This window comes from Cryptosporangium sp. NPDC051539 (assembly GCF_044454545.1).
Classification (GTDB): Bacteria; Actinomycetota; Actinomycetes; order Mycobacteriales; family Cryptosporangiaceae; genus Cryptosporangium.
Genome location: NZ_JBITDV010000001.1, coordinates 596,535 through 653,689 on the forward strand (window position 1 = coordinate 596,535; position 57,155 = coordinate 653,689).

Sequence of the window (57,155 nt, forward strand, 5' to 3'; positions counted from 1 at the left end):
CGAGCCGACCGCGCCGACCTCGGAAAAGTCCCCGCTGTCGAGCGCTTCCCGGTAAATCCGGAATGGCGCTTGCCCACCGTCGGCGGGGTCCGGGAACACGTCGTGGATCACCAGCGCTCCCCCGGCGCGCACGTGCGGTGCCCAGCCGCGCAGGTCCGCCTGCGCGGCCTCGTCGGTGTGGCCGCCGTCGATGAACAGCAGATCGATCGGGCAGCCCCACCACGCCGCCACCGCCGCCGACCGCCCGACGATCGGCGTCACGACGTCTTCCAGCCCCGCCCGCGCCAGCGTTCGGCGCAGCGCCGGCAGCGTGTCGAGGCGGCCGGACGAATCCAGCAGCGACCGGTCGTGGTACTCCCAGCCCTCCTGGTGCTCCTCCGAGCCGCGGTGGTGGTCGACGGTCACCACGGTGCCGCCGGCCACCGAGGCGGCGTGGCCGAGGTAGAGACTGGACTTCCCGCAGTACGTCCCGATCTCGACCGCGACGCCGCCGCCCTCGAGGTACCGCAGTGCGGTGGAGTGCAGCGCCAGCCCCTCGTCCGGGGGCATGAACCCTCGCACCTCGTCCGCCAGCGCGGCCAGCAGGTCGGGGAACGTCACCGGTTCGCCGGGCATGAGCAGGTTCCCTCCAGAGCTCCGGCGAGAGCGCCGGACGGCAGCCCTTCACCGCGGAACAATCCGCTGCCCGGCGTCGTCCGGGACAGCGCGTCGGTGGCGAGGATGACGGTGGCCGCCGTCCACGCGGTCTGTTCGACCGGCCACCGCTCGGCGTCCGGGTAGACGTATCCGGTCCAGTAGGAGCCGTCGCCGTGGCGCAGGTGCTGCATCGCCGCGAGCTGCTCGAGCGCGTCGTCCTTGCGGCCGATCGCGTCGAGCGCGAGCACCAGCTCGCACGTCTCGGCCCCGGTCACCCACGGCTGGTCGGACACGCACCGGATGCCCAGCCCGGGAACCACGAAGTCGTCCCAGCGCGCGGCCAGCCGGGCGTCCGCGGCCCCGCGGTCGAGCACGCCGGTGAGGATCGGGTAGTACCAGTCCATCGAGTACCGGTTCTTGTCCAGGAACCGCTCCGGGTGACGTCCGACCGAGTGCCGCAGCCGACCGGCGGCCAGCTCCCACTCCGGCTCCAGCTCACCGACCAGCTCGGCCAGCGCCACCGCGCAGCGCAGGCTCAGCTGGATGCTCGCGTTGCCGGTGAGCAGGACCTCCGGCTTCACCGCGCCGGAGGCCTCCCGGCCCCAGTAGAACTCCCCGCCCGGGGCCTGCAGCGTCAGCACCGCGCCGATCGCGCTGCGCACGACCGGCCACATCCGGTCGACGAAGGCCCGGTCACCGGTGATCGTCCAGTGGTGCCACACCCCGGTGGCCACGTAGGCGGTGAAGTTCGCGTCCACACCGGCGTCCGCGATCTGGCCGCGCTCGTACCGGCTGGCCCACGACCCATCCGGACGCTGCGCCCGCAGGCACCACTCGTAGGCGGCCGCCGCCCGGTCGACCAGCCCGGCCGCGCTCAATCCCATCGCGCTCTGGACGTGGTCCCACGGGTCGAGGTGGCCGCCGCGGAACCAGGGCACGGCCCCGCTCGGCTCTTGTACCGCGGCGATCGCCTCCGCGGTCTGCAGACAGTCCGATGCCGACACGACACCGTCCAGCGCCGGAACGCCGGTCCCCTTGCCATTGGTCACTGCTGCACCGGCTTGGTGAAGTACAGCGCGACGCTCTTGCCGATCAGCGGATCGAGCACCCGCTCGGCGATCCGGGTCGCCGCCGGCTTCTTCATCAGGTCCCAGACCAGCAGCTCGTGGTACTTCTTCACCGCCGGGTGGTCCTCGCGGTTCGTCCCGACCGCGCACTTGAGCCACCAGTACGGCGAGTGCAGGGCGTGGGCGTGGTGCTTGTGGGTCGCGACCAGGCCGGCGCCGACGAGCTTCTTCTCCAGCGCGTCGGCACGGTAGATCCGGATGTGACCACCCTCGTTGGCGTGGTACTCGTCCGAGAGCGCCCAGCAGACCGCCTCGGGCAGCCAGCGCGGCACGGTGACCGCGAGCGTCCCGCCCGGCGCCAGGATCCGCACCAGCTCGGCGATCGCGGCGTCGTCCTCGGGTACGTGCTCGAGGATCTCCGAGGCGAGGACGACGTCGAAGTGCCCGTCGTCGTAGGGCATCTCGAGGACGGTGCCGACCTGCACCTTGCCGCTGCCGCCGGGTGGCACCTCACCGGCCTCGATCATCGCGGCGAACATGTCCGCGACGCTCTTGAGCTCGGGCTCGTCGAGGTCGTAGGCGATGACCTCGGCCCCACGGCGCAACGCCTCGTAGGAGTGCCGGCCACCACCCGCGCCCACGTCGATGAACCGGGTCCGGAGCCCGACGCGTAACCGATCGAAGTCCACGGTCAGCACGTCAGGCTCCCTTCACCGCGGACATCGCGTCCGCATAGGCAGTGACCGTCGCACGGGCGACGGAGATCCAGCTGTACCGCTCCTCGGCCCGCGCGCGGCCGGCCGCACCCAGGCGGGCACGCTCGGCGGGCGAGCGGAGCAGCGCGTCGATCGCGGTGACCAGCGCACCGGCGTCGCCCGGCTCCACCAGCACCCCGGCGTCGCCGATGACCTCGGGTAACGCTCCGGCCCGGCTGGCCACGATCGGGGTTCCACAGGAGAGACCCTCGACGGTCGGCAGCGAGAACCCCTCGTAGAGCGAGGGGACGCACATGATCTCGGCCGAGCCGAGGAGCGCGGCGAGCTCCGCGTCGGAGAGCCCGGTGCGGACCGTCACGCAGTCGGTGAGGCCGAGCTCGGCGATCCGCCGTTCGGTCGCGCCTCCCGGCTCGAGCGCCGAGACGAGCTGCAGCTCGACCGGGTGGTCGACGCGCAGCTTCGCGATCGCGTCCAGCAGATAAGCGACGCCCTTCAGCGGACGGTCGGCGCTGGCGACCGCGACGATGCGGCCGGGGACGCGCTCGGCGGCCGGACGGAAGACGTCGACGTCGACACCGAGCGGCACCACGCGGAACCGGCCGGGCGGAAGTTTGAAGTCGGCCACCGCGTCGGCACTGGCCACGTCGGAGACGCCGATCAGCATCGGCAGCCGGCGGGCCACCCGCGCCTGCATGCGGACGAAGCCGTACCAGCGGGAGATGCCGTACTTCTTGCGCAGCGGCGCGGCGGAGAGTTCGACCCTGCGGTCGCGGCTGATCGGGTGGTGCAGCGTCGCGACCAGGGGAATCCCCCGGCGCTTGAGCGAGAGCAGGCCGTACCCGAGCGACTGGTTGTCGTGCACCACGTCGAAGTCGGCGGCGCGGGTGCGCATCAACCGCGCGACCCGGTAGCTGAACGCCAATGGCTCGGCGAACGTCCCGGTCTTCGTCGTGAGGTACTCGAGGACGTCGTAGCGGTCGCGCAGATCGCGCCGCCGGATGCGGCGGGGAAAGTCGGGGCCCCCGAACAGATCGAGGCTCGGGACCTTCGTGAGTTTCACCCGCGGGTCGAGCTCCTCCGGATAGGGTTGGCCCGAGAACACCTCTACCTGGTGTCCCAGCTCGACCAGACCCCGACTCAGGTAACGGACGTATACCCCCTGGCCACCGCAGTGCGGTTTACTGCGGTACGAGAGCAAGCCGATTCGCACACCCACCTCCTCTGTACCGAGCTGGCTATTCACGTCGAGGCCGGTAGGAAACCGGCATACGCCAGTGTAAGTAGAATTCGATTTCTCGGTGCAGATTCGGCAAAATCTCTTCGTCTGTAACGGGCGCGCTAACCGGCGGATGAAATTCCGTCGCCGAATTCCCACTCTTGGTACACACCCGTACCCGAGCTGCTAATGGCGATTCGGCGCAATGAGGTGGGTCACAGAGAAAATCGGCCGACGGGCCCGGGGGCGTCGGCCGTGTCGGCGCGTGGGCGCTGCCGGCCGCCTGCGCAGCAGAGGGGAGATCCAGCGGGTCGCCGACCACGAAGTCGGCCTGCTCGTCCCGCGGTTGCGGGACGAGCAGGCCGACGGTCGCCGAGCCGCTGACCTACGCGGCGGCGTGCTTCGACCGGCGCGGGCGGCCGATGACGAACGCGACGACGAAGAACGCCAGACCGAGCAGCACCAGCACGATCGACGCCCGGCTGCGCAGCCACGGCAGCAGCGCGGCGGCCTGCCTCGCCTCGGTGAGCGTGTCGCCGCTCATCGGGACGCCCTTCAGGTTCGCGTCGAACGCGGTCAGCGACTTGCCCTCGTAGACGTACTCCTGGGTGATGTCGTCGTCGACCAGGATCACGTTCCCGGAGGCCGGCTCGATGTAGTACGTCTTCGAGTCGGTGTACCAGGCCTCGGCGTCGACGCTCGGCTCCGTGGAGTCGAACAGGCCGCCGGGTAGTTCCATCGAGCCGGCCCTCTGCCGCTCGACGTTGGTCTTGAACACGTACGTGTCGATGCCCTGGCGGGTGGCTTCGCCGACGTAGTTCGCGGTGACCGACCGCTCGATGTTGACGTCCCAGACCTGGTACGAGTGCTTCTCGACCTCGAACGGCCAGGCGACGTAGCCCTGGTGCTTGAGCGGCTTGCCGGCCGGCTCCTCCAGCGACGAGACGATCCGGTCACCGCAGCAGTTCGTCAGCACGGCGTTGTGCGGGTCGACCGAGATCCGCTCGACCCGTGCGTTGACCATGCCGTGACCCGGTACCGATATCTCGGTCGCGAGATCCCAGACGTTGTTGTCGTCGCTGTCGTCGGCGTCGGGCGCCTTCGCCATGTAGTTCGTGACCGTGACGTCGACGTCCTCCAGCAGGCGGGCGCCGGCCGGGTCGTTCGCGTCCGGCATCAGGATCTTCGCGCCGGTCGCCCGCAGTTGCTGCTGCTGCTGCGGGTCGGAAGGCAGCAGCGCGACGCGCGGATACACGTAGAGCGGCAGCAAGACCGCCACGACCAGGAAGAACACGCCGAGCCCGATCAGGACGCTGCGCAGAATGCGGTGCGGCCGGGGCGGCTCGCCGGACGCGTACGCGCGCGCGGGCAACGGCTGCGTCGGTGGAGCGGCCGGTGTGGACGGCGGGGGTGGCGGCGCCGAGTGCGGGGGCGGTGGGGTCGCGACCCGCTCGCCCGTGAGGCTCGGGTCAGAAGCAGCAGTCATTGGACACCAATCCGATCGCCGTTGATCCAGATACTTCAGCTGCGGAGGGAGCATGGTGCGGAGGGAGCATGGTGCGGGGGCTGCCGTGGACTCGCGTTCGCACCGATGCGCTGCGGGCCTCGGCGTACGGGCGGAAGGGGACTCAGCCGCCACGGCGTGGGCGAATAGTAGAACTGGAGTTCATGTTCGGTCAACAGTTCGCAAAACTACTGAAACGGTTCGGGTCATCCGATTTAGCGGTGCCTTAGCCGGGAGACGGCGTCTACCCGAGTTCAGTCAGCTTTCTCGCGTTCGTGTTCCCGAGCAAGCGCTTGGGAAAGTAAATACTGTATAAACTATCTACCTCGACGTTCTCGCCTTCCGTACCAGGGTTGCGGGCCTGGAGCGACCGATCCTCCGCCCGGCCGAGCTCGGCCCGCACGCCGCTGACCTCGGTACAGAGGTGATCACGGCCGAGCTGTCCGGGATGATCACGCCTCCGGGACGGCGGGGCCGATCGTCGAGGCACCTCCGCGCGGGGTGGTGCAGGCGATGCGGCCGGGCGGGCCGGCGCGGCCCGCCGTTCGGGACCCGACGCGGCGGGTCACCGACTCCTTCCGACCGCGGAGGCCGGTGAAGTGCCGCCGCTTCCGGCCGGTGGGCCAGAGTTCGTCGCGTACCGACCGGCATCCGCGCCGATCCGTTGTTCGGCGCGCCCTGGGCGTCCTTGCCGCGGCGCTGGAGGCTCGGGCCGCGGCGCTGGAGGCTCGGGCCGCGGCGCTGGAGGCTCGGGCCGCGGCGCTGGAGGCTCGGGCCGCGGCGCTGCGGGCTCGGGCCGCGGCGCTGCGGGCTCGGGCCGCGGCGCTGCGGGCTCGGGCCGCGGCGCTGCGGGCTCGGGCCGCGGGTGCCGGGTCATCCGGTCCGACGCCGTTCGCGCCGGTACCGCGCTGACGCCGGGCCCGAGCCGCTTCCCGACGAGCAGCTGGCGGAGCCGGCTAGGACGCTGGCGAAGCCGGCTAAGAGAGGAGGCCGCGGTCGGCGAGGAGGTCGACGACGCTGTCGGTTTCCGCGCGCAGCAATTCGACCAGCGCGGCCTCGGCCCCGGGGCCGTCACCGGCCTTCAGCGCCTTGAGGACCGTCCGGATCCCCCGCTTGTGGATGCGGACGACCCCCGGCACCTCGGCGAAGAAGTTGCCCGGGACGATGTTCGTGGTGATCACCCTGGCGACCGCGGAGATGCGGCGCGAGCTCGCCATCAGCAGCAACTGCCGCAGGAACGCGGTGTTCAGCGCGCCGAACCGGTCGGCGTCGGTGGTGGCCTGCAGCTCCTTGGCGATGGTGCCGAGCGTCGTCAGGCCCTCGTCGGACCCACGCTCGACCGCCCGCCGCGCGGCCAGCCCGTACATCATGCCGAGCAGCTCGTAGTGGTCGCGAACCGAGTTCTCGTCGAGCCCGTTGACGAACGCGCCCAGGTGCGGACGGGACGTCACCCAGCCCTCGCGGTCGAGCGCGATGACCGCTTCCCGCACCGGGACGCGACTGACCCGCAGCTCGGCCGCGATCTCGTCTTGCGGGACCCGCTCACCGGCGCGCAGGCGCCGGTCGAAGATCATCCGCCGGATGTGGGCGGCCACCTGCTGCGCGCTGGTCGGCCGGGACAGACCACCGGCCTCTTCGGCCACGAAGTCGACGTCCGTGCTCGCCGCTTCTGTTCGCGTGACGATCGTGGACCTCCTCCGTCGGCTCGGCTATATACATTATACTACGCTGCTCCGACCGCTCCGAGGCACGTCAGGCCGACGACGCCCGGGTTCTGGTGGTGGACGCCGAGCCCCTGGCGTCTCGGGCCGGCGGTTCGGCGGACGGGCCGATCGGGCGCTCCGCTCCCCCGGCGGCGTCCTGCGCGGGGTTCGCCGCGCCGGCCGACGCCCCGGGCCGAGCACCAGGTTGCGCCCGCGCGGGTCTCCGCGACCTCGTCGAACCGTTCGGCCCGGCGGCCCGGGCCGGGCATCGTTGGAGGTAGCCGGGCGACTCCCCGCGCCCGCTTGCTCGCGCGCAGCGCCTGCTCGCGCACCGCGCCTGCTCGCGCACCCGCCTACTGGCGCACCCGCCTACTGACGCGCCCGCCTGCCCGCGCACCACGCCTGCCCGCGCACCACGCCTGCCCGCGCACCACGCCTGCCCGCGCACCACGCCTGCCCGCGCACCACGCCTGCCCGCCACGCCGTGTCTGCGGGCCGAGGGGCCGCCGCCGACGTCGCCCGCCCGGACCACTGGTCGAGATCGCCCGCCCGGATGGCGTCCCCCAGGCGGTTCCGGTGGCGGGGAGCCCGGTGGAGCCGTCGGCGGCGCCGGAACGACGGCCGCCGGGGATCGGCGAGCACACCGCCGAGGCCCTGACCAACCGGGCCTTCCCGACGACGAGATCCCCCGCGTGGCAGGCCGCCGGTATCGACCGTCCTCAGCCGACCAGGGGGTGAAGCGCCCGGCCCGGGGGCGCGTCGGTGGATCCCCGGGCCGGGGCGAACTCGGGAGGCGCGACTCCTCCGGCGGAAGTCCGAACAGCCCGATCGCGGTGCCGCGCGCGACCGTGCGGATCTGCTCGGCGACTGCTCCTCGACCGACGCCGGCCAGGTGCCGCACAGGCGCCACACGGGCGCCGTACAGACGCCGTCCTGATGCGGGTAGCCGACCTCGGCCAAGAACGTCGTCGGCCCCGACGCCTCGGCACCGACGCACTCGATCACCCCGGTACCCACTCGATCCCCGAAGAAACAAGCCGACACCTGCCGATGCGATCTCCCGCCCGCGCGACGAGGATGGCAGTGCCCGCTGACGAACCGAAGGAGCTCCATGGACGCCGCTGACCTGGCTGACATCGTCGACGCGGTACGCACGTTCGTGCGCAACGAGGTCGTCCCGCGGGAAGAGGAGATCGACGCCACCGACACGATCCCGGAGTCGATCGTCGAGGCCTGCAAGGCGATGGGTCTGTACGGCTTCTCGATCCCCGAGCAGTACGGCGGCCTCGGGCTGACCGTCTCCCAGGAGGCCGAGCTCGTCTTCGAGCTCGGCTGGACGACCCCGGCGCTGCGCTCGCTGTTCGGCACGAACAACGGCATCGCCGGGCACGTGCTGCTCGAGGGCGCCACCGGGGAACAGCGGAAGGCGTGGCTGCCGCGGCTCGCGTCCGGAGAGGTCACGGCATCGTTCGGCCTCACCGAGGCCGACGCCGGGTCGGATCCGTCGGCGCTCTCGACCAGGGCCCGGCTCGACGGCTCGCAGTGGGTGCTCAACGGCTCCAAGCGGTACATCACGAACGCGCCGGTCGCCGACGTGCTGATGATCTTCGCGCGCACCGACCCGGACGCGGTCGGCAACCGCGGGATCTCGACGTTCCTCGTCCCGGCCGGCACACCGGGCGTCACGATCGGGCCGCCCGACCGGAAGATGGGCCAGTTCGGCGCCCACACCGCCGACGTCCACCTCGACGACGTCGTCGTCCCGCTGGACGCGGTCGTCGGCGGCGACGAGGGTGTGAACAACGGGTTCCGGATCGCGGCGCGATGCCTCGCGCACGGCCGCGTGCAGATCGCGGCGCTCTGCGTCGGGATGGCGGCCCGGCTGGTGCACGAATCGGTCGAGTTCGCACGGACCCGGGAGCAAGGCGGGGCGCCGATCGCCCGGTTCCAGCTGATCCAGGGCCTGATCGCCGACTCGGTCACCGACCACTACGCCGGCCGGGCGCTCGTCCTCGACGTCGCGAAGAACTACGACGGCGGGACCGACAAGATCAGCGGGCCGTCCGCGGCGAAGTACTTCTGCTCCGAGATGGTCGGACGCGTCGCGGACCGCGCGGTGCAGATCCACGGCGGCGCCGGCTATCTGCGCGGGGTCGCGGTCGAGCGCTTCTACCGGGACGCGCGCCTGTTCCGCATCTACGAGGGCACCAGCCAGATCCAGCAGGTCATCCTGGCCCGCCAGGCCCTCGGAGCAGCCGCACGGGCCTAACTGGACCGGCCCGGATACCGTGCGCGGCATGGTGGTCGTGGGCATCGCGCTGTTCGCGTTCGGGATCCTGGTCTCGCTCGGCCTGCACGAGGCCGGGCACGCGCTGGCGGCCCGCGCCTTCGGGATGAGAGTCACCCGGTTCTTCGTCGGGTACGGCCGGACGCTCTTCTCGTTCCGACGCCGGGAGATCGAGTACGGCGTGAAGGCCATCCCGGCCGGGGCGTTCGTCACGATCGTCGGCATGGTCCGCCAGGACTCCACCGACCCGGAGACCGACGACCCCAAGGCCATGTGGCGCTTCCCGGTCTGGAAGCGGACGGCGGTGATGGCCGCGGGGATCGGCGCGAACGTACTGTTCGGCATCGTGCTGCTCTGGGGCGTGTTCGCGTTCGTCCCGCTGCCCGACAGCCACGGGCTGCAGACCGAACCGGTCACGCTGGCCGCGGTCTCCGAGTGCGTCGAAACGACGTTCAGCGTCGACGCGGCGACCGGGCGGCAGAACGCCTGCCGTCCCGGTGCCGACCCGGCGAGCGCCGCCTCCCGGCTCGGGCTGCGCCCCGGTGACGTGATCACGACGATCGACGGGCGGCCGGTGCGCGGGTGGGACACCGTGGCCGATCGCGTCCACGCGGCCGGCGGGCGGACGATCACCGTCGGCTACGAACGGGACGGCCGCGCCCGCACCGGCTCGGTGCCGGTCCCGGTGGCCGAGCAGGTGCGGCCGGAGGTCCTCGCCGACCCGAAACGCACCGCGAGTTCGATCACCGCCGACGACCTCGAGCGGGTCGGCGTCCTCGGGATCACGCCGCGGATCCCGGAGAGCACCGCCGGGCCCGTTGGCGCGATCGGGCTCACGACCAGGCAGACCACCGCGATGATCGGCGGCACGTTCAGCTCGCTCGCGCACCTGCCGCAGCGGATCCCGGCGCTGTGGGCCTCGCTCACCGGCGGCGAGCGGCAGACCGACTCCCCGGTCAGCCTCGTCGGCGCCAGCCACCTCGGCGGCCAGCTGGCCGACCGCGGCCAGTGGGCGTCGTTCGTGCTCCTGCTGGCCGGACTGAACTTCTTCCTGGCCGCGTTCAACCTGCTGCCGCTGCTGCCGCTGGACGGCGGGCACCTCGCGATCATGTGGTTCGAGCGGGCGCGGTCCTGGATCTGGGCGCGGCTCCGGCGTCCGGACCCGGGCTTCGTCGACTACTACAAGCTGGCGCCGCTGACGTACGTGGCGATCCTGCTGTTCGCGGCATTCACGCTGCTCACCGTGGCCGCGGACGTGGTGAACCCGATCGCGATCTGAGCCCGAGCACGGTTTTCAGTGGCTGCACGGACGTGGTGGTGCCCGAACGATGTCAGCCTCAAGTCATGGATCTGGACGTTCGGAATCAGAATCAGGTCGCCGGGCATTCGGTCGTCCGGGCCGACCTGGGAGTCGGCGGCCGGCAACTCGTCGTCCTCTCCGGAACCGCGATTCCGGCGTGGAAGATCGACGACGAGTCCACCCACCGTGACTCGTGCCGGGTGCTCCTCCACGAACCGGCCGAGAGTCTGGAACAGTCGACCGTCCACGTCGGTCTGGCCAGCATCCAGAACGAGGACACCGAGTACGTCTTCGCCGCCGATCAGGCCACACTGCAGGTCGACTCCACCGGCGAGCTGGTCCTGGTCACCAATCTCGCCCTGATGGGCGAGGCCTCGTTCCTCCACCGCTTCTCCTACCAGGTCGTGCTCACCAACCGGATCGTGACGACCGAGATCACCGGCACGCTGTCGTGGCCCACCCGGTTCCTCCGCCCGTCGTCGGCCACCCCGGCGGGCGTCTCCGGCGTCTTCACGATCACCGCGAACCTCCGGACGACGACGCCGGGCGGCGGGCCGTTCGGCGGCACGATCGAGCATCTCGTTCCGGTGGCGCCGGGCCACATCGTCTCGGTGACGATCGCGGACGACACCTGCCACGCGATCTACCGCATTCCCGAACCGCCGAAGAACCAGCAGCTCAAGGTGACCGTCGTCCAGCAGGGCATGCACGGTCCGGGGCAGGTCACGATGGAGCCGGTCGGCTTCGAAAGCAACATCCTCACGCTGAGCGTCGCTCAGCCGTCCCGATCGAACGTCGACTTCGTCGCCGCCACGTTGGCCGTGTCCTGATGAACGGTTCGGTGCTCAACCCGTTCCCGACGTCGGTCGACGCTTACTCACATCTGCCCTACCTGTATCCGCTGGCCGAGCCGCCGGCGTCGGTCGTGAAGATTCCGGTGGCCGGCCCGGCGCCGTTCACCACGCTCGCCGTGATCCGTACCCGGGTGCACCTCGTCCCGGTGATGAGGTTCGCCGACGGCGTCACCAAGCGTGACACGCTCCAGGTGGCCACCGGGCTCTTCCTCGACGGCTTCGACCCGGCCCGGCCGGAGCACCGCCAGGTGGTCCACTCGAGCAGCGGCACGCTGCGGATGATGCAGATCAGCGCCGAAGTGGACGTGTTCACGGACGACAACACCGATTTCACGATCGCGATCGACTCCATCGCGGCCGCGTCCACCGTGAGCGACCAGGGCCAGTGGGTGCTGACGTTCGACGTCGCGACGGCATTCGTCCAGACCTGGGCGACGGCCGCGGCCGAGATCAGCAGTTGGGTGCTGTGCGTCGAAGGCGCACCTCCGGCCGGTCCGGGGTCCGGAGGAGCCGTCGACCCGGTGCCGGTGGCGACCCAACTGCGGGCCGCCGAGTCCCGCCAGAACGCGCTCGCGGCGTTCCTCGCCGCCGGCAAGGTGCGCAATGCGCTGTTCCTCCTCCCCGAGACGCTCGCCGCCTACCGCCAGTACGCCGGGCTGCCCAGCGCCGACGTGATGCGCGCGGCGTCGAACCTGACCGCGCTGTCGGCGCAGCTGGCCACCGCCGACCAGCTCGGCCCGGCCGTCGACACCCAATCGGCCGAGGTCGACATCGTCGCGGGCCACACCCCGTCGGCCGGGCAGACCACGCTGTTCGGGCTGGCCCTGGCCGAGGGACGGCACTCGCTGTTCACCCGCCTCGTGAACGCCGGCCGGGTGGCCGACGCACTGCCCCTGGTGCCGGCGGCGATCGCCGACTACCGCCGGTACGCCACCCTTCCGGACGCCGACGTGATGCGCGCGGCCGCGGATCTCACCACGCTCTCCGGCCAGGCGGCCACCCTGGGACAGCTGGACACCGCCGTCGACGTGCAGCGGGCCGAGGTCGACATGCTCACCACGTTCGCGTCACCGGCCACGCTGTTCGGGCTGGCGCTGGCCGAGGGACGGCACTCGCTGGTCACCCGGCTCGTCGCCGCCGGACGCGTCGACGAGGCCCGGTCGCAGGCACCCGAGACGATCGCCGACTACCAGCGGTACGCCGCACTGCCGGGCGCGGACGTCTCCCGCGCCCGCGGAGACCTGCTGCAGCTGAGCGGGCAACTGGCCCGGATCGGCGACGACGCCGGCGCGCGGGCCGCCGCGGCCGCCGCCGCGGGCCTGGTCGGGCTGACCATCCGGATCGACACCGGTCAGCTCACCTATCCGAAGTTCCTCATCCCCGGGATCACCCCGGCCGAGGTCGACGGCTCGACGCCCGCGGTGCTGTCGCTGGCCCCCGGGACCTACGGATTCCAGCAGATGAGCGGCGTCATCTCCGACCTGCGGTTCACCGTCCGGGACGACGGAACCCTCGACTACGACCCCCGGTTCGACGCCTACGCCGGCGGTCGCGGAACCACGACGCTGATCGTGCGGGGGGTGCCGGTCACGGTCGACACCAGCGCGCTCTCGCACGGCTTGCTGCCGATGATCCTCGGGGGCACGGCGCTCGACCCGGGCGTCCACGACCTGCGGCTCGTGCCCGCCGCCGGACATCGCTTCCAGCCCGCCAGCGGCATCGTCGCGGACTTCACGATGGACGTCACCAGCGACGGCACCGTCGAGACGGACCCGCGGTTCGCCGGTTTCGCCCACACCGACGGGGCACGGCTGACGATCACCGGTTACCCGATCACGCTCGACTTCGCCGCGCTCTCGCACGGGCTGCTGCCGATGCTGCTCGGCTGGGCCGGCCCGAGCCTGCCGCCGGGCGTGCACGAGCTCTCGATCATCCCGGGTGAGCACTACCGGTTCCAGCCGGCGAGTGGTGTGGTGGCCGACTTCGACATCAGCGTCTCGCCCGCCGGTGACCTGACGATCGACACCCGCTTCGACGGGTTCGCCCGCGTCTCCGCGCGTACCGTGACGATCCCCGGCTACGTCGTCACGATCGACAGTGCGGCCGTCTCGTTCTTCCTGACGCCGATCCTGCTCGACTTCGCCGGTGGGACGCTCGCCCCCGGACTCAACGACCTCACGCTGATTCCGACCGCGATCGGCGCCTACGCGTTCCGTTCCAGCGCCGACATCCTCGACCCGCTCCTGGCCCTGGACACGGGCGGCGCCCTCACGCTCGCCCAGTTTCCCGACGGCGTCACCGCCCGCCGCCGGACCGAATGAGCAGAACCCGGCACCGGCCGGTCCCTACCGCGGTGCGGGCGCCGCGCCGTTCGGGTGACGACCGGCGCGGTGCAGGAGGACGTCCTGCGCGGACGCGCCGGGCGGAGCGGTGCCGGGCGGGGCGAAGAAGCGGTCGAGATCACCCAGACCCGCATAGATGTCGGGCAGATACCGCTGGGCCCAGCGGACCTGCGCCGGATCCAGCGTCTCGTCGGCCGAAAGCGCGCGGGCCAGGTCCCAGGTGTGGATCACCGAGTCGAGGGTCCGCACGGCCAGGATCTGCTCACCGGCGACCCGGCCCAGCGGGTGGTCCACCGGTCGCCGCAACGCCCCCGGCGAGGCGAACGCCGCCGCGCAGGCGCACGCCGACCGCGCGAACGCCGCCGGCGGATCCGCACCCAGGGCGTCGGCGTCGCGCAGGCGAACGAACTCCGCCGCCGTGCCGCCCCGCACCAGCGCGACGTAGTTGAGGTTCCCGCGCGTCATGTGGTTCACCAGCGCGCGGACGTCCCACTCCGCGCACGGCGTCGGCCACTCCCACTGGCCCGGACCGATCGCTCGCAGCCGCCGTTCGAAGTCCGCACCGGCCGCGACGAACCGTTCGATCAGACCTTCGGCGTAGTCGCTCACCCGACGAGCGTGCCGCTACCCCGGCGCAACCGCTGGCGGAAATCGGCCGTCACGGCGCCCCCGTTCAGGCAATCGCCGACTTCTCCAGGATGTGGACTCCGCACGCCGAGCCCAGGCCGATGACGTGGGCCAGACCCACCCGGGCACCCTCGATCTGGCGCGGACCGGCCTCGCCGCGCAGGTGGGTCGCCACCTCCCAGACGTTCGCGATGCCGGTCGCGGCGATCGGGTGCCCCTTCGACTGCAGGCCGCCGGACACGTTCACCGGCGTCTTCCCGTCCCGCCACGGCGCACCCGACCGGAAGAAGTCCACTGCCCCGCCGGGCTCGCACAGCATCAGGTTGTCGTAGTGCACCAGTTCGGCGGTCGCGAAGCAGTCGTGCAACTCGACCAGGTCGAGCGCGTCCGGCCCGAGGCCCGCCGCCTCGTAGGCCTGGGTGGCGGCGTTGCGGGTCAGCGTGTTGACGTCCGGCAGCACCTGGCAGGACTCGCTCCAGGGGTCGCTGGTGAGCACCGACGCGACGATCTTCACCGCCCGCCGCTGCTGCTCCAAGGACAGCCGCCGAAGCGCCGAGTCGCCGATCACGACCGCCGCCGCCGCGCCGTCGGTGTTCGCCGAGCACATCGGCCGGGTGTTCGGGTACGCGATCATGACGTCGTTCATGATCTGCTCGAGGCTCATCTTCTTCTGGTACGCGGCCAGTGGATTGAGCGTCGAGTGGGCGTGGTTCTTCTCGCTGATGCGCGCGAACAGCTCGAACGACGTGCCGCCGTACTTGTGCCCGTACTCCATGCCGACCTGCGCGAACACCCCGGCCATCGTCTCGGTGCCGATCCGCCCGTCGACGGTGCCGACCGCGCCGTCCCGGCCCGACCGGGTCCAGGCGCCGGTGGTCTCCCGGCGCGGCCGGGCCCCCAGCAGCCCGGCGCCGGAGAGCTTCTCGACGCCCACCGCGAGACCCAGATCGGCTTCCCCGGCCTTGATCGCCATGCAGACCGTCCGCAGCGCGGTGGCGCCGGTCGCGCAGGCGTTGGCCACGTTGTAGACCGGGATGCCGGTCTGCCCGATCTGCTTCTGCAGCGGCTGGCCGATGCCACCGCCGCCGAGGAGGTTGCCCGCGGCGAGCACACCGATCTGCTTCATCGTGACCCCGCCGTCGGCGAGCGCGCCGAGCGCCGCTTCCGCCGCCAGGTCGACCAGGTCCTCGTCCGGATGCTTGCCGAACTTCGTCATGTGGATCCCGAGGAGCCAGAGGTCATCCGTCACTTTTCGGCCCTCCCCGAAGGCGTGAACGCGTAGTTGACGGCTTCGACGCCGTCGTCGTCGGTTCCGACGACCGTCGTCGTCAGGTCGACCTTCATCCCCAGTCGGACGTGGTCCGGGTCCGGAGCCACGTCGGTCAGATTCGTCCGGACGCTCGTCCCGTCGCAGTCGACGATCGCCGCGACGAACGGCACCGGGACGCCGGGCGCGGCGAACGTGACGATCGTGAACGCGCGGACCTCACCGGTCGTGGCGACCGGAACGCGGCGGAAGCCGGTGCCGCCGCAGCGGGCACAGGCGTTGCGGCGGCCGAAGTAGCGCGCCTCGCAGCCGGTGCACTCCTCGGCGAGGAGGTGGGGTTCCGGGTCCAGGACCAGGTAGTCGACGAACGGGATGCGTGCGGCGGTGAGGCGGACGTCACCGGGCATGGGCAGTCCTTTCCGGTCAGGTGGGGCTCTCGTTTCGCCACGCCGACGCCGCGGGCCGCCCCGCCTCGGCGAACGCGGTGATCTCGCCGAGCACGTCCGGACCCGAGGCGGCGAACACGACCTCGGTGATGGCGTTCGTCGCCGCGTCGGCGAGGCGGGCCTGGATCGCGTCCCGGTCGCCGGTCCAGCCGCTGGAGAGAATCATCGGGCCGGCCTCGGCGATCGCGGCCCGGTCGCGGTCGGTCAGGAGCATGCCGTGGCCCTCGTGCACCGCCAGGTGCCGCTCGTCCTCCGGACGCGCCGCCTCCATCGCCGACCGCCACTCCGGCCCCCCGGGAACGCCGTCGAGGGCCTCGGGGAACATCTCCCAGATCCCGTGGTACATCGTCGCGAACCAGGGACCGGCGGCCCGGATCAACCGTTCGCTGGTGTCGTCCTCGCCCGGGCGGACCACGGTTCCGCTGACCAGCAGCGCGGTCTCGGCCCAGCCGGCGACCGGGCGGTTCGGCGGCAGCATCAGCATCACACCGTCGACCCCGAGCTGCCTCGCGGCCGCGAAACCCTTCGGGCCGCCGGGCGCCGCCCAGAGCGGCGTCGCGATCGGACGCGGTGGCGCCCAGCCGTCGGGGTGCAGCAGCTGGCACGGCTTGCCGTCGATCTCGACGACGCCACCGTCGAGGAGAGTGCGGACCTGACGGACGTACGTGGCGAGGTCGGCCCAGCGCATCGCCTTCTGCCCGAGCGTCCGCCTGGCGGTGAAGCCGGTGCCGAACGCGGTGGTCAGCCGCCCCGGGGCGAGGTCTTCGACGGTCGCGATCGCGGACGCGGTCACCATCGGGTGCCGGAGGCTCGGCACCGCGACGCCGGCGCCGAACCCGACCCGGCCGGTGCCCTCGGCGATCCGGGCGAGCGCGATCCAGAGGTCGCCGTAGAGCGCCGGCGAGTCGAACACCCAGACCCGGTGGTACCCGAGTTCCTCGGCGGCGCGCGCGTACTCGACGATCCGCGGCGACGGGGGAAGGCCGAGGGAGAGCTTCATCGCACCTCCACTAGAAGGAGAATCCGAGACTAGTTCTCCGCGTGCGCGGCGCGCACGGAGATTCGTCGGTCTACGCCGCGAAGGCGGCGGTGAGGATCCGCGCGAACTCGGGCGCCGGCAGGCCCGCCGGGTCCTGGAGGTGGGCCGTCATCATGCTGGACGCGAGCTGGGACAGGGCGGCGGGATCGCCGTCGCGGACGTCGCCGGCGGCCTGGCCGGCCCGGAGCACGTCGGCGAAGAGCGCCATCGCCCCGGCGAAGCCCTCGCCGGTGGGCCCGAGGTCGCTGGGCGCGTCCTCCCCCGGCGACGCCAGCCGGACGGTGAGCAGCCCGTACGCCGGGAACCGCGCGAAGTACCCGCTGATCGCCGCGACCAGCGCGACCAGGTTGGCGACCCCGGCCGACGCCGGGTCGATCGCGGCGCGCATCCGCTCGATCAGCTCACCGCCGCGCCGGAACATCACCGCCCGGAGCAGCTCCTCCTTCCCGCTGAAGAACTGGTACAGCGCACCCACCGAGAACTCGGCCCGATCCGCGACCTGCTGCAGGCTCGTCGCCCGGTAGCCCTGGTGGCCGAACAGGTCCTCGGCGACGTCCAGGATCTGCTCGCGGGAGGTGGCGACGCGCAGCGCCCGGCGCCGCTCCCGGGGCGACGGTGACGTCACGCCGCGAACGCCCGCGTCACGATCTGCCGGAACACGTCGTCGGTGAGCGTCGGCCCCGGCTGCCCCAGCGACGCGTCGACCCGGTGGAACGCGGTGACCATTCCGGACAGCAGCCGCGCGAGCGCCCGCGGATCCCCGCTCCGGACGCGACCGGCCTCCTGCCCCTGCCGGATCGCGGTGGCGTACAGATCCATCGCCGTGCGGTAGTTGGCCTCGTGTGCGTCGTACCCGGCCGGTGCGTCCGACCCGGGTGAGTACACGCGCGCCGACAACCGCCCGAACGCCGGGTACCGGCGGTGGAACGCCACGACCGTCTCCACCAGCGGCAGTAGCCCGCCGGCCGAGGCGATCCGCATCTCGGCCAGCTGGACCCGGCCCCGGCGTTCCATCACGCCGCGCAGCAGTTCCTCCTTGCCGCGGAAGAACTGGTACAGCGCACCCACCGAGAACCCGGCCCGATCCGCGACCAGCTGCAGACTCGTCGCCCGGTAACCGTGGTCGCCGAACAGGTCCTCGGCGACGTCCAGGATCTGCTCGCGGCTCGCCGCGACCCGCTGCGCGCGGCGCTGCTCCCGGAGGCTGTCCATCCGGCGATTGTGCCATCATCGTCGCGGCACCCCCGGCGTGAACCGCACCGGTAGCTCCTTCAGCGCGTACACCGCGGACGCGTCGGCGAACCGGGTCGCCTCGCCGTCCGGCACGAAGTCGGGTAACCGGGCCAGGATCCGTTCGATCATCACCCGGAACATCACCCGGGCCAGGTTGGAGCCCAGGCAGCGGTGCTGTCCGACCCCGAACGCCAGGTGCCGGTTCGGCGCGCGCTCGAGATCGACGTCGGCCGGGCACTCGAACACGTTCGGGTCGCGGTTCGCCGCGGCCCAGGCCAGCAGGACCCGGTCTCCCTCGGCCAGCCGGACGCCACGCCAGTCGGTGTCGCGGCTGATCGTGCGGGCCAGGCCCTGCGTCGGGGTGCCGTGCCGCAGGAACTCCTCGGTCGCCGACCGCATCAGCTCCGGCCGCTCGATCAGCCGCTGCCGCAGCTCGGGGCGCTCGATCATCCGGAGCAGCGAGTTGCCGGCGAGGCCACTGGTCGTGTCCATGCCGCCGAAGAGCAGCAGCAGGAGGTAGCCGAACTGCTCCTCGATCGTCAGCGGCCGGCCCTCGACCGTGCCGTCGAGGATCGATCCGACGAGGTCGTCGGCCGGTGCGTTCCGCTGTTCGCGGGCACTGAGCTCGTCGAAGATCAGCGTGGTGACGCGCTCGGTCGCCTGCGCGCGGGTCATGCCGTACTCGTCGCCGTGGATGAACGTGTGGATCACCAGGACCCACTCGGGCCAGTTCGACTCGGCGAAACCGAGCAGGCGCAGGACGACGCGCGCGGGCAGCGGTGTCGTCAGCTGCGTGACCAGGTCGGCGTGACCGTCCTCGATGAACTCGTCGATCAGCTCGTCGGCGATCGCGCGGATCTGCGGCTCCAGCTCCACGGCCCGGGCCAGCGAGAGGAACCGGACGACGAGCCGGCGCATCGCACCGGTGAGTGGCGGGTCGGTGTGGATCGGCGGCAGCACCGTGGCCGGCCCGATGTCGCCGTCCCCCGCGCCGAACGGGATGTTCGTCCCCGGCGTGGACGTGAACAGCGCGTCGTCGCGAGTGGCCTCGAGCGTCGAGTCGTAGTCGGTCAGCAGCCAGAACCCGCCGTTCTCGGTCGACCAGGCGACCGGGCAGCGCTCACGCAGGTCGTCGTAGATCGCGTAGTTGGCGTCCCGGAACTCGGGCCCGTGCACGTCGAGCGCGATTTCGGGCCGCCCGCGGTCGGTCGAGGTCATCGGCGCGTCCTTTCTGAACGTTGATTCACCGCGGTACTCGACCTCGACTGCAGGCTGAGACCCCGATGACGACATCGAGCGGTTCTGGGCCCCGCACGGAGCAGCGCCGTGTGCGTCGCCGGCCGGGCCGTCCGGTGCGCGAAAGCACGTGACGGCCCAGCCCGGCGCCACCGCGGCCGCCACCGCCGCGCGGCCGCCCTCGACGTGCGGCGTGCGGTCCGCCGGGCGCCGTCCGGTAGAACTCGTTCTCGGGGGTCACCAACGGCACGGAATGCGCCGGAACCCGGGGATCCTCCGCGCCCCGCACGGCGTCCGGACGACGGCCAGGGCGCCCTCCGACCGGCCGAGGACGGACCGAGGCCGGGCCGCGGGGCCGCCGGGTCACGAGTGACCCACCCACATCGAGCCGTTCGGCCAGTTCGGCGCGGCACATCCCCGGAGCGATGTCGACCACGTGCCACGCCGGCGACCGGGCCGCCGACCGGGCGCGAACGTCCCGGCGGCGACGCCGGGACACCCGGACGCGTTCCGGAACTCTGGTCATGCGGTACACCGTACGCCGGAAATGAATGATGATTCAGACTTCTGAAGGACTGCTTATGAGAACACGTTCTACCGCCGCTCTCTCTTGTCAGTCGGGAAGAGATGTGTAAATCTGCTACGGCTCGCTCCCCTGCTACGGCGAGGCGATCCATGTCGACGACGATGTTGCATACCCCGCCCCTGATGCCGGACCTGTTGGTCCACGCACTGTCCCGTTACGACGATCGTCCGGCCGTGTTCGTCGACGGCACGACGATCACCTATCGCGGCTACCGCGAGGCGATCAGCACCTGGGCCCAGGTGTACCGGGCGGTCGGCCTCGGCCCCGGCGACGGGATCTCGGTCCTGTCCCGGAACAAGCCCGAGGTGCTGTTCGCGACCGGGGCGTCGATGATGACCGGCTGCCGCGGTACCCCGCTGCACCCGCTGGGCTCGGCCGACGACCACGCGTACGTCCTGGAGAACGCCGAGATCGACACGCTGGTGTTCGACCCGGCGCTCGAGGAGCACGTGGCGGCCGTCGCCGAGAGGGCACCCCGGCTGCGCCGGCTCCTCTCGCTCGGCCCGTCCCGGCTGGGTGAAGACCTGATCGCGCTGGCCGCGCAGTACACGCCGGGCCCGCTGGAGCCGCCGAAGGTCGACTCCGAGTCGCTGTCGTCGATGTCGTTCACCGGCGGCACGACCGGACGGCCGAAGGGCGTGCTCAGCACGTACCGCGGCGGCGCCGAGCTGACCCGCATCCAGATGGCCGAGTGGCAGTGGCCCGACGACATCCGGTTCCTGATCGCCGCACCGCTCTCGCACGCGGCCGCCGCGTTCACGATCCCGGTGCTGATGCGCGGCGGGTCGTTCGTCGTGCTGCCCGGCTTCACGCCCGGTGGGTGGCTCGAGGCGGTCGAGAAGCACCGCATCACCGCGACGATGATCGTGCCGGCGATGCTCTACGCGATCCTCGACCACCCCGATCTGGCGACGACCGACACGTCCAGCCTGGACACGATCTTCTACGGCGCTTCGGCAGCCTCGCCGGCCCGGCTGCAGCAGGCCATCGACCGGTTCGGCCCGGTGTTCTTCCAGTTCTACGGGCAGAACGAGGCACCGATGACGATCACCGTGCTCCGCAAGGAGGAGCACACGCCCGACAAGCTCGCCACCTGCGGGCGTCCGGTGCCCTGGGTCCGCGCCGCGCTGCTGGACGAGAACTGCGAGCCGGTGCCGCGGGGTGAACCCGGCGAGATCTGCGTGCAGGGCCCGCTGGTCATGGCCGGGTACCACGATCTGCCCGAACAGACCGAAGAGGCGTTCCGCGGCGGCTGGCTGCACACCGGCGACATCGCCCGCGAGGACGACGACGGCTACTGGACGATCGTCGACCGGACCAAGGACATGATCGTGTCCGGCGGCTTCAACGTGTTCCCCCGCGAGATCGAGGACGTGCTCACCACGCACCCCGACGTCTCCGCGGCCGCGGTGATCGGCGTCCCGGACGAGAAGTGGGGCGAGGCGGTCAAGGCCGTCGTCGTGCCCCGCCCGGGCGCCACGATCGACGACGCGGTGCAGCAGGAACTGATCGCGCTGGTCCGCGAGGCCAAGGGCCCGATCCACGCGCCCAAGTCGGTCGACGTCGCGGAGTCGTTACCCCTCACCCCCGTCGGCAAGTCCGACAAGAAGGCCCTCCGCGCCCAGTACTGGGCCGGCGCGGCCCGGCTCGTCAACTAAGGAGCACCGATGCTCACGTACGACTCGTTGTTCATCGGGGGCGCGTGGGTCGCTCCCGCCGACGACACCGTGTTCGACGTCGTCTCCCCCGCGTCCGAAGAAGTCGTCGGACGCGTGCCGGAAGCCTCGAAGGCGGACGTGGACGCGGCCGTCGCGGCCGCCCGGAAGGCGTTCGACGAGGGCCCCTGGCCGCGGATGGCCCCGGACGAGCGGGCGGACGCGATGGCCCGGCTGTCCGGGATCATCAACGAGAAGCTGGAAGACTTCGCCCGGACGATCAGCACCGAGATGGGGTCTCCGCTGCAGTTCTCGCGGATGGGCCAGGTGCTCGCGGCCACGATGGCGCTCGACTTCTACGCCGGTCTGACCCGCGAGACGGCCTGGGAAGAGACCCGCCCCGGTCTGCTCGGCCCGACCGTCGTGCGGCGCGCGCCGGTCGGCGTGGCCGCGGCGATCGTGCCGTGGAACGTCCCGCTCTACGTCAGCATGCTCAAGCTCGCCCCGGCGCTGGCCGCGGGCTGCACGGTCGTCCTCAAGCCGGCGCCGGCGAGCCCGATCTCCGGGCAGATGCTGGGCGAGGCGATCGAGGCGGCCGGCCTCCCGGCCGGGGTCGTCAACATCGTGCCTGCCGACCGCACGGTCGGCGAGTACCTGGTGACCCACCCGGGCATCGACAAGGTCAGCTTCACCGGCAGCACCGCCGCCGGCCGGCGGATCGCGAGCCTCTGCGGCGAGAACCTCCGCCGGGTGACGCTGGAGCTCGGCGGCAAGTCCGCCGCCGTCCTTCTTCCCGACGTCGACCTCGCGACCGCGCTGCCGCAGGTCATCAACGTCGGGCTGATGAACAACGGGCAGGCCTGCGTCGCGCAGACCCGCATCCTCGCGCCCCGCGACCGCTACCGCGAGATCGTGGACGCCGTGGTCGAGCAGGTGGCCGCGCAGGTCGTCGGCGACCCGCTGGCCGAGGAGACGCACATCGGGCCGCTGGTCAGCTCGGCCCAGCGCGACCGGGTCGAGGGCTACCTCGCGGCCGGCAAGAAGGAAGGCGCCACGGTGGCGCTCGGCGGCGGGCGGCCGAAGGGCTTCGACCGCGGCTGGTACGTCGAGCCGACCGTCTTCAGCGACGTCGACAACTCGATGACGATCGCGCAGGAGGAGATCTTCGGCCCGGTCCTGTCGGTGATCCCCTACGGCGACGTCGACGACGCGGTGAAGATCGCCAACGACTCCCGGTACGGCCTCTCGGGTTCGGTGTGGACGGCCGATCCCGACGCCGGGCTCGACGTCGCCCGTCGCGTCCGGACCGGCACGTTCAACGTCAACACGTTCATGTTGGAGAACTGCGCGCCGTTCGGCGGATTCAAGGAATCCGGCCTGGGCCGGGAGCTCGGGCCCGAAGGGCTCGCCGCGTACATCGAGTACCAGTCCGTCAACCTGCCGAGCGGTTGGAGCGCCTGATGAAGACCAAAGCAGCGGTGCTGTGGGACCGCAACCAGCCCTGGAGCGTGGAAGAGGTCGACCTCGACCCCCCGAAGGCCGGCGAGGTACTCGTCAAGCTGATCCACACCGGCATGTGCCACTCCGACGACCACGCGGTCACCGGGGACATGCCGACGATCCTGCCGATGATCGGTGGCCACGAGGGCGCGGGCATCGTCGAGGAGGTCGGTGCGGGCGTCACCGCGCTGAAGCCGGGCGACCACGTGGTGCCGATGTTCATCCCGGCCTGCGGGCAGTGCCGCTGGTGCGCACAGGGCCGCTCGAACCTCTGCGACGTCGGCGGCACGCTGATGATGGGCATCGGCCTGGACGGCACCACCCGGCTGCACGCCCGTGGCCAGGACATCTTCACGATGTGCTTCCTCTCGACGTTCAGCCAGTACGCGGTGATGAACGAGCACTCGCTGGTGAAGATCCCGGACGACATCCCGCTGGACGCCGCGGCGCTCGTCGGCTGCGGGGTCACGACCGGCTACGGCTCGGCCGTGAACACCGCGAAGGTGCAGCCGGGCGAGACCGTCGTGGTCGTCGGCATCGGCGGGGTCGGCGCGGCGGCGGTCCAGGGCGCCCGGATCGCCGGGGCGGAGCAGATCCTCGCGATCGACCCGGTCGAGTTCAAGCGCGAGCAGGCGAAGAAGTTCGGGGCCACGCACACCGCCGCCGGCGTCGCCGAGGCGGTCGAGCTGCTCAAGGAGATCACTCCCGACGGCATGCTGGCCGACGCGGCGATCTACACGGTCGGTGTCGGCCGGGGCGACGAGATCGCCGGCCTGATGTCGCTGGTCTCCAAGGGCGGCCGGGTCGTGGTCACGGCGGTGTCCCCGATGGAAGACACCCAGGTCACGATGTCGCTGTTCGAGCTGACGATCTGGCAGAAGGAACTGCGCGGGACGCTGTTCGGCGCGGCGAACGGCCGCAAGGAGATCCCGACGCTGCTCCGGCTCTACCAGTCCGGTCAGCTGATGCTCGACGAGATGATCACCAACCGGTACACGCTCGACACGATCAACGAGGGCTACAAGGACATGCACGCCGGGGTGAACATCCGCGGGGTGATTGACCTTGACCACGGTTGATCAGCCGCAGCTGACGGTCGGCGCCTTCTGGGGCGCCGACCCGCACTCCGCGCTCACCTGGCTGCGCGAGAACGACCCGGTGTACTGGGACCCGCACGGCCAGATCTGGGGTATCACCCGGTACCGCGACGTCCGGGAGGTGTCGCTGCACCCGGAGCTGTTCTCCAACGCCGGGGGCATCCGTCCCGACCAGGGCGCGACGCCGATGATGATCGACCTGGACGACCCGGCCCACCTGCGTCGCCGGCGGCTGGTCAGCAAGGGCTTCACGCCGAGACGGGTCGCCGGCCAGCAGGCCCGGATCGACCAGATCGCCCACGCGCTGATCGACCGGGTCTGCGAGCGCGGGGAGTGCGACTTCGTCTGGGACCTGGCCGCCTGGCTGCCGCTGATCGTCATCGGCGACCAGCTCGGGGTGAAGAGCGACCAGTACCAGAGCCTGCTGCGCTGGTCCGACGACATGATGCGGGGCCAGGGCACGCCGAACGACACGGCCCTGCAGGAGAAGATGTTCGTCGCGGCCGCGGAGTACGGCGAGTACTTCAACGGCGTCCTGGCCGACCGGCGGGAGAACGGCGGCGACGACCTGATCGGCGTCCTGGTCCGCGCCGAGGAGGACGGCGAGGGCCTCGACGACGAGACGCTCTACTTCGACTCGCTGCTGCTGCTGATCGGCGGCGACGAGACGACCCGGCACGTGATCACCGGTGGCCTCTACCAGCTGTTGAACGACCGCGCCCAATGGGAGCGGCTGCGCGCCGACCGCTCGCTGCTCCCGTCGGCGATCGAGGAGATGCTGCGCTGGGTCAGCCCGATCCGGAACATGGCCCGCACCGTGACCAGGGACGTGGAGTTCCGGGGCAAGCAGCTGCGTGCGGGCCAGAAGCTGCTGTTGCTGTACCCGAGCGCCAACCGCGACGCGGACGTGTTCGACGACCCGTTCCATTTCGACCTCACCCGCACCCCGAACAACCACCTCGCGTTCGGGGTCGGTGCGCACTTCTGCCTGGGCAACTCGCTGGCCCGGCTGGAGCTGACGTCGATCTTCACCGCGCTGCTCGACCGGCTGCCCGACCTGTCGCTGGCCACGCCGGACGAGCCGGAACTGCGCCCGGCCTCGTTCGTCAGCGGGTACGAGGGTCTGCCGGTGACGTTCGCCCCGAGCGCGCCGCACGGTGCATCACTCTGACCGCTCACGGCGCGCTCCGGGGGCGGAGCGCGCCGTGAGCGGAGCACGTGCGGGCGGGGCCGGCCGGGCCGCGGGGCCGCCGGAGACGATCATCGACGCGGCCGTCACCTGCATCCGGCAGCGTGGCTTCGAGCGGGCCTCGATCAGCGCGATCGCACTGCACGCCGGCGTCTCCCGGCCGACCGTCTACGCGTACTTCGAGACCCGCGACGCGCTGATCGCCGCGGCGATGGAGCGAACGGCCGCCGACGTCGCCGGCCGGGTGGTGGCCTCGGCCAGGCGCCGGGCCCGCACCGCCGCCGAATTCGCGGTCGAGGCGCTGGTCGTCGCGCGGCGCGAGTTCCGCAAGGAGCCCGCGTTCTACCCGATCAGCCACGCCCGCACCGACCCCTGGGCGGTGAACCAGCAGCTCACCGAGGAGGCACTGGCGCTCACACGCTCGATCCTGGCGCCGATCGTCGACTACGACCCGCGGCTGGAACCGCACCTCGACGAGATCGCCGAGACGCTCGTGCGCTGGTTGCTGTCGCTGCTGATGTACGACACCGACCGGACGTCGAACGAGGCCAAACTGCGGTGCTATCTGACCCGGGTCGTGGCGCTACCCGAGGTCGGGGGCGAGTAGGTCGAGGAAGCTGTCGGCGATGCGGTACACCTCGTCCATGCTCACGCCGTGGTAGATCGCCTGGGTGAGCATCGACGAGATGATCGCCCACATCATCGTCGCCGCGTCCTCGGCGCGCTCGGGACCGAGCGCCGCGAACTCCGTCACCAGGCTCACCTGCGCGGCCTCGCCGAAGTCGTTGAGCAGCGTCTTCGCGTTCGGGTCGGTGCTGCTCTGCAACAACACCTGGACCTTGTAGAACTGCGGCTGCCGCTCGAACGCCTTGATGATGCCGCGGATCCGCGACCGGAGGTGCTGCTCGGCGGTACCCCGCTTCCGGCGTCGCTCGACCGGCTTGCCGAGCGCCGACCAGTCCATCAGCACGGCCGCGTAGAGGTGCTCCTTGGACGAGAAGTACCGGTAGAGCGTGCCGAGCGCGACCCCGGCCTCGGCGGCCACGTCACGGATCTGGATACGGTCGTATTCCTGCTGCTCGAGGAGGTGCAGACCGGCCAGGACGATCTTCTCGCGGCGCGCGAGCTGCCAGGCGGGCATGCCCTCCACCGAGATCCCGCCGTGAGTCTGTTCGGCCACTGAACCGCCCTTTGGTCGGAACTACCGGATGAACGGTACTCGGAGTCTCCTTCTACTCGTGGCACGCCGGGGTTCCGGCGGGTCAGCCGCGCGGCAGCCGCAGAACTCGCTCGGCGATGACGTTGAGCTGGATTTCGACCGTGCCGCCGCCGATCAGCTGGGCCGGGGCGCCGAGCTCCAGCCGGGCGACGTCCGCCGGGCCGCCGCCGCGCACGGCCGCCTCCGGCCCGCCGAGGGCGAACGTGAGGTCGGCGGCGTCCCGGTGGAGCTGGGCGCTCGCCACCTTGGCGACGCTGGCCCCGGCGCCGGGTTGCTGCCCGGCCAGCCGGCGCAGCGTCTCCCGGAGCGTCAGCGCGCCGAGCGCGGTTCCGTACGCGGCGACCCGCCCCAGCGCCGTGACCGCGTCGGTCCGGCTACCGCCGTACAGGTTCTTCCGGATCAGGTCGCGGAGCGGTTCCTCGTCGCGGCTGCCGAGCGTCGAGGAGATCGACGTCCGCTCGTTGCCGAGCGTCGTCATCGTCAGCCGCCACCCGTCGCCGGGCGCGCCGACCAGGCAGTCGTCCGGGACGAACACCCCGGTCAGGAACACCTCGTTGAATTCCGACGCACCCGTCGCCTGGCGCAGCGGCCGCACGTCGACGCCGTCCGAGCGCATGTCGACGAGGAAGTAGCTGATGCCCCGGTGCTTGGGAGCCGCCGGGTCGGTGCGGGCCAGGCAGATGCCCCAGTCGGCCTGGTGGGCACCGGAGTTCCACACCTTCTGCCCGTCGAGCCGCCAGCCGCCGTCGACCTTGACCGCTTTCGTCGCCAGGCCGGCCAGGTCGGACCCGGCACCGGGCTCGCTGAAGAGCTGGCACCAGACGAGTTCGCCGCGCAGCGTCGGCCGGGCGAAGCGCTCGGCCTGCTCCGGGGTGCCGTGGGCGAGGATCGTCGGCATCGCCCACTCCCCGATCACCGTGGACGGTGGGACGAACGCGCGCCGGGCGAACTCGTCGGCGATCGCGAGTTGCTGGGCGGGCGTGGCTCCGAGACCGTACGGCTTCGGCCAGTGCGGGGAGATCAGGCCGGCGTCGGCCAGGAACGTGCGGCGGGCGTTGCCGTCTTCGGGCAGTTCCAGCGCGGTGTCGATCGTGGCGCCGGTCGCGCGGCGGAACTCCGGGTCGTCCTCGGCGAGCGCGGCCACGTCGGCCGAACGGCGCCCGTCGATCGCGGCTTCGCCGAGTTCGGCCTGCCAGGTGCCGGTCGGCCCGGTCAGTGCGGCCAGGCTCATCGCGCGACGCCAGTAGAGGTGGACGTCGTGCTCCCAGGTGAAACCGATGCCGCCGAACAGCGTCACGGCCTCGAGGCAGGCGTCGACCGCGCGCCCGAGTGCGACGACCGCGGCGCCGCCGACCGCGAGGCTCTGCTGGCCGGCGTCCTGGTCGAGGCTGCGGACGGCGTCCCAGGCCGACGCCGCGGCGAGTTCGGACGCCACGAACAGCCGGGCGATCTTGTGCTTGACCGCCTGGAACGAGCCGATCTGGCGTCCGAACTGCTCGCGGACCAGCGCGTACTCCACCACCGACCGCACGCACCAGGACATCACCCCGGCGGCCTCGGCGGCGGCCAGCGCGGTCACCGTGAACCGGACGTCCTCGAGGTCGCCGAGTTCGTCGGCGGCCGCGACCACCACCTCGTCGAGGTACAGGCGTCCGATGTCGCGAGTGAGGTCGACCCCCTCCTCGGCGACCCGCTCGACGCCGTCGGCGGCCGGGTCTAGCCGGAGCCAGACCGTGCCGGTGGCGGTCTCGGCCCCCACCACCAGGAGGTCGGCGGCGAGCAGGCCGAGAACCGGCGCGGACTGCCCGCCCAGCACCCAGCCGGCGGCGGACGGGGTCGCGGTGAGGTTCGCCCCCGGCGCGACGAGTGCGGCCATCGCCCCGGCGCCGAGGAGGTCGAGCAACTGCGTCCGGGCCGGGCTCTCCGGCGCACGCGAGACGACGGCCGACGTCAGCACGGTCGGCACGAACGGGCCCGGCAGCAGGCCGCGGCCCACCGCGTCCAGTACGACGGCGAGGTCGCCGAGACTGCCGCCCTGACCGCCGTGCCGCTCCGGCAGGTGCACCGCGTGCAGACCCTGCGCGACCAGTACCCGCCAATGGTCGGGGCGCTCGCCGGCGGCGGAGGAGTCGAGATCGGCGCGGACGCGCGTCGGCGGCGCATAGCGGGACACGAAGCCCTCCACCGCGGCGGCCAGTTCCTGCTGCTCCTCGGTCAACGCGATGGCCATGCCGCTCCTTCGTGCCGTGGTTTCTCGGTTGAAAATAGACTTAGATTTCAATACTGTCGATAACCCTAGTCCTCCCCGCACCCCTCGGAAGGACCAGCAATGGCGCTGCTCTCCAACGATCTCGATCGGCTCCCGGCAGAGCTGAGATCCGCGTTGACCGGGCCCGGCAGCCCGTACCAGCTCGCGCGCGAAGACGTGCGCGGGATCGCGATGACGGTGTTCGCCCACCGGCCCGCGCACCTGCCCGCGCTGCTGCTGGCGGCCGCCGAGCACCACTCCGATCGTCCGTATCTGGTGTTCGGGGACCGGCAGCTGACCTACCGGGAGACCGTCGGCCGGATCCCGGCGGTGGCCGCCGTCCTGCGGGACGTGTACGGGGTCCGGCGGGGCGACCGGGTCGCGCTCGTCGGGCCCAACAGCCCGGAGTACGCGCTGACGCTGTGGGCGGTGGCCTGGCTCGGCGCGATCAGCGCCGGCCTGAACGGCTGGTGGACCGGCCCGGAGATGCGCCACGGCCTGACCCTGGCGGCCCCGACGGTACTGGTAGGCGAACCGCGGCAGCTCGACCGCTTGGCCGACGCCTCCGGAGCGGCCGGCGGGCTCGGCGCGCAGCTGCCGACCGTCACGTTCGCGGAGCTGTTCCAGCAGCTCGGGACCTCCGCCGCTCCGCTCGACCCGGAGCTCGCCGAGGACGACCCGGTAGCGATCCTGTTCACCAGCGGCACCACCGGACGGCCGAAGGGTGCCACGATCACCCACCGCGGTCTGGTCAACTTCGCCCAGGACTCCCAGTTCCGCGGCGCCGCCGACGCGATGCTGAACCAGCGCGTGGCCCCGGCCTCCCCGCCGATCGCGCTGGTCGTGAGCCCGTTCTTCCACATCTCCGGCCTCGGCCCGCTGCTGGCCGGAGGCCCGTTCAACGGCATGACGATGGTGTTCCCGCCCCGCGGGCGCTGGGACCCGCTGGTGCACCTCGCGCTGACCGCCCGGTACGGGGTGACGCAGTGGTCCGGGGTACCGACCCAGCTGATCCGGCTGCTGCGCCACCCGGCGCTGGACCGGTACGACGTCAGCTCGCTGCGCACGATCGGGTTCGGCGGGGCCCCGATGTCGTCGGAGCTGGCCGCGCTGCTCGGGTCGGTGATCCCGAACGCCCGGCCCGCGATGGGGTTCGGGATGAGCGAGACCTGCGGGCAGGGCACGAACATCGCCGGTGAACTCCTGGTCGCCAACCCGCAGTCGATCGGGTACGCGACGCCGACGTCGGACGTGCGGGTGCTGGACGTCACCGCGCCCGGCGAGGTCGGCGAGATCGCGATCCGGTGCCCGAGCGGGTTCCTCGGCTACTGGGGCGACCCGGCCGCGACCGCGTCCGTGCTCGGCGCCGACGGCTGGTACCGCACCGGCGACTACGGGCGGATCGTCGGCGGGATGCTGCAGCTCGAGTCGCGGCTGCGAGACATGATCATCCGCGGCGGCGAGAACATCTACCCGATCGAGATCGAGAACCGCCTGTCCGAGCACCCGGGGGTGCTCGACGCGGCCGTCATCGGGGTGCCGCACGACGAGCTGGGCCAGGAGGTGCTGGCGGCGGTGGTCGCGCCGGGGCTCTCGGCGGCGGAGATCCGCGACTGGGCCGGGGCCACGCTGGCTCCGTACAAGGTGCCCGCGCACGTCCGGTTCGTCGACGCGCTGCCGTATTCGGCGACCGGGAAGCTGCTGAAGCGCGAGTTGGAGCGATCCCTTGCCGGATGAGCTCGCCGGCTGGGGGCCCGCGCTGGAGGAGATCGCCCGCCGGAAGGCCGCCGCCGCCGGGATGGGCGGGCCGGAGCGGCTCGCCCGGCAGGCCTCCCGCGGCCGCCTGAACGCACGCGAACGGCTCCTCGCGCTCTTCGACCGGGGCACGTTCACCGAGCTCGGCGCGCTGATGGGCGCGCTCGAGGACCCGCCGGTGAACGCCGACGGGTTCGTGGCCGGGTTCGGCCGGGTGGACGGGCGGCCGGTGCTCGCCGGAGCCGAGGACGTGACCGTGCTGGGCGGCTCGATCGGGGCGTCGTCCTCGGACAAGCGGTACCGGCTGTGCCAGCTCGCCCGGCAGGAGCGGGTGCCGCTGGTGGTGCTGCTGGAGGGCGCCGGCCACCGGGTCGCCGCCGAGCGTCCGGGCCGTCGGCCGGGCGATCTGGGCGCGCTGGTGGAGCTGTCCGGGCAGGTGCCGGTGGTCGTGCTGGTGCTCGGGGCGTCGGCCGGGCACGGCGCGCTGTACGCACCGCTGGCCGACTTCGCGGTGATGACCGGGACGGCGTCGATCTTCGCGGCCGGGCCGCCGCTGGTGCGCTCGGCCACCGGTGAGGTGATCACCAAGGAGGAGCTCGGCGGGCCTCCGGTGGCGGCGGCCACCGCCGGGGTGGTGCACAACGTCGTGCCCGACGACAAGGAAGCGGTGGCGCTGGCGCGCCGGTATCTCGGGCACTTCCCGTCGTCGGCCTGGGACTCGCCGCCGGTTCGTCCGGGGTCCGACGTCGGCCCCCGGCGCGTCGAACTGCTGTCGCTGATTCCGCCGGATCCCCGGCGTCCGTATCGGATCGGTCCGGTCCTCACCGAATTGGTGGACGACGGGCATCTGCTGGACGTGCAGCCGGACTTCGGATCGTCGCTCGTGTGCGCGCTGGCGTTCCTCGGCGGCCGCAGCGTGGCGATCGTGGCCAACGACCCGAGCGTCCGGGCCGGGACGATCGACAGCGCCGCGGCCGACAAAGGGGCGCACTTCCTGCAGGTCGCCGGCGCGTTCGGGCTGCCGTGCGTGTTCTTGGCCGACAACCCGGGGGTGCTGGCGGGCAGTGCGGCCGAGCGGGCCGGGATCCTGCGCCACGCGGCCCGGCTGTATGCCGTCCAGCACCGGCTCCGGGTGCCGAAGCTGCACGTGACGCTGCGCAAGGCGTTCGGGTTCGGGTCGTCGGTGATGGCGATGAACCCGTTCGACGGTCAGACGTTGTCGCTGGCGTTCCCGTCGATCACGCTCGGTGCGCTGCCGGCGTCGTCGGCCGCGAGCGCTCTGGCCTCGGAGGAGGAACGGGCGCGGGTCGCGGCCGAGCAGGCCAGGGCGTCGCTCACCGGGGCCGCGGGCCTCGCGTACGACGACGTCGTCGATCCGCGGGAGCTGCGCAACGCGCTGCTGGCCGGGTTGTCGCTGGCCCGCCGGCCGTCACCGGGACCGTCCGGATGGGAGGGGGTGCTGCCGTGAAACTCGGGTTGCGGCTGAACCTGTACCGGTCGTCCTCGCTCGCCGTGCCGGTCTCGCTGGTGCAGCGGGCGGAGGAACTCGGATACCACTCCGTCTGGACCGCGGAGGCGTACGGCGCCGACGCGTTGACGCCGCTGGCGTACCTGGCCGCGTCGACGTCGCGGATCACGCTCGGCACCGCGGTCGCACAACTGGCCGCCCGTCCCCCGGCGACGCTCGCGATGCAGGCGATGACGATCGACGCGCTGGCCGGCGGCGGGCGGGTGATCCTCGGGATCGGGGTGTCCGGGCCGCAGACCGTCGAAGGCTGGTACGGGCAGCCGTGGGGGCGGCCGGCGGCGCGGCTGCGCGACTACGTCGCGATCGTGCGTCAGGTGCTGGACCGGGCCGGGCCGGTGTCGTACTCGGGGCCGGAGCTCTCGCTGCCGTACGCCGGGCCGGGGGCGCTGGGGCAGGGCAAGCCGTTGACGTCGATCCTGCATCCGGTGGCACGGATCCCGGTGTGGCTCGCCTCCGGCGGACCGCGGAACACCGCGCTGGCGGCGGAGGTCGCCGACGGATGGCTCCCGATGGGGTTCTCGTCGGTGCCGGAGCCCATGCGCGACCGCGACGACTTCGACGTGTTCCTCGGGGCCACCGTCCGGATCACCGACGACGTGCGGGCAACGCTGGACGCGATGCGGCCGCTGACCGCGATGTACGTGGGCGCCATGGGCAGCGAGACGCACAACTACCACCGGGACGCGATGGCCCGGCGAGGGTTCGCCACCGAGGCCGACCGGATCGTCGCGCTGTGGCGTTCCGGCCGGAAGGCCGAGGCCGCGGCCGCGATCCCGGACGAGTACCTGGAGCAGTCGGCGCTGGTGGGGTCACCGGCGCGGATCCGGCAGCGGTGGGCCTCCGGGTTCGCGCCGGAGGGGGTGACCGGGGTGATCGTCGACGTACGCGGGACGGAGGAGCTCGAGTTGATGGCGGAGCTGGCATGAGCGACCTGAGGACCGACACGCCGGCGGACGGCGTCCGGAGGATCACGCTGAACCGCCCGGAGAAGCGCAACGCGCTCTCGGCCGCGTTGCTGGATTCGCTGCTCGAGACGCTCCGGGAAGGTGATCGCGACCCGGGCGTGCGGGTGACGATCCTCCGCGGCGCCGGGCCGTGCTTCTCGTCCGGCTACGACCTGTCGTCGTCGCTGCTCGACGGGGCCACGGCCGCGCCGGGCGACGGCCAGTGGGCCCGGCAGGCGAACGACACCTGGTTCAGCGTCTGGGACCTGGCGAAGCCGGTGATCGCCCAGATCCACGGGTACGCGATCGCCGGGGCGACCGAGCTCGCGTCCGCGTGCGACCTGGTGTACGTGGCCTCGGACGCGAAGATCAGCTACCCGGTCGTGCGGGTGGCGAGCCCACCGGACTGGCAGTACCACACCGTGCTGCTGGGCCTCCGCCGCGCGATGGAGCTCATGCTCACCGGAGATCCGATCGACGGCGACGAGGCCGCGCGGATCGGCTTCGCGAACCGCGCCTACCCGGCGGAGTCACTGGAGGCGTCGGTCCTCCGGATCGCCGCGCGGGTGGCGTCGGTGCCGACCGACCTGACCCAGCTCAACAAACGCTCGGTGCACCGGGCGTTCGACGTCTGGGGAGCGAGGGCTGCGATCCGGGCCGGCACGGAACTCCAGGCCCTGGCCGGGCACACGGCCTCGGCGCACACGTTCCGCGAGGACGCGCTGGCCGCGGTGAAGCGCGCCGCTCGTCCGCAGCCCGGCGGCGGGTAGGCCACCGGACTGCGCCCACGGGTGGATCAGGCGACGGTCGCGGCCGGCTTGCGGACGGTCTCGAGCGCGTTGCTCCAGGCCACGACCTGGTCGAGCAGGGTGTTCAGCGCGTCGACCAGGAACGGGGTCGGCTTGAACACGCTGAAGTTCTCGAACTCGTTCAGGATCGAGATCGCGACCTGCTGCCGGACGTCGGCGATCTGCAGTTCGCCGAGGATGAGCCGCAGGTGCTCGGCGGCGCGGGCGCCACCCACCCCGCCGTACGACACCACGCCGGCGGCCTTGTTGTTCCACTCGGCGTACAGGTAGTCGATCGCGTTCTTCAGCACGCCGGACGTGCTGTGGTTGTACTCCGGAGTGACGAACACGTAGCCGTCGTAGGACGCGATCTTCGCCGCCCACTCCTTGGTGTGGTCGTTCTGGTACTGCCCGGCCGACGCGGGGATCGCCTCGTCGAGGTGGGGCAGCGGATAGTCGCGGAGATCCACGATCTCGTACTCGGCGTCCTCGCGCCGGGACGCGATGTCGAGCACCCACCGGGCGACCTGCTCGCCGTTGCGGTTGGGGCGGGTGCTGCCAAGGATGATCCCGATTCGGGTCATGTCGCTGGTCTCCTGCTGAGGGGGGTGTTGCTTGCCGCTTCAACTAAATCTCGAAGTATTTGCTTTGTCAAGCAACCTTCTGGGAGCAGTACGATACCGCTGTGGAGAACGAGGCGCCCGTGCCGCTGGATCCGGCGGAAGAGGCGTTCGTGCGCGCCTTCGGCCGGGCGATCCTGACGGTTCCGCGGGTATTCGACGCCGAGTTGCTGCGGGAGCAGGGCATCTCGCTCAGCGAGTACACGGTGCTGAGGCACCTGTCGGAGGCCCCCGACCGGCGCCTGCGCATGACCGAACTGGCCGCCCGGTGCACGCTGTCACTGAGCGGCGTCTCCCGGATCGTGTCGCGCCTCGAGGGCACCGCGGCGGTCGAGCGCGTCCGCGCCTGTGACGACGGCCGCGGCTGGTCGGCCGTCCTCACCGACGCCGGCCTCACGAGGCTCGAGACGGCCTGGCCCACCCACCTGGCCAGCGTCCGCCGCCACCTGCTCGCCCACGTGGCGCCCGAGCACCTGCGGACGTTCGCCGAAGCCGTCGGACGCTTCGCCGGCGGCGAACCGCCGGATTCCGCGTGCGCCGTGGACGGGCCGTGCGGGCCGCCCGGCTACGACGAACCGTCCTCCGCCTGCTGAACACGGCGACGCCCCCGCCGGGGCGGGGGCGTCGTGAGGGAGGAACCGTCAGGCCTTGGCCTGGGCGCTGGACCGGGCCGGGTTGCCCTGGTCGGCCGCCTTCGGGTCGCGCTCGCTCTGTTTGGCGCGGACACCGGCCTCGACGCGGTCACCGAGACCCTTGTCGACGTGGTGCCAGTACTCGAACGCACGCACCAGCACCGGTTCGCTGACCCCGTTGAGCAGGTGCCCGACGATGTTGTCGACCAGGCGTCCGCGCTCGTCGTCGTCGAGCACGTCGCGCACCATCGTCCCGGCCTGGCCCCAGTCGTCGTCCTCCGGGCGCAGCGTGTACGCGGTGCGCACCATCTCGCCGTCCGCGTACCAGGTACCCCCGTCGTCGGTCAGGGCCGGGTTCGCGACCGGACCGCCGTAGGAGTTCGGCGCGTAGATCGGGTCCTTGGCGTTGTGCATGCGCATCGCGCCGTCCTTCGAGTACGCGTGCGTCTCGACCCGGGGAGAGTTCACCGGGATCTGCCGGTAGTTCACCCCGAGGCGCGCCCGGTGCGCGTCCGAGTAGCTGAAGCCCCGGGCCAGCAGCATCTTGTCCGGCGACAGTCCGGTGCCGGCCACGATGTTGTTCGGCTCGAACGCGGCCTGCTCCATCTCGGTGTGGTAGTCGCTGACGTTGCGGTTCAGCGTCAGGCGCCCGACCTCCCGGAGCGGGTAGTCGCCGTGCGGCCAGACCTTGGTGAGGTCGAACGGGTTGAACCGGTACGTCTTGGCGTCCTCGAACGGCATGATCTGCATCTTCAGCGTCCAGCTCGGGAACTCCCCGTCGCGGATGTGCTCGTACAGATCACGCTGGTGGTAGTCGGTGTCGATCGACGCCATCTGGTCGGCCTCGTCCTGCGTGAAGCACTCGACGCCCTGGTCGGTCTTGAAGTGGTACTTGACCCAGAACTTCTCGCCCTGCGCGTTGATCCACAGATACGTGTGGCTGGAGTACCCGTTCATGTGACGCCAGGTCCGCGGAATGCCCCGGTCGCCCATCAGCCAGGTGACCTGGTGCGCGGACTCCGGAGACAGCGTCCAGAAGTCCCACTGCATGTCGTGGTCGCGCAGGTTGTTGTCCACCCGGCGCTTCTGCGAACGGATGAAGTGCTGGAACTTCATCGGGTCGCGGACGAAGAACACCGGGGTGTTGTTGCCGACGATGTCGAGGTTGCCCTCGCTGGTGTAGAACTTGACCGCGAATCCGCGCGGGTCACGCCAGGTGTCGGGGCTGCCCCGCTCCCCCGCGACGGTCGAGAAGCGAATCAGGACGTCGGTGGAAACACCGGGCTGGAACACCGCGGCCCGGGTGAACGCGCTCACGTCCTGGGTGACTCGGAACGAGCCGAAGGCACCTCCGCCCTTCGCGTGCGGCTGGCGCTCCGGGATGCGCTCCCGGTTGAAGTTCGCCATCTGCTCGATCAGGTAGTGGTCCTGCAGCAGCAGCGGACCGTTCGGACCGACCGTGAGGGAGTGCTCGTCGCTGGCGACCGGCACCCCGGCGTCGGTGGTGGTGGGCTGACGCTCGGCGGTAGTCATGACCCGTCGGGTGTCCGTCGCTGGAGTCATTCAAACAAAGACCTCGGTCGTTACCCGGCTGAACCAATTCAAACGCCACCCGGCCGGGCGGAAACCCGGCCGAGCGCCCAGGAGGAGATGCTCAGAGCGCGGCGGCCGGCTCCGCGGTGCCGATGCCGTCGGCCTCGTCGGCCGGGATCGCCGCGTCCGGCGTCGGACGGGTGTGCCGCGGGATGAACCCGGCGATCAGCGCACCCACCAGCGCGGCGCCCGCGGCCAGCGACAGCACGACCCGGAACCCGGCCTGCGACGGCACCGACACCGGCCCGAGCGCCACGACCATGTTCGCCAGGATCGCGCCGCCGACGGCGCTCGCGACCGACGTGCCGAGCGACCGCATCAGCGTGCTGAGGCTGTTCGCGGCGGCGGTCTCCGAGACCGGCACCGCCGCCATGACCAGCGCCGGCATCGACCCGTAGGCGAACCCGACGCCGGCACCGATGATGCAGGTCGCGACGACCAGCTGCCAGACCGCGTCCATCAGGACGGCCGCGAACCCGTACCCGGCCGCGATGATCACCGCACCGATGATCAGCGTCAGCTTGAACCCGCGCACCCGGGCGACGCGGGCCGCCAGCGGCGCCGCGACCAGCATCACCAGACCGGACGGCGCCATCACCAGGCCGACGGTCAGCATGCTCCGGCCCAGGCCGTACCCGGTCGCCACCGGCAGCTGCAGCAGCGTCGGGATGACCAGCGACATCGCGAACATCGCGAACCCGATGCCGATCGACGCGAGGTTCGTCAGCAGTACCTGGCGGCGTGCCGTGGTCCGCAGGTCGACCAGGGGCTGGGACGTCCGGAGCTCGTAGACGCCCCAGACCAGCAGCACGACGACGGCGGCCCCGAACAGGCCGAGCGTGGTTCCGCTCGTCCAGCCCCAGTCGCCGCCCTTGGAGATCGCGAGCAGCAGCGACACCAGTGCGGCGGACAACCCGATCGCTCCGGGGACGTCGAACCGCCCTCCGGTGCGGATCGTCGAGTGCGGCACGAAGCTCAGGACCAGGACGCCGACGAGCGCGCCGACCGCGGCCGACACCCAGAACAGCGCGTGCCAGTCGAAATTGTCGGCCAGCAGCGCGGCGGCCGGCAGGCCGAGCGCGCCACCGATGCCGAGCGACGCGCTCATCAGCGCGGTGGCGGCGCCGAGCCGCTCCGGCGGCACGGTGTCACGCATCAGGCTGATGCCGAGCGGGATCACGCCCGCCGCCGCGCCCTGCAGGATCCGGCCCACGACCATCGGCGTCAGGCTGTTGCTGAACGCTCCGATCACCGAGCCGGTGATCAGCAGCGCGATGCTGAACAGCAGCATCCGCCGCTTACCGAACATGTCACCGAGGCGTCCCACGACCGGCGTGGCGACCGCGCCCGCGAGAAGAGTCGCGGTGATCGCCCACGCGGCGTCGCTGGGGGCGGCGTGCAGGAGCTCCGGGAGTTCCGGGATCAGCGGGATGACCAGGGTCTGCATCAGCGCGACCGAGATGCCCGCGGCGGCCAGGACGGCCACGACGAGGTTCGTCCGGGGAGAACCGTCCGCTGCCGGTTCGATCCGTTCGGGTGTGTGCACGACTGCGCCTTCGCCTCTGGTCCACTAGATTTAAAGCACCTGCTTGACTACGCTCCCCATGTAATCGGTTGCTTGGCGCAAGCGTCAAGCTCGCCCTCCGTGTCCTGAGCCACAGCGAGGAAGCATGGAAACCCGCGCCGCCGCGACCCGCGACGCGATCCTGGTCGCCGCCGAGCGGCTGTTCGCCGAACGCGGTCTCACGCTCGTCTCGAATCGGCAGGTCAGTGAAGCCGCCGGTCAGGGCAACAACGCCGCGGTCAACTACCACTTCGGCACGAAGACCGACCTGGTCCGCGCGATCCTGCGCAAGCACCATCCGGAGGTCACCGCGCGGCGTCAGGCACTGGTCGCCGGCATCCGCGGGTCCGACGAGCCGCGCGACTGGATCGGCTGCTGGGTCCGCCCGGCCACCGACTACCTGGAGTCACTCGGCACCCCGACCTGGTTCGCCCGGTTCAGCGCGCAGGTGATGGCCGAACCGGCCTACCGCGACCTGGTCACGACCGAGGCCCTCTCCGACCCGGCGCTCACCCAGGTGCTCGAGGGCCTCAACCGCTGCTCCCCGGCCCTGCCTATCGAGGTGCGGCTGCAGCGCAACTACATGACCCGCCTGCTCATCGTCGACCTGCTCGCCGAGTGTGAACGCGTCCTCGCCGAGGGCGGTCACGGCCCCTGGGCCAGCTGGCCGGTGGCCGCGAACGGCCTGGTCGACGCCCTGGTAGGGCTCTGGCTCGCGCCGGTGAGCCCCTCCCCCGGTCACCGGGATCCGGCTCGCCCGACCCGTTGACCTGAAGCGCTGCAGGTTCTGCACACTCGGGACATGGCGGTTTCGATCCAGGCAGCATCGATCAAAGACGTGACACGACGCAGCGGGCTGCCCGAAGCCACGCTGCGGTACTACGAACGCATCGGGCTGATCGCTCCGGTGCCGCGGGACGGTTCCAGCGGCCACCGGCGCTACGACCCGGCCACGGTCGACACGATCGAGGCGCTGGCCTGCCTGCGGGCAGCGGGGATGAGCATCGACGACATGCGCGCCTATCTGGACGGGATGTCGGATGCGACGAGGCAGCGCGAGCTGTTCGAACGGCACTCGGCCCGGCTCGCGGACGAGATCGAACGGCTGCGGGTGCGCCGGCGGTACCTGGACGCGAAAGTGCGGCTCTGGGGTGCGCGCGAACGCGGCGACACCGCGGAGGAACAGCGGGCGGCCGACGAGGTGCTCGCGGTCACCGGGGAGTTGCGATGATCCTGGTCACCGGTGGCACCGGCTTCGTCGGCGCGCACACGATCGTCCGCCTGCTCGCCGAGGGTCATCCGGTCCGGACGACGGTCCGGTCCCTCGACCGGGAGGCCGAGGTCCGGTCGATCGTCGCGGACGCGACCGGGGACGGTGAGATCTCCGTCGTCGAGGCCGACCTGACCTCGGACGACGGGTGGGCGCGCGCGGTCGGCGGATGCGAGTACGTGCTGCACGTGGCGTCGCCGTTCCCGGCGCGGGAGCCGTCGGATCCGGACGCGGTGATCGCACCGGCGCGCGACGGGGCACTGCGCGTACTGCGGGCGGCGCACGCGGCCGGGGTGCGCCGGACGGTGCTCACCTCGTCGTTCGCGGCGATCGGCTACAGCGCCCCACCGGACGGGCGGCCCTACGACGAGTCCGACTGGACCACCCCGACCGACGACCTCCCGGCCTACATCCGGTCGAAGACGCTCGCGGAGCGCGCCGCGTGGGAGTTCGCGTCGGAGTCCGGGCACGAGCTCGTGGTGATCAACCCGACCGGGATCTTCGGGCCGGCGCTGGGGCCGTCGCTGTCGGCGTCGGTCGGAGTGGTCGCCGCGATGCTGCAGGGGGCGATGCCGACGGTGCCGCGCGCGTCGTTCGGGGTCGTGGACGTCCGGGACGTGGCGGTGGCGCACGTCCGGGCGATGACCGCGCCGGACGCGGCCGGGCTGCGGTTCCTGGCCACCGCCGCGTCCGCGTCGGATCCGTTCGTCGGGGCCCGGCTGAGCTACCTGGGGATCGCGGAGATCCTGCGCGAGCGGTTCCCCGAGTTCGCGGACCGTCTTCCCGCCGCCGAGGACCCCGGACCGGACGTGCGGCCCAAGGAACTCGGGATCGCGCGGATCCGGACCGTGCTCGGCTGGAACCCGCGCCCGGCCGAGGACGCCGTCGTGGCCACCGCGGAGCGCCTCCTCGAACAAGGACTCACGTGACGACCGGCTTCCGGTGGCGCGCCCGCTTTCGTGCTCGCGCTGTCGCTAGCTCTCGTTCACCCAGGGGGCCCTGATCGCGAAAACCGTGGTCTTCCGGTAGCCGGCGGTGCCGTCGTCGGGGTCGATGCCCAGTTCCTCGCCCCGGGTGTGCAGCAGACGGTCGGGAAAATTGTGCGACCGGAACCGGCCGCCCGCGATCGCACAGAACGTGGTGTCTTCGCGGAAGAGGTCGGTGCCGTCGTCCGGGTCGACCTGGACGCGGAACGCGAAGTGCCGCAGGTACCGGCCCTTGCTGTCGCGGAACGAGTAGCACCTGCCGTCGGCCAGGCCCGGCACGACGACCAGCGTCGCCTGCTCGTGGGTGAGGTCCGAATTCGACGGGCCGACCGGCGTCAGGAACACGTGACGTCCGATCGCGCGGACGTACGCGCCGGACGCCACCGACCGGAGCGAGCGCGCACCGAGCAGCGCCGGGGGCGACGGCGGTGGAGCGGCCGGTTTCACGGTCGCCTTCTTCGTCGGCCCGGGTGACTTCGACGCGCGGGGGCTGACCGACGGGCCGGCACTGGCCGACGGGCTCGGTTCAGTTGGCGGAGTAACCGGAGCCGGGGCCGCCACGGTGGGGGACGCGACCAGGCCCGACGGCACCGGCGGCTCGTCCGGCCGGGCCCGTGCGTACGCGAGCAGCCCGCCGGCCAGGACCGCGGCCGCGAGCGCCACCGCCGCCGTCCGGATCGTGACGAGCACCCAGCTGCTGCTGCGACTGCGGCCGAGCCAGGCCAGCGCCGCCCGGCGACGGGCACCGGCCGCACGGGCCCTTGCCGGGTCCAGCAACCGCGCCGCGAGTCCTTCCGGCGGCGGGACCAGCGCGAACCCGCGTACGAGCCGGTCGGCCGGAATCAGGTCGGAGGTGTGTTCGGCGCAGCCGGCGCAGCCCTGCGTGTGCCGCACGATCTGCCGCCGGGAGCGTTCGCTCGGGCGCCCGTCCCAGTGCGCGATCGTCACGGCGAGCCCCCCGCACCGGGGCAGCGCGTTCAGCGCCCGTACCGCGGTCCTCGCGTCCTCGAAGCGCGCTTCGACCTGGCGCACCGCGGACGCGGCCGACGTCAGGCCGAGCCCGGCCACGACCTCGTCCCGGGTCAGCTCCCCGGCGACCTGCAGCCACCACAACGCGACCAGCTCGCGGTCCTCGCCGGCCATCCAGCGGATGGCCTCCACCGCCTCGCGGCGCTGCCCGGTCAGGCCGAGCGTCGCGATCGCGCGCGCTTCGAAGCCCTCCTCCGGGTCGGCCGACGGAGGGCACAGCGACGCGTCCACCGAACGGACCGCCTCGATCGAGGACGCCACGAGCCAGGCGCGGAACTGCTCCGGTCCGTCCAGGCCGGGCAGACCGCCCGCGATCCGCGCGCTGACGCGGCGCATCGCCTCGTCCGCGACCGGCGCAGACTCGGCCGCCCGGCCGATCAGGTTGTAGATCAGCGGTAGCTGGTCGGTGACCAGTTCACGGATCGCCGAACGGTCGCCGGACTGAGCGGCGACGACGACGGCAAAACTCGGCACTCCAGTTGTCGGCAATCGCTGACCCTGTTCGTCACAAGAGACACGGTGGAGACGCCAGCCACACAGGCACCCTGAGTCACCTACTAAATCGAATGGTCGACGCGTCAACAAGCGAAAGTCGAGAATCGACCAGGGATTTCATCCGGTGATCGGGAGCGCCGTGGCCAGTGGCCACGCCACGACGAGCGCCCCGACCGGTGCGATCGCCCAGGTCGGAGCGCTGAAGCGGCGCAAAATCGCGCTCCAGACCGCTTGCCAGAACAGCAGAACCGCGATCAGCGGGACGACCAGGACCAGGAAGCCGTTCGCGAGGCCCAGCCCGGCGGCGAGCGTCAGCGCGATCGTCGCGACCGCCGACACCGCGAGGGCGTTCGGGCCCGCGAACCGCTCGGCCCCGTACGCGAGCGCCGCGAAGCCGGCCCAGACGACGAGCAGCAGCCACCACCGGATGCCGACCGGCACCGCGTGTGCCACACCGACCTGCAACGGAACCGCGACCGCCGCCCCCGCGTAGGCCACGAACAGGGGCAGCGCGACCACCGCCCGGTACGAGGCCGGCTCGCTCCACTTCGGGCCCCGCCAGACCTGGTAGGCGATCAGCGCACCACCGAGCACGAGCGTGAACGCGACGACGAAACCGGCGGTGGCCAGCGGGAACCGGCCGTTCGGCAGGACCGCGGCGACCACGAGCCCGAGCAGCGCGGCCACGGCCGAGACCGCGAGCACTCGCGGCAGCAGGTCGAGACGGAACCGCGGCCACCGCGCGCCGGAGTCGCCGAGCACGAGCCGGGCCGGCGGATACAGTCCGATCAGGAATCCGAGCAGCATCAGGCCCGCCCCGGCCGGGCGGCGCAGCGGTGTGGGCAGCGGCCCGCTGGTGGCGCCGAGATTCTGGTCGAGCCAGCGCACGACCTCGCGGTGCGTCCGCGGGGCGTACAGGATCGAGATGTGCTCGACGCCCGGCACGGTCACCGCCGTCCGGTCCCGCCCCTTCGCCGCCTCGTCCACGGCCGCCCGGAACTGCGGGAACTCCAGGCCGCCGACGAGCAGCAGCAGGTGCTCCGGCCGATCCGGCGGAAGACCGGTCGCGTCCGGGAGCGAGATCGCGACGGTCGCGGTGACGTCCGGGTGCGACGCGCCGTACTCGGCAACCGCGCCCGCCCCCATCGAGTGCCCCACCAGCGCGATCCGCGCCGGGTCGACGTCCGGCAGCGACCGCAGGTGCGCCACCGCGACGTCCAGGTCACGCTGTAGCACCGCGTCGCCGGTCAGCCGCCGGGTGCTGGCGCCGTGGCCGGCGAAGTCGAGCAGCACGACCACGTACCCGCGGGCCGCGAGCGTGTCACCGAACGGCGCCATCAGCCGCGCCGACCCGGCGAATCCGTGCGCGACGACCACTCCGGGCCGCCGTCCCGACGCGGCCGGGTGCACCTCGTCGAGCGGCACACCGTCGACCGTGACGTGGTGCGTCCGGAGGTCGCTGTTCGTCGCCAGCACCAGCCCACCGACCGCCAGCACGGCCGCGACCACGGCGACCACGGCGACCACCGGCATTCCCGCGCCGGACAGCACACCACCGGCCCGGAATCGGTTCCTGCTGGCCCGTCCGGTCGTCACGCCGCCGAGCATGTCAGACCCCGGCAACGCGGCCGCCACGTGCAGCCGCCGGGACCTGGCGAGCGTCGACGGTGCGCGTCGCCTACGGTCGAGGTTGATCGGCACAACCGATACGGCGGGGGACGGGGAGCACCAGTGAGCGGAACGCCCTCGGCTGCGAGGGCCGGCGTGGGGCTGCGGTCGGACCGGGGGCCGGTGCTGCTGGCGATGATGCTCTCGACCGCGCTGATCGCGATCGACTCCACGGTCCTCGCGACCGCGGTCCCGTCGATCGTCGACGACGTCGGCGGGTTCTCCGCGTTCCCGTGGCTGTTCTCGGTGTACCTGCTGGCCCAGGCCGTCACCGTGCCGCTCTGCGGCAAGCTCGCCGACCTGTTCGGGCGCAAGCCGATCATGCTGGCCGGCATCGGGCTGTTCCTGCTCGGTTCGATCCTCTGCGGCCTGGCCTGGAGCATGGGCGCGTTGATCGCGTTCCGGGTCGTCCAGGGCCTCGGCGCCGGCGCGATCGCCCCGATGACGACGACGATCGCCGGTGACATCTACACGACCGAGGAACGCGCGAAGGCCCAGGGGTACATCGCCGGCATGTGGGGCGTCGCCTCGGTCGTCGGGCCGGCGCTGGGCGGAGTGTTCAGCGAGTACACGTCCTGGCGGTGGATCTTCCTGGTCAACGTCCCGCTGTGCCTGATCGCGGCGGGGATGGTCCTGCGGAACTTCACCGAGCGCGTCGAACGCTCCCGCCCGGCCGTCGACTACACCGGCGCGGCGCTGCTCACCGGGGGGCTCACGCTGCTGATCCTCGCCCTGCTGGAAGGCGGACAGCGCTGGGCCTGGGCCTCCCCCGCGGGCGTCGGCGCCGTCGTGGTGGGTGTCGCTCTGCTGGTCGGCTTCCTCGTCGTCGAGCGGCGCGCGGAGGAACCCGTGCTCCCGCTCTGGGTGTTCCGGCGGCGCCTCCTGGTCAGCTCCGGCGCCGCCTCCGCGGCGATCGGCGCGGTCGTGTTCGGTCTGACGTCCTACATTCCGACGTACGTACAGGACGTCCTGGGCGCCGGGCCGCTCGTCGCCGGGTTCGCGCTGGCGACGCTGTCGTTCGGGTGGCCGATCGCGGCGTCCCAGTCCGGCCGGATCTACCTGCGGGTCGGCTTCCGCGTCTGTGCGGTCATCGGGACGTCGATCGCGCTGGCCGGCACACTGCTGCTGCTCCTGCTGAACGAGCACACGAGCGTCTGGCAGGTCGCCGGGACGTGCCTGTTCATCGGCGTCGGCATGGGGCTGACGAACAGCCCGACGCTGATCGCGGCCCAGTCCAGCGTCGGCTGGCACGAGCGTGGGGTCGTCACCGCGAACAACCTGTTCATGCGGTCGGTGGGCAGCGCGGTCGGGATCGCGGTGTTCGGCGCGATCGCCAACGCGGTGCTGGGCGACGGGCCGCGCACCCCGGAGAAGGTCACCGACGCCGTGCAGCACATCGTCGTCGTGATCGTCGGCCTGTCGGTCGTGCTCCTGCTGGCGGCGATCGCCCTCCCCCGCACCCCTCGGGCGTCCGAAGTGACCGGATAGCGGGCGCTGCCGGGGAGCGCGGGGCTCCCCGGCAGCGCGGCCCCCGCGGTCAGGCCGGGCCCGGCATCCGGATCCCTGCCCACCCGTCTCACTCCGTCGGCAGCAGATCGGCCGCGCTCATCGCGTCGCTCATGCTCCTGACGAGCGGCCGGATCGTCGCCGCGGTCCAGCGGTAACCGACGATCTCGTCCGACAGTGCGAGGATCGGGAGCGCCAGCCGGTCGCGGGTCTGCTCGTAGGCGTCGAACGCGGCTCTCTCGTCCTCGCCGTCGCGCAGTACCGCGAGCGCCGCGCGGGAGAGCAGCTCGGCGTCGCGGAGGGCGTCGGTCAGGCCGTGCGAGCTGATCGGGTCCTTATGGGACCCGGAGTCCCCGACCAGCGCCCAGCCCGGGCCCCACGCCTGTCGCAGATACCCGGGCACGGCCGGGAACGTGCGCAGGACGCTCGTCAGCGTGCCGGCCGCCAACCGCTCTGCCATCCCCGGCGACGCGTCGGCCAGCAGGTCCCGGAACACGGTCCGGCCGCCGCGCCCGACGCGCTCCGGCGTCGAACCCGCGAACACGCACAGCAGGTTGTCGTTGGTCGGGATGAAGCCGGCGGTCGCGCCCGGGCGGTAGGCCCATTCGTACCCGTCGACCGGAATGCCCGACCAGTAGCCGTACACGCCCGACCCGCCGGACCGCCCGGAGTGGCGGATCGCCGCCCCGGCCGCGCGGGCCACGGTCGAACGCCGCCCGTCGGCCCCGACGACCAGCCGGGCCGTCAGCACCTCGGCCGGACCGCGACCGGTGCGGGCCCGGACCCCGGTGACCCGCCCGCCCGCTCCGGCGTCCAGCCCGAGGACGTCGACCCCGTACCGGACCTCGGCCCCGGCGTGGCGCGCCGCGTCGACCAGCAGGCGGTCCAGGACCGTCCGGCGCGGGGCGTACAGCGCGTCGACGCCCGGCGTCGGCCGGACCGGCAGTGCGACGTTCCCGTCCGCGTACGCGAAGCGGACCTGCTCGATCGGCGGGGTGCCGGCCGACCGGATCGCGTCGAGCACCCCCAGCCGATCGAGCTGCCGGACGCCGCCCCGCATCAGCGCGTAGGTCGAAAGCGTGTCGCTGCCGTAGCGCCCGTGGTCGACGAGGAGTACCGACAGACCGCCCCGGGCCAGCTGGATCGCGGCCGCCGCACCGGCGGCCCGGGCGCCGACGATCACGACGTCGTACCGGCCCACGTCAGCCCGCGTCCACGTCGATGTGCACCGGGACGCCGTTGGTCAGCACGTCCAGGACCGCCGACCGGGCGCGGGAACGCTCGACGACGTCGCGCAACGCGTCCGCGTCGTCGCCCCGCAGGCGGAAGCTGATCGCGATCCGCGAGTACCCGTTCCGGACGCCCTCGTCCAGACCGAGGATGCCGAGCAGGTCGATGTCGCCCTCCACGGTGGAGGACACCTCGGTCAGCGTGACGCCGCGGGCCGCGGCGATGTTCGCGATACCGCTGGTCAGGCAGGCGGCGAGCGCGTGCAGGAGGAACTCCGGCCCGGTGGGGCCCTGGTCGCCGCCGGTCAGGATCGCCGGGTGGTCGGAGTCGTAGGTGTGCTCCCGGCCGTGGGTGAGCTCCTGGCCGGCGCCGTGGAACCCGTGGATCGACGAACGGTTGTGAGTACCCGAGATCCAGGTGTTCGTGGCGCGGAACCGGAACTCGGCGATCTCGCGGTTCGCGGCGACCGCGTCGATCGTGGCGAACAGTGCGGCGGTGTCGACGCCGTTGCGTCGGGCGTTCTCGGTAGTGGTCATGCCGACAACTCTCGGTCCGGGCCGGGGCCGGGGCATCCGTGCGCAGCACGGATACCGGTGTCTCCGTGGTGCACACTGGTGCCGTGGAGCTCACCGCGCGAGAGGCGGAGGTCCTCGCGCTGCTGCGCGATCGGCTGACCAACTCGGAGATCGCCGAGCAGCTCTTCGTGTCGGTCCGGACCGTCGAGAGCCACGTGTCGGCGCTGCTCCGCAAGCTGGGCGTCGCGGATCGGCGGGCGCTGGCGCGGCTGGCGCCGGTGGAGTCCCGGGTGGTCACCCGGCCCGCGCTGCCCACTCCGCTGACGCCGTTCGTCGGGCGCGTCCAGGAGCTCGAGGGGCTGACCGCCGCCGTCACGGCCGACCGGCTGGTGACCGCGACCGGGCCGGGTGGCGTCGGGAAGACCCGTCTGGCGCTGGCCGTCGCGCACCGGGTCGCCGCCGGGTATCCCTCCGGAGCGACGTTCGTGGACCTGGTCCGGGTCGTCGATCCGACGATGGTGGTGGCGGCCGTCGCCGACGCGGTCGGCGTCCCGGAGCGGGCCGGGGTCAACCGCGAGCAGGCCCTGCTCGCCGCGCTCGCCGGGCACGACGGTCTGCTCGTCGTCGACAACTGCGAGCACGTCGTGGACGGCGTCCGGGCGTGCGTGGAGCGCCTGCTGACCGCGTGCCCGTCGGTCCGCGTGCTCGCGACCAGCCGCATCCGGCTGATGCTGCCGTTCGAGACCGTGTTCCCGGTTCCCGGTCTGTCTTTCGAGGCGGACGCCAGTGAGCTGTTCACCGCACGGATGGTGGCCGCGGGATCGGTCTTCCCGGACGCCGGGGAGCGCGGCGTCATCGGGGAGATCTGCCGTTCCCTGGACGGGGTGGCGCTGGCGATCGAGCTGGCCGCGGCCCGGGTGCCGGCGATCGGCCTCGACGGGCTGGCGGGCGCGATCGACGCGCACCTGCCGCTGCTGACGCTCGGGCACCGCACCGACCACCGGCACCGGTCGTTGCGGGCGACGATCGACTGGAGCTACGCGCTGCTCGACGACGACGAACGCGCGGCGCTGCGGGCGGCGGCGCTGTTCGCGGCCCGGTTCGACGCGTCGGCGCTGGCGGAGCTGCTCTTGGGGCCCCAGGGTTCGGGGCCCCAGGGTTCGGGGCCCCAGGGTTCGGGCCCGCAGGGTTCCGGGCCCCAGGGTTCGGGCCCGCAGGGTTCCGGGCCCCAGGGTTCCGGGCCGCAGACGCTGGCGATTCTGGGGCGGCTGGTGGATTGGAACCTGGTGACGGTGTCACCGGGGCCGATCACCCGGTACCGGATGCTGGAGACGATCCGGCAGTACGCGACCTCGCTGGAGGATCTCGAGGACCTGCGCGAGGCGCACCTGCGGTGGGTGCGGGGGCAGCTGACCGCACTGCTCGCCGGAGCCGACGGTGGCCCGGCGGCGGGCGAGGAGTGGTGCCGGGCCGTCGACGGGGTGCTGGACGACGCCCGGGCCGCGTTGCGGTGGGCGGGCGGTCACCCGTCGCGGCATCCGGACGCGATCGCGCTCGCCGTGCTGATCGCCGACGTGTCGTTCCAGCGCGGACGCCCCGGCGAGGCGCAGCAGCGGTACGAGCAGGCCGCCGGGTGGGCGTCCGAACCGGCCGATCGGCGGCGCCACCTGCGCCGGGCCGCCGGGGCCGCGGCCGCCCGTAACGTCGGCGCGGACGCGGTCGACCTGCTCGAACGCGCGGCCGGCGACCTGGAGGACCCGGACGGCGCGGCCGAAGACCTGGCGCTCGCGGTGATGTACCAGTACCGCTGCCCCGGCATCATCGGCCGCACCGTCGACGTCGACCGGGTCGAGGCTCTGCGCGCCCGGGCCCACCGGAGCAGCGTCGGCGGTCCGCGGGCCGAGGCGGCGCTGGCCATGGCCGACGGCTGGGCACCGGGCAGCGCGGCACGCTCCCGCCCGCACACCGACACCGCGATCCGTCTGACCCGCGCCCTGGGCGACCCAATACTGCGCAGCATGGTCTACGACCAGCTCATCGCCTTGGAGATGGGAGACGCGAACCTCGAAGCCGCGCTGGACGCGGCCCGCGACCGGATGACCGCGATGGCCGGCCTGCCGGTCGACACCCGGACCGGCTTCGAGCTCTTCGACGGGTTCCACATGGCGTCGCACCTGTTCCTCGCCGTGGGCAACCTGCCCGAGGCCCGCCGGTACGCCGACGCCGTCACCGCGCTGCCGTTCTTCCGCGAGGAGCAGCACATCGGGCTCGCCCGCCGGGTCGAGGTGGACACGCTGGCCGGGAACTTCCACACGGTCGCCGAGTACGGCGACCGCATCGAACGGGACTGGACGCGCGCCGGGCGGCCGGTGGCGAGCAATCTCGGCGTCAGCGCGTACTGCATCGCGGCCGCGCACGCCATGCGCGGCGATCCCGCCGCGCAGGAGCACTGGACCGGGATCACGCGGTCGCTGCTGGGGGCCTATCCGCGTCAGCTGGTCCGGCGGGTCGGCTGGGTACCGGCGCTGGACGGGCTGGTCGCGCTGCACCGCGGGGACCCGGAGGCCGCGCTCGCCCGGATGACGGTGGCACCGGACGGCGCCGAGGGCTGGAGCGCTCCGAACATGATCCTCTGGCTCACCTGGTACGCGGCCGCGTGGGCGGAGGCGTCGGTACTGGCGTCCGTGCCGGGCGCTCCGGAGAGGCTGGTGCGGGCGGCACGGGCGGCGCGCGCCAACCCGATCGCGAGCGCGGTCATCGAGCGGGCCGCGGCTCTGCACTCCGGCGACGGGGCGGCGCTGCCCGGCCTCGCCCGCCGGTTCACCGATCTCGGCTGCCCCTACCAAAGACTCCGCACAGAGGTGCTGGCCAGCGAAAACGCGGGCCTCGGCTAGGCGAGGCGATACCGGCCGACGACCGGCCGGTCCGATGGGGGCGGACGCGCCGGCGACTCGCTGCGAATCAGTCGATCCGCAGCCCGCCCGTCCCTCGGGCGGCCAGTGTCCGGGCGGGCCGCCGCCCGGAAGGCCGCGCCGGTCTCCACGACGGCGTGCTCCCGTTCGACATTCCCGAGGGCGGAAACCCCCGTTCTCCGGCGGCGTCGAGGTGGGGGCCGGCTGAATCGTCGGGGGGCGTGCTTAGGGTTGCGGGTATGAGCGATAGATCGCTGACCTTGCTGGCCGTGCACGCCCATCCCGACGACGAGGTGACCGGCAGCGGGGGGGTGCTCGCCCGGTATGCCGCCGAGGGCTTCACCACCGTGGTCGTCACGTGTACCGACGGACGCTGCGGCGACGGGCCCGGCGGCGTCAAGCCGGGCGAGCCGGGCCACGACCCCGACGCGGTGGCCGCCACCCGGCGGGCCGAGCTCGACGCGAGCTGCGCCACGCTGAAGGTCACGCACCTGGAAATGCTCGGCTACCACGATTCCGGGATGATGGGCTGGCCCACGAACGATGCTCCGGGCTCGTTCTGGACCACGCCCGTCCCCGAGGCCGCGGCCCGGCTCGCCGACCTGATGCGCCGCTACCGGCCCGACGTCGTCCTCACCTACGACGAGATCGGCGGCTACGGCCACCCCGACCACATCCAGGTCCACCGCGTCACGATGGCGGCGGTCGACCTGCTCGACGAGCCGCCGGCGAAGGTCTACTGGAGCACGGTTCCGAGGTCGTGGATGGACGACATGGCCGCGCGGATGCGTGAGCTCGGCCTGCAGTGGGACGAGCCCGAGCTGTCGGTGGACGGCTCCCCCCGCCCGATGGGTCTGCCCGACGACGAGATCTCGACCTGGGTCGACACCGGCGATTTCGCCGATCAGAAGTACGACGCGCTGGCCGCGCACGCCAGCCAGAGCGACGGGGCCTTCTTCCTCGACATGGGTAAGGAACGGTTCGGCACGCTGATGCGCATGGAGACGTACGTGCGCGTCCGCGACTCGACCGGCGCGCCGCTGCCGGAGGACGACCTGTTCGCGGGCCTGCGCTGACCACGAGCGAGCTGTTGCGACCGGGGCTGTGGCGCCGGCCCGGGCTGTGGCGCCGGCCGGCCCCGGCCGTGCTGATGGCTGCCTGGGGCGGCAACCACTACTCGCCGCTGCTGCTGTTGTACCGGGAGGTCGACGGGTACAGCGCGGTCGAGGTCAACGCGTTCTTCGCGTTCTACGTGCTCGGGCTGGTGCCGGGGTTCCTGTTCGCCGGGCCGCTGGCCGACCGGTACGGGCGGCGCCGGCTGGTGGTGGCGGCGCTGCTGCTCGGCATCGCCGGCAGCGTGGTGCTGGCCGCCGGCAGCGCGACCGTCGCCTGGATGTGCGCGGGACGGCTGATCAGCGGGGTCAGCGTCGCGATGGCGATGGTCGCCGGCACGAGCTGGATCAAGGAGTTGTCGCAGCACGACGCCGGCCCGTCGGCGCGGGCACGCCGGGCCTCGTTGACGCTGACCGCGGGGTTCGGGCTCGGCGCCGGAGTCTCGGGGGTGCTGGCGCAGTGGGGCCCGGCCCCCACGGTGCTGCCGTACGTCTTGCAGATCGGTCTCTCGCTGGCCGCGCTGCCGTCGCTGCTGCGCGCACCGGAGACGCGGCCGGGCCCCGCGGGGCAGCCGGACCAGGCAGGGCAGCCGGACCAGGCAGGGCAGCCGCGGTCGTGGTGGGCAGACCTAGGGGTGCCCCCGGCCGGCCGGCGGCGGTTCTGGCTCGTGGTGGTGCCGCTGGCGCCCTGGGTGTTCGCGGCGCCGTCGCTGGCGTTCGTCGTGGCCCCGGCGCTGGTGGCGGACCGTATCTCGGCGGCGCGGATCGGGTTCGCGGCCCTGCTCGCGGTGCTCACGCTGTGTACCGGAGCCGGTGTGCAGCCGTTCGTGCCGTGGATCGGCCGGGTGACCCGGGGGCGGGCGGCCGTGGCCGGGCTGGGCGCGGTCGCGGCCGGGTGCGCGGTGCTCGCGGTCGACGCCCGGGTGCAGTCGCCGGTGCTGGCGGTCGCCGACACGGTGCTGTTCGGCGCGGGATACGGGGTGTGCATCGTGTGCGGGCTGGTGGAGGTGCAGGCGATGGCGGCCCCGGCCGGACTGGCCGGCCTCACCGGCGTCTACTACTCGCTCACCTACATCGGTTTCACGGTCCCGGTGATCCTCGCCGGGCTGGCCCACCACACGTCCTACGCCACGCTGCTGGCCGCCCTCGCGGTCCTCTCCGCCACGTGCGCCGGCGTGGTCGCCACCGGCCTGCGCGCCCGTCCGGCACCGGCCTGACCGCGACGGCCCAGACCGCGAGGGCCCAGACCGCGAGGGCCCAGACCGCGAGGGCCCAGACCGGGACGCGCTGACCGGGACGGCCCTGACCGCGACGGCCCCAACCGCGACGGCTAGGTAGCGGGCACCGGCTCCGGGGGTGCCTCGGCCGGGAGCCGCCGGGGGAACGCGGTCGCCGACGCCCGGACCACGACCAGGGCCGCGACCGCCAGCACCGCGGCCAGCAGGGGCAGGGCGCCGAGCCAACCGGCCCGGACGAAGCGTTCGCCCAGCAGCGAGCCGGCGCCGATCCCGATCTGGAACGCGACGACGTACACCGCCGACGCCGCGTCCGCCGCCTGCGGGGCCACCCGCAGGATCGCCGCCTGCAGGATCACCGGCGTCGCGGTCATCGCCCCGCCCCAGGCCAGCACCGCCACCACGGTCGGCACCGTCCCCAGCACCGGCACCAGCAGCGCCAGCGCGACCACCATGATCGCGATCAGCAGGATCAGCAGCCCTCCCGGCCGCCGGTCCACCCACCGCCCGATGAACCAGTTCCCGACCAGCCCGGCCGCCCCGAAGCCGAGCAGCAGCGCGCTCAGCCCGGCGCCCTCGAGGCCCGCGTCCCGCCGCACCAGCGGCGCCAGGTACGTGTAGGCCGCGAACAGCCCGATCATCAGCACCGCGGTCGTGACGCACACCGCCGCCACCCCCCGGTTGCGCAGGACGCCCACCGCGTCGCGCAGGGTCGCCCCGATGCCCGCCGACACGTGGTCGGCGGCCAGGCGTGGCAGCACCACGAGCAGGGCCGCGACGCACCCGGCCCCGAGGATCGCCAGCACTGCCAGCACGACCCGCCATCCGAGCCACTGCCCCAGCGCCGTCCCCAGCGGCACCCCGAGCACGATCGCCAGCGAGTTGCCGAAGAACACCAGCGCGATCGCCTTCCCGCCCTGCGACGGCGGCACCAGCCGCGCCGCGATCGGCCCGATCGTCGCCCAGAACACCCCGTGCGCCAGCGCGCAGAGCAGCCGCGACACGATCAGCACGCCGAACGTCGGCGCCAGCGCGGCCGCGAACTGCGAGATCGCGAACAGCGCGACGGTCACCGCGATCAGCCCGCGCCGCGGGAACCGCATCGTGAGCGCGGTCAGCGGGATCGACGTCAGCCCGGCCACGGCCGCGTAACTCGTGACCAGCAGCCCGACCGCGGCCTCGTCGACCGAGAGCCCGTGGGCGATCTCCGGCAACAACCCGATCGGGATCGTCTCCGCGGTGACGTAGACGAACGTGGACGCGCCGAGCGCGGCCAAAGCGGCACGATGAGTCACCGGATCAGAATAAGCTCGGCGACCGAGTAAAAGAAGGGACGCCGGTGTGACAACCCGCTCGGTCCAGCTCCTGTCGCTGGTCCACGCCCGCCCGGGCCTGACCAGGGCCGAGGCCGCCCGGCTGCTCGGCGTCGGCACCGGGGCAGTCACCGAGCTGGTCGGGCGTCTCACCGCGGCCGGTCTCCTGTCCGAGGGCCCGGCCGCTCCGAGCGGCGCACGCGGACGGCCGACGACCACGTTGCTCCCGCACCCGGCCGGTCCGCTGGTCGCGGCCGCGTCGATCACCCACGAGACCTGGCAGGTGGACGCCGTCGAGCTGGGCGGCGGTGTGGTCGGCTCGCTCGGCGGCGCACACCGCGGGGGTGATCCCGCCGCCGTGCTCGGAGCGGTCGCGACAGCGATCCGGCAGCTCCCGCGCATCCGCGGGGTCGGCGTCGCGGTCACCGGGCCGGTCTCGCGCGACCATCGGGTCGACTCCCCCGCGCTCGGCTGGCACGACGTCGACCTCACGCCGCTGGGCACGGGGGCCGACGTGTTCGTCGCCGGGAACGACGCGATGCTGGCCGCGGCGGCGGAGTCCGGGCGGGGCGCGGCGGCCGAGGCGTCGATCGCGCTGCACGTGCGGGTCGCGGCCGGTCTGGGGGGCGGGATCGTCGCCGGCGGGCGGATCGTCACCGGTGCGCTCGGGGCCGCGGGTGAGTTCGGCCACATGCCGTTCGGCGACCCGTCGCTGCGGTGCCCGTGCGGCGCGTCCGGCTGCTGGGGCAACGGCGTGGACGGGAACGCGCTCGCGCGCCTGCTCGGACGCCCGGCACCGCCGGATCCGATCGCCTACGCGCGGCGGGTCATCGCGTCCGGAGCTCCGGCGGAGCGCCACGCCGTGCGGACGGCCGCGGCGGCGCTCGGGCGCGGCATCGCCGGGCTGGTCAACGGGCTGGATCCAGACCTGGTGACGGTCGGCGGGCTCGGCGTCGAGCTGCTCGGCGCCGCGCCGGACGCGGTCGAGGCCGCTTACCGCGACGGTCTGATGACGTTCCGGCGCCGGAGCGCCCCGCCGGTGGTCGCGGCGGCACTCGGCGACGACGGTCCGATCGTCGGAGCGGCCGGCGAGGCCTGGGCCGCGCTCATCGACGCGCAGACCGGTTAAGAGGCGGCCGACGGCCGCTCGCCGGTGTGCGGCGCGGTCTCCCCCTCCGGCGACACCTCGAAGATCCGGTCGAGGCCGGTCAGCGTCATCGGACGCCGGACGGCGTTCGGCGGCGCCACGACCCGCAGCCAGCCTCCGCGCTCGACCGCCTGCTGATGGAGCCCGACCAGCCGGCCGAGGCTGGTGGAGTCCACGAACGTCAGCGCGGCCGCGTCCACGATGACGTTGCGGTAACCGTCGTCGAGCGCGGTGTGCAGCTCGTCCAGCAGGGTTTCGTCGGCAAGGGCGGTCCAGTCGCCGGCGACCTTCGCGGTGACCGTCTGACCGTCGGAATGCCGATGCACGTCGTGGGTCAACGAGTCCTCGGTCATGGCACATCCATCGCCCCGGAGGGGGCAATTCAAACGTCCGGCGGCGGTCGCCCGCTAACCGGCCGCGGCGTGGCGGACGGCCAGTGACGCGAACACCATCGCGGTGCCGAGCGGGACGCCGGGCGCCGGGTACACCGGCCCGACGACGCTGGCCGAGGTGTTGCCGCTCGCGTACAGCCCGTCGATCGCCGAGCCGTCGGCCCGCAGCACCCGGGCGTGCACGTCGGTGACCAGCCCGCCCTTCGTGCCCAGGTCGGAAAGCACGAACGTGGCCGCGGTGAACGGCGGCGACCCGATCGGCAGCAGCGTCGGCCCGCCGGTGAAGAACGTGTCGTACTCGTCCGCGTCCCGCCCGAAGTCCGCGTCGGCACCCTCGGCGGCGAAACCGTTGAACCGCGCGACGGTCTCGCCCAGCACGGCGGCGTCGACGCCCATCGCCGCGGCGAGGTCGTCGAGCGTGTCGGCGCGGACCCAGGTACCGGCCTCCAGGTGCGCCGCCGCGTCCCCCTCGGGCATCGCGATCATCGGCAGGCGTCCGCCTTCGCGGTCGTCGAACACGAACCAGGACGGGACCCGCTCCGGCGCCTGGGCCATCGTGCGGCCGAAGCGGTCGTAGGGCAGGCACTCGTTCGCGTAGCGGCGTCCGGTCGCGTCGACCATCAGCCCGCTCCGGACGCCGAGCGCGAACGAACCGCGGCCGTCGGTCTGGAGCGGGCCAGGGCAGAACCAGCCCTGGTCGAGCAGTGCGGTCGCGGCGCCGAGCTCCTGGGCGGCCAGGATCGGCTCGCCGGTGTTCGTGCCGCTGGGGGCCATCGTCCAGGCGGCCTCCCCCGGGACCCCGTTCCGGCTGCGCAGCGGCTGGTCACCCTCGAAGCCGCCGGACGCGAGCAGCACCCCGCGGCGCGCACGGAGCTCCACCGGGCCGTCGGCGGTGCCGGCCCGGACCCCCGTCACCCGGTCGCGGGAGGTGAGCAGCCCGGTCACCCGGTGCCCGGTCCGGACCGTGCCGCCGTCGCGGAACACCATCGCCAGCAGCCGCGCGACCAGCGCCTGCCCGCCGGTGAGCGTCCGGCGTCCGGCCAGGCCCTGCCGGTCCTGCTCCAGCGGCGGCCGGACCAGCGCCGCGACCTCCGGCACCACGGCGTCCCGGCGGATCTTCACCGGCTGGATCGACCGGCCCATCGGCACCCGGCCCGGCGCGTCGAAGTACTCCGGGAACGCCAGCCACTCGAACTCGAAGCCCGGATCGTCCTCCAGTTCTGCAACCAGTTCCGGGGCGTGCGTGAGGAACGCCTCGATGCGCTCCTTGTCGGGGTCGTCGAGCAGGCCCGCGAGGTAGCGGCGGGCCGACTCGGTCGAGTCGGCGTTGCCGGCCCGCTGCTGCACCGCGCTACCGGGAAGCCAGCACGCACCGCCGGAATACGCCGACGTGCCTCCGCACCGGTCCGTTTTCTCCAGGACCACGACCGAGAGCCCGGCCTTCGCGGCCAGTGCCGCACCGGTCAGCGCTCCCCCGCCGGAGCCCACCACGATGAGGTCGAACGTGTCGTCGGTCACGCCGGAACTGTAACGCGTTCTAGGTATCCGCGCGGGTGCCGGCGGCGAGCGGGTCACCGGCAGTTGGATAAGTTTCCGTCGAGGAAGTGCTCCGAGAGGTCCGGGCGCGCGGTCAGTACCGCGAGCGTCGTCAAGGCCCGGAACAAGGCGATCGCTTCGGGGGTGAGACCCTCGCACGCCTCCTTCCGCGCCGAGGCCAGCCCGTCGAAGCGGGCGTTACGGCGCGCCTGATCGAACGCCTCGTGGAACCCCTCGGCCCGCCGGACCACTTCCAGGGTTGTCGCGTAATCCATCACGGGAGGACAGAGCGCGCTCCTCGCCCCCTGATACATCGCCCTTGATACCTAGAGCTACTATCCCTAGCACTGCAATGTATAGAGGTTCTAGGGGAGGTTGGATGCGCATCACGAAAGACCTGGTCGCGGCGTCGGCGACG

The 57,155-nt window shown here is 72.4% G+C and carries 50 protein-coding genes (2 of these 50 cut by a window edge); 24 read left to right on the plus strand and 26 right to left on the minus strand.

Features of this window, described 5'->3' with window-relative positions:
* The 5 genes from ACIBZJ_RS02870 to ACIBZJ_RS02890 form a co-directional block, all read right to left on the minus strand.
* On the minus strand, positions 1-615 hold the 5' portion of the coding sequence (locus ACIBZJ_RS02870) for a class I SAM-dependent methyltransferase (RefSeq protein WP_395924784.1). The gene continues 27 nt to the left of window position 1, outside the view; only the first 615 of its 642 coding nucleotides appear in the window; it begins with the start codon at positions 613-615; the stop codon falls past the left edge of the window.
* Positions 597-1,685, minus strand: coding sequence for a prenyltransferase (locus ACIBZJ_RS02875; RefSeq protein WP_395924786.1), 1,089 nt, complete (start codon positions 1,683-1,685; stop codon positions 597-599). Before ACIBZJ_RS02875 ends, ACIBZJ_RS02870 begins: the two co-directional genes overlap by 19 nt.
* Positions 1,682-2,401 carry a class I SAM-dependent methyltransferase gene (locus ACIBZJ_RS02880; protein WP_395924788.1) on the minus strand — a complete coding sequence of 240 codons (720 nt, stop codon included), beginning with the start codon at positions 2,399-2,401 and terminating at the stop codon, positions 1,682-1,684. Before ACIBZJ_RS02880 ends, ACIBZJ_RS02875 begins: the two co-directional genes overlap by 4 nt.
* Position 2,402: 1 nt before the next feature.
* Positions 2,403-3,629, minus strand: a complete 1,227-nt coding sequence (locus tag ACIBZJ_RS02885) for a glycosyltransferase family 4 protein (RefSeq protein ID WP_395924790.1) — start codon at positions 3,627-3,629, stop codon at positions 2,403-2,405.
* Positions 3,630-4,020: 391 nt separating this feature from the next.
* Entirely contained in the window at positions 4,021-5,121 is a 1,101-nt protein-coding gene (locus ACIBZJ_RS02890; protein ID WP_395924792.1) for a DUF3068 domain-containing protein, read from the minus strand.
* 612 nt (positions 5,122-5,733) lie between these two features.
* Here ACIBZJ_RS02890 and ACIBZJ_RS02895 point away from each other — a divergent pair.
* Positions 5,734-6,051, plus strand: coding sequence for a hypothetical protein (locus ACIBZJ_RS02895; protein ID WP_395924794.1), 318 nt, complete (start codon positions 5,734-5,736; stop codon positions 6,049-6,051).
* Between the two features lie 65 nt (positions 6,052-6,116).
* Here ACIBZJ_RS02895 and ACIBZJ_RS02900 read toward each other — a convergent pair whose 3' ends face one another.
* Positions 6,117-6,782, minus strand: coding sequence for a GntR family transcriptional regulator (locus tag ACIBZJ_RS02900; RefSeq protein WP_395924796.1), 666 nt, complete (start codon positions 6,780-6,782; stop codon positions 6,117-6,119).
* Between the two features lie 1,171 nt (positions 6,783-7,953).
* Between ACIBZJ_RS02900 and ACIBZJ_RS02905 the strand changes: the two genes are divergently transcribed.
* The 4 genes from ACIBZJ_RS02905 to ACIBZJ_RS02920 all read left to right on the plus strand — a co-directional run bounded on the left by ACIBZJ_RS02905 (position 7,954) and on the right by ACIBZJ_RS02920 (position 13,604).
* Complete coding sequence (locus ACIBZJ_RS02905; RefSeq protein ID WP_395924798.1) at positions 7,954-9,111, plus strand: acyl-CoA dehydrogenase family protein; 1,158 nt, start codon at positions 7,954-7,956, stop codon at positions 9,109-9,111.
* Between the two features lie 28 nt (positions 9,112-9,139).
* Entirely contained in the window at positions 9,140-10,408 is a 1,269-nt protein-coding gene (locus ACIBZJ_RS02910) for a M50 family metallopeptidase (protein ID WP_395924800.1), read from the plus strand.
* Between the two features lie 65 nt (positions 10,409-10,473).
* Positions 10,474-11,259, plus strand: coding sequence for a hypothetical protein (locus tag ACIBZJ_RS02915; RefSeq protein ID WP_395924802.1), 786 nt, complete (start codon positions 10,474-10,476; stop codon positions 11,257-11,259).
* The gene (locus tag ACIBZJ_RS02920) at positions 11,259-13,604 is read left to right on the plus strand and encodes a hypothetical protein (protein WP_395924803.1); all 2,346 of its coding nucleotides are present in this window, start codon (positions 11,259-11,261) and stop codon (positions 13,602-13,604) included. The genes ACIBZJ_RS02915 and ACIBZJ_RS02920 overlap by 1 nt, the downstream gene beginning before the upstream one ends.
* Before the next feature lie 24 nt (positions 13,605-13,628).
* Here ACIBZJ_RS02920 and ACIBZJ_RS02925 read toward each other — a convergent pair whose 3' ends face one another.
* From ACIBZJ_RS02925 to ACIBZJ_RS02955, 7 genes are all read right to left on the minus strand, one after another.
* Entirely contained in the window at positions 13,629-14,234 is a 606-nt protein-coding gene (locus ACIBZJ_RS02925; protein WP_395924805.1) for a TIGR03086 family metal-binding protein, read from the minus strand.
* A gap of 64 nt (positions 14,235-14,298) precedes the next feature.
* Complete coding sequence (locus ACIBZJ_RS02930; RefSeq protein WP_395925990.1) at positions 14,299-15,468, minus strand: thiolase family protein; 1,170 nt, start codon at positions 15,466-15,468, stop codon at positions 14,299-14,301.
* 29 nt (positions 15,469-15,497) lie between these two features.
* Positions 15,498-15,926 carry a Zn-ribbon domain-containing OB-fold protein gene (locus ACIBZJ_RS02935; RefSeq protein ID WP_395924807.1) on the minus strand — a complete coding sequence of 143 codons (429 nt, stop codon included), beginning with the start codon at positions 15,924-15,926 and terminating at the stop codon, positions 15,498-15,500.
* A gap of 16 nt (positions 15,927-15,942) precedes the next feature.
* A complete protein-coding gene (locus tag ACIBZJ_RS02940; RefSeq protein WP_395924809.1) occupies positions 15,943-16,965 on the minus strand; it encodes an LLM class flavin-dependent oxidoreductase in 1,023 nt (340 codons plus the stop codon).
* Between the two features lie 70 nt (positions 16,966-17,035).
* Positions 17,036-17,629: a TetR/AcrR family transcriptional regulator gene (locus tag ACIBZJ_RS02945; protein WP_395924811.1), complete on the minus strand. Its 594-nt coding sequence runs from the start codon at positions 17,627-17,629 to the stop codon at positions 17,036-17,038.
* On the minus strand, positions 17,626-18,216 hold the full coding sequence (locus ACIBZJ_RS02950) for a TetR/AcrR family transcriptional regulator (RefSeq protein ID WP_395924813.1): 591 nt from the start codon (positions 18,214-18,216) through the stop codon (positions 17,626-17,628). Before ACIBZJ_RS02950 ends, ACIBZJ_RS02945 begins: the two co-directional genes overlap by 4 nt.
* Before the next feature lie 15 nt (positions 18,217-18,231).
* Positions 18,232-19,455 carry a cytochrome P450 gene (locus tag ACIBZJ_RS02955; RefSeq protein ID WP_395924815.1) on the minus strand — a complete coding sequence of 408 codons (1,224 nt, stop codon included), beginning with the start codon at positions 19,453-19,455 and terminating at the stop codon, positions 18,232-18,234.
* 726 nt (positions 19,456-20,181) lie between these two features.
* Between ACIBZJ_RS02955 and ACIBZJ_RS02960 the strand changes: the two genes are divergently transcribed.
* From ACIBZJ_RS02960 to ACIBZJ_RS02980, 5 genes are read left to right on the plus strand one after another with little or no spacing between them, the layout of a single operon-like run.
* Positions 20,182-21,717, plus strand: a complete 1,536-nt coding sequence (locus ACIBZJ_RS02960) for an AMP-binding protein (RefSeq protein ID WP_395924817.1) — start codon at positions 20,182-20,184, stop codon at positions 21,715-21,717.
* Positions 21,718-21,726: 9 nt separating this feature from the next.
* The gene (locus ACIBZJ_RS02965) at positions 21,727-23,175 is read left to right on the plus strand and encodes an aldehyde dehydrogenase (RefSeq protein ID WP_395924819.1); all 1,449 of its coding nucleotides are present in this window, start codon (positions 21,727-21,729) and stop codon (positions 23,173-23,175) included.
* Positions 23,175-24,293 (plus strand): NDMA-dependent alcohol dehydrogenase, encoded by a 1,119-nt coding sequence (locus tag ACIBZJ_RS02970; RefSeq protein WP_395924821.1) that lies wholly within the window; start codon positions 23,175-23,177, stop codon positions 24,291-24,293. Before ACIBZJ_RS02965 ends, ACIBZJ_RS02970 begins: the two co-directional genes overlap by 1 nt.
* The gene (locus tag ACIBZJ_RS02975) at positions 24,274-25,482 is read left to right on the plus strand and encodes a cytochrome P450 (protein ID WP_395924823.1); all 1,209 of its coding nucleotides are present in this window, start codon (positions 24,274-24,276) and stop codon (positions 25,480-25,482) included. Before ACIBZJ_RS02970 ends, ACIBZJ_RS02975 begins: the two co-directional genes overlap by 20 nt.
* A 34-nt stretch (positions 25,483-25,516) precedes the next feature.
* Positions 25,517-26,107: a TetR/AcrR family transcriptional regulator gene (locus ACIBZJ_RS02980; protein WP_395924825.1), complete on the plus strand. Its 591-nt coding sequence runs from the start codon at positions 25,517-25,519 to the stop codon at positions 26,105-26,107.
* Here the strand turns inward: ACIBZJ_RS02980 and ACIBZJ_RS02985 are convergent.
* Together ACIBZJ_RS02985 and ACIBZJ_RS02990 are read right to left on the minus strand one after the other, a co-directional pair.
* Positions 26,084-26,680, minus strand: a complete 597-nt coding sequence (locus tag ACIBZJ_RS02985) for a TetR/AcrR family transcriptional regulator (RefSeq protein WP_395924827.1) — start codon at positions 26,678-26,680, stop codon at positions 26,084-26,086. The genes ACIBZJ_RS02980 and ACIBZJ_RS02985 overlap by 24 nt on opposite strands.
* Before the next feature lie 82 nt (positions 26,681-26,762).
* On the minus strand, positions 26,763-28,949 hold the full coding sequence (locus ACIBZJ_RS02990) for an acyl-CoA dehydrogenase (RefSeq protein WP_395924829.1): 2,187 nt from the start codon (positions 28,947-28,949) through the stop codon (positions 26,763-26,765).
* Between the two features lie 99 nt (positions 28,950-29,048).
* Between ACIBZJ_RS02990 and ACIBZJ_RS02995 the strand changes: the two genes are divergently transcribed.
* The 4 genes from ACIBZJ_RS02995 to ACIBZJ_RS03010 are packed head-to-tail and all read left to right on the plus strand — an operon-like array spanning position 29,049 to position 33,964.
* Positions 29,049-30,704 carry a class I adenylate-forming enzyme family protein gene (locus ACIBZJ_RS02995; RefSeq protein WP_395924831.1) on the plus strand — a complete coding sequence of 552 codons (1,656 nt, stop codon included), beginning with the start codon at positions 29,049-29,051 and terminating at the stop codon, positions 30,702-30,704.
* A complete protein-coding gene (locus ACIBZJ_RS03000; RefSeq protein WP_395924833.1) occupies positions 30,694-32,190 on the plus strand; it encodes an acyl-CoA carboxylase subunit beta in 1,497 nt (498 codons plus the stop codon). Before ACIBZJ_RS02995 ends, ACIBZJ_RS03000 begins: the two co-directional genes overlap by 11 nt.
* Positions 32,187-33,176, plus strand: a complete 990-nt coding sequence (locus ACIBZJ_RS03005) for an LLM class flavin-dependent oxidoreductase (protein ID WP_395924835.1) — start codon at positions 32,187-32,189, stop codon at positions 33,174-33,176. The genes ACIBZJ_RS03000 and ACIBZJ_RS03005 overlap by 4 nt, the downstream gene beginning before the upstream one ends.
* Positions 33,173-33,964: an enoyl-CoA hydratase-related protein gene (locus ACIBZJ_RS03010; RefSeq protein WP_395924838.1), complete on the plus strand. Its 792-nt coding sequence runs from the start codon at positions 33,173-33,175 to the stop codon at positions 33,962-33,964. The genes ACIBZJ_RS03005 and ACIBZJ_RS03010 overlap by 4 nt, the downstream gene beginning before the upstream one ends.
* A gap of 26 nt (positions 33,965-33,990) precedes the next feature.
* On the opposite strand, the gene ACIBZJ_RS03015 is transcribed toward ACIBZJ_RS03010, so the two are convergent.
* Positions 33,991-34,566, minus strand: coding sequence for an NADPH-dependent FMN reductase (locus ACIBZJ_RS03015; RefSeq protein ID WP_395924840.1), 576 nt, complete (start codon positions 34,564-34,566; stop codon positions 33,991-33,993).
* A gap of 101 nt (positions 34,567-34,667) precedes the next feature.
* Between ACIBZJ_RS03015 and ACIBZJ_RS03020 the strand changes: the two genes are divergently transcribed.
* Positions 34,668-35,195, plus strand: a complete 528-nt coding sequence (locus ACIBZJ_RS03020; protein WP_395924842.1) for a MarR family winged helix-turn-helix transcriptional regulator — start codon at positions 34,668-34,670, stop codon at positions 35,193-35,195.
* Between the two features lie 48 nt (positions 35,196-35,243).
* Here the strand turns inward: ACIBZJ_RS03020 and ACIBZJ_RS03025 are convergent, their stop codons facing one another.
* On the minus strand, positions 35,244-36,767 hold the full coding sequence (locus tag ACIBZJ_RS03025) for a catalase (protein WP_395924844.1): 1,524 nt from the start codon (positions 36,765-36,767) through the stop codon (positions 35,244-35,246).
* A gap of 121 nt (positions 36,768-36,888) precedes the next feature.
* Entirely contained in the window at positions 36,889-38,373 is a 1,485-nt protein-coding gene (locus tag ACIBZJ_RS03030) for an MFS transporter (RefSeq protein ID WP_395924846.1), read from the minus strand.
* Between the two features lie 124 nt (positions 38,374-38,497).
* Between ACIBZJ_RS03030 and ACIBZJ_RS03035 the strand changes: the two genes are divergently transcribed.
* From ACIBZJ_RS03035 to ACIBZJ_RS03045, 3 genes are read left to right on the plus strand one after another with little or no spacing between them, the layout of a single operon-like run.
* A complete protein-coding gene (locus ACIBZJ_RS03035) occupies positions 38,498-39,160 on the plus strand; it encodes a TetR/AcrR family transcriptional regulator (RefSeq protein WP_395924848.1) in 663 nt (220 codons plus the stop codon).
* 33 nt (positions 39,161-39,193) lie between these two features.
* Positions 39,194-39,622, plus strand: a complete 429-nt coding sequence (locus tag ACIBZJ_RS03040) for a MerR family transcriptional regulator (protein WP_395924850.1) — start codon at positions 39,194-39,196, stop codon at positions 39,620-39,622.
* Entirely contained in the window at positions 39,619-40,590 is a 972-nt protein-coding gene (locus tag ACIBZJ_RS03045) for an NAD-dependent epimerase/dehydratase family protein (protein ID WP_395924852.1), read from the plus strand. Before ACIBZJ_RS03040 ends, ACIBZJ_RS03045 begins: the two co-directional genes overlap by 4 nt.
* A gap of 45 nt (positions 40,591-40,635) precedes the next feature.
* Here the strand turns inward: ACIBZJ_RS03045 and ACIBZJ_RS03050 are convergent, their stop codons facing one another.
* Positions 40,636-42,165 (minus strand): AbfB domain-containing protein, encoded by a 1,530-nt coding sequence (locus tag ACIBZJ_RS03050; protein ID WP_395924854.1) that lies wholly within the window; start codon positions 42,163-42,165, stop codon positions 40,636-40,638.
* A gap of 123 nt (positions 42,166-42,288) precedes the next feature.
* Positions 42,289-43,767: an alpha/beta hydrolase family protein gene (locus tag ACIBZJ_RS03055; protein WP_395924856.1), complete on the minus strand. Its 1,479-nt coding sequence runs from the start codon at positions 43,765-43,767 to the stop codon at positions 42,289-42,291.
* Positions 43,768-43,974: 207 nt separating this feature from the next.
* On the opposite strand from ACIBZJ_RS03055, the gene ACIBZJ_RS03060 reads away from it, so the two are divergent.
* Positions 43,975-45,327: an MDR family MFS transporter gene (locus tag ACIBZJ_RS03060; protein WP_395925992.1), complete on the plus strand. Its 1,353-nt coding sequence runs from the start codon at positions 43,975-43,977 to the stop codon at positions 45,325-45,327.
* A gap of 88 nt (positions 45,328-45,415) precedes the next feature.
* Here ACIBZJ_RS03060 and ACIBZJ_RS03065 read toward each other — a convergent pair whose 3' ends face one another.
* Together ACIBZJ_RS03065 and ACIBZJ_RS03070 are read right to left on the minus strand one after the other, a co-directional pair.
* A complete protein-coding gene (locus ACIBZJ_RS03065) occupies positions 45,416-46,546 on the minus strand; it encodes an NAD(P)/FAD-dependent oxidoreductase (RefSeq protein ID WP_395924858.1) in 1,131 nt (376 codons plus the stop codon).
* A 1-nt stretch (position 46,547) separates the two neighbouring features.
* Positions 46,548-47,111 (minus strand): OsmC family protein, encoded by a 564-nt coding sequence (locus ACIBZJ_RS03070; RefSeq protein WP_395924860.1) that lies wholly within the window; start codon positions 47,109-47,111, stop codon positions 46,548-46,550.
* Positions 47,112-47,194: 83 nt separating this feature from the next.
* Between ACIBZJ_RS03070 and ACIBZJ_RS03075 the strand changes: the two genes are divergently transcribed.
* The 3 genes from ACIBZJ_RS03075 (at position 47,195) to ACIBZJ_RS03085 (ending at position 52,331) form a co-directional block, all read left to right on the plus strand.
* Complete coding sequence (locus ACIBZJ_RS03075; RefSeq protein ID WP_395924862.1) at positions 47,195-49,984, plus strand: ATP-binding protein; 2,790 nt, start codon at positions 47,195-47,197, stop codon at positions 49,982-49,984.
* A gap of 257 nt (positions 49,985-50,241) precedes the next feature.
* Entirely contained in the window at positions 50,242-51,078 is an 837-nt protein-coding gene (locus ACIBZJ_RS03080) for a PIG-L family deacetylase (protein WP_395924864.1), read from the plus strand.
* Between the two features lie 14 nt (positions 51,079-51,092).
* The gene (locus tag ACIBZJ_RS03085) at positions 51,093-52,331 is read left to right on the plus strand and encodes an MFS transporter (protein WP_395924866.1); all 1,239 of its coding nucleotides are present in this window, start codon (positions 51,093-51,095) and stop codon (positions 52,329-52,331) included.
* 113 nt (positions 52,332-52,444) lie between these two features.
* Here ACIBZJ_RS03085 and ACIBZJ_RS03090 read toward each other — a convergent pair whose 3' ends face one another.
* On the minus strand, positions 52,445-53,644 hold the full coding sequence (locus tag ACIBZJ_RS03090) for an MFS transporter (RefSeq protein ID WP_395924868.1): 1,200 nt from the start codon (positions 53,642-53,644) through the stop codon (positions 52,445-52,447).
* A 46-nt stretch (positions 53,645-53,690) separates the two neighbouring features.
* Here ACIBZJ_RS03090 and ACIBZJ_RS03095 point away from each other — a divergent pair, with 46 nt between their 5' ends.
* Positions 53,691-54,791 carry an ROK family protein gene (locus tag ACIBZJ_RS03095; protein WP_395924870.1) on the plus strand — a complete coding sequence of 367 codons (1,101 nt, stop codon included), beginning with the start codon at positions 53,691-53,693 and terminating at the stop codon, positions 54,789-54,791.
* On the opposite strand, the gene ACIBZJ_RS03100 is transcribed toward ACIBZJ_RS03095, so the two are convergent.
* From ACIBZJ_RS03100 to ACIBZJ_RS03110, 3 genes are read right to left on the minus strand one after another with little or no spacing between them, the layout of a single operon-like run.
* Positions 54,788-55,162 (minus strand): STAS domain-containing protein, encoded by a 375-nt coding sequence (locus ACIBZJ_RS03100; RefSeq protein WP_395924872.1) that lies wholly within the window; start codon positions 55,160-55,162, stop codon positions 54,788-54,790. The two genes, ACIBZJ_RS03095 and ACIBZJ_RS03100, sit on opposite strands and share 4 nt — an antisense overlap.
* Before the next feature lie 54 nt (positions 55,163-55,216).
* Positions 55,217-56,719, minus strand: coding sequence for an FAD-dependent oxidoreductase (locus tag ACIBZJ_RS03105; protein ID WP_395924875.1), 1,503 nt, complete (start codon positions 56,717-56,719; stop codon positions 55,217-55,219).
* 53 nt (positions 56,720-56,772) lie between these two features.
* On the minus strand, positions 56,773-57,012 hold the full coding sequence (locus ACIBZJ_RS03110) for a hypothetical protein (RefSeq protein WP_395924877.1): 240 nt from the start codon (positions 57,010-57,012) through the stop codon (positions 56,773-56,775).
* Between the two features lie 104 nt (positions 57,013-57,116).
* Here ACIBZJ_RS03110 and ACIBZJ_RS03115 point away from each other — a divergent pair, with 104 nt between their 5' ends.
* A protein-coding gene (locus tag ACIBZJ_RS03115) for a PadR family transcriptional regulator (protein WP_395924880.1) crosses the window boundary here: on the plus strand, positions 57,117-57,155 show its start. The gene runs 324 nt beyond the window's last position; the window shows 39 of its 363 coding nt (coding positions 1-39); it begins with the start codon at positions 57,117-57,119; its stop codon lies beyond the right edge, outside the window.

Excerpts from the sequence above, each read along its gene's own strand:
- ACIBZJ_RS02890 (WP_395924792.1), bottom strand. The coding sequence starts at position 5,121 with ATGACTGCTGCTTCTGACCCGAGCCTCACGGGCGAGCGGGTCGCGACC.
- ACIBZJ_RS02905 (WP_395924798.1), top strand. The coding sequence starts at position 7,954 with ATGGACGCCGCTGACCTGGCTGACATCGTCGACGCGGTACGCACGTTC.
- ACIBZJ_RS02910 (WP_395924800.1), top strand. The coding sequence starts at position 9,140 with ATGGTGGTCGTGGGCATCGCGCTGTTCGCGTTCGGGATCCTGGTCTCG.
- ACIBZJ_RS02915 (WP_395924802.1), top strand. The coding sequence starts at position 10,474 with ATGGATCTGGACGTTCGGAATCAGAATCAGGTCGCCGGGCATTCGGTC.
- ACIBZJ_RS02920 (WP_395924803.1), top strand. The coding sequence starts at position 11,259 with ATGAACGGTTCGGTGCTCAACCCGTTCCCGACGTCGGTCGACGCTTAC.
- ACIBZJ_RS02930 (WP_395925990.1), bottom strand. The coding sequence starts at position 15,468 with ATGACGAAGTTCGGCAAGCATCCGGACGAGGACCTGGTCGACCTGGCG.
- ACIBZJ_RS02935 (WP_395924807.1), bottom strand. The coding sequence starts at position 15,926 with ATGCCCGGTGACGTCCGCCTCACCGCCGCACGCATCCCGTTCGTCGAC.
- ACIBZJ_RS02940 (WP_395924809.1), bottom strand. The coding sequence starts at position 16,965 with ATGAAGCTCTCCCTCGGCCTTCCCCCGTCGCCGCGGATCGTCGAGTAC.
- ACIBZJ_RS02950 (WP_395924813.1), bottom strand. The coding sequence starts at position 18,216 with ATGGACAGCCTCCGGGAGCAGCGCCGCGCGCAGCGGGTCGCGGCGAGC.
- ACIBZJ_RS02955 (WP_395924815.1), bottom strand. The coding sequence starts at position 19,455 with ATGACCTCGACCGACCGCGGGCGGCCCGAAATCGCGCTCGACGTGCAC.
- ACIBZJ_RS02960 (WP_395924817.1), top strand. The coding sequence starts at position 20,182 with ATGCCGGACCTGTTGGTCCACGCACTGTCCCGTTACGACGATCGTCCG.
- ACIBZJ_RS02965 (WP_395924819.1), top strand. The coding sequence starts at position 21,727 with ATGCTCACGTACGACTCGTTGTTCATCGGGGGCGCGTGGGTCGCTCCC.
- ACIBZJ_RS02970 (WP_395924821.1), top strand. The coding sequence starts at position 23,175 with ATGAAGACCAAAGCAGCGGTGCTGTGGGACCGCAACCAGCCCTGGAGC.
- ACIBZJ_RS02990 (WP_395924829.1), bottom strand. The coding sequence starts at position 28,949 with ATGGCCATCGCGTTGACCGAGGAGCAGCAGGAACTGGCCGCCGCGGTG.
- ACIBZJ_RS02995 (WP_395924831.1), top strand. The coding sequence starts at position 29,049 with ATGGCGCTGCTCTCCAACGATCTCGATCGGCTCCCGGCAGAGCTGAGA.
- ACIBZJ_RS03010 (WP_395924838.1), top strand. The coding sequence starts at position 33,173 with ATGAGCGACCTGAGGACCGACACGCCGGCGGACGGCGTCCGGAGGATC.
- ACIBZJ_RS03015 (WP_395924840.1), bottom strand. The coding sequence starts at position 34,566 with ATGACCCGAATCGGGATCATCCTTGGCAGCACCCGCCCCAACCGCAAC.
- ACIBZJ_RS03025 (WP_395924844.1), bottom strand. The coding sequence starts at position 36,767 with ATGACTACCGCCGAGCGTCAGCCCACCACCACCGACGCCGGGGTGCCG.
- ACIBZJ_RS03035 (WP_395924848.1), top strand. The coding sequence starts at position 38,498 with ATGGAAACCCGCGCCGCCGCGACCCGCGACGCGATCCTGGTCGCCGCC.
- ACIBZJ_RS03040 (WP_395924850.1), top strand. The coding sequence starts at position 39,194 with ATGGCGGTTTCGATCCAGGCAGCATCGATCAAAGACGTGACACGACGC.
- ACIBZJ_RS03045 (WP_395924852.1), top strand. The coding sequence starts at position 39,619 with ATGATCCTGGTCACCGGTGGCACCGGCTTCGTCGGCGCGCACACGATC.
- ACIBZJ_RS03060 (WP_395925992.1), top strand. The coding sequence starts at position 43,975 with ATGATGCTCTCGACCGCGCTGATCGCGATCGACTCCACGGTCCTCGCG.
- ACIBZJ_RS03070 (WP_395924860.1), bottom strand. The coding sequence starts at position 47,111 with ATGACCACTACCGAGAACGCCCGACGCAACGGCGTCGACACCGCCGCA.
- ACIBZJ_RS03080 (WP_395924864.1), top strand. The coding sequence starts at position 50,242 with ATGAGCGATAGATCGCTGACCTTGCTGGCCGTGCACGCCCATCCCGAC.
- ACIBZJ_RS03100 (WP_395924872.1), bottom strand. The coding sequence starts at position 55,162 with ATGACCGAGGACTCGTTGACCCACGACGTGCATCGGCATTCCGACGGT.
- ACIBZJ_RS03110 (WP_395924877.1), bottom strand. The coding sequence starts at position 57,012 with ATGGATTACGCGACAACCCTGGAAGTGGTCCGGCGGGCCGAGGGGTTC.